This is a genomic window from Sphingobium sp. HDIP04 (genome assembly GCF_000445085.1).
Classification (GTDB): Bacteria; Pseudomonadota; Alphaproteobacteria; order Sphingomonadales; family Sphingomonadaceae; genus Sphingobium; species Sphingobium indicum.
The window spans coordinates 56,513-101,530 of sequence record NZ_ATDO01000118.1 but is presented as its reverse complement, the minus strand read 5'-3'; the positions used below and the strand labels follow the sequence as shown (position 1 = coordinate 101,530).

Annotated in this window: 42 protein-coding genes (1 of these 42 running past the window's edge); 27 read left to right on the top strand and 15 right to left on the bottom strand. The window is 65.8% G+C overall.

What is annotated here, in order from left to right:
• Positions 1–170 precede the first annotated feature (170 nt).
• Positions 171–806, bottom strand: a complete 636-nt coding sequence (locus tag L286_RS42665) for an ankyrin repeat domain-containing protein (RefSeq protein WP_233431843.1) — start codon at positions 804–806, stop codon at positions 171–173.
• Positions 807–853: 47 nt separating this feature from the next.
• Here L286_RS42665 and L286_RS42660 point away from each other — a divergent pair, with 47 nt between their 5' ends.
• Genes L286_RS42660 through L286_RS42650 form a run of 3 tightly spaced genes read left to right on the top strand, consistent with a single transcriptional unit; the run spans position 854 to position 2,630 of the window.
• Complete coding sequence (locus L286_RS42660) at positions 854–1,510, top strand: SCO family protein (protein WP_013038730.1); 657 nt, start codon at positions 854–856, stop codon at positions 1,508–1,510.
• A gap of 3 nt (positions 1,511–1,513) precedes the next feature.
• On the top strand, positions 1,514–1,939 hold the full coding sequence (locus L286_RS42655; RefSeq protein WP_020820668.1) for a YcgN family cysteine cluster protein: 426 nt from the start codon (positions 1,514–1,516) through the stop codon (positions 1,937–1,939).
• Complete coding sequence (locus L286_RS42650) at positions 1,920–2,630, top strand: M48 family metallopeptidase (RefSeq protein WP_031293533.1); 711 nt, start codon at positions 1,920–1,922, stop codon at positions 2,628–2,630. The genes L286_RS42655 and L286_RS42650 overlap by 20 nt, the downstream gene beginning before the upstream one ends.
• A gap of 379 nt (positions 2,631–3,009) precedes the next feature.
• On the opposite strand, the gene yczR is transcribed toward L286_RS42650, so the two are convergent.
• Positions 3,010–4,473, bottom strand: coding sequence for a MocR-like transcription factor YczR (gene yczR / locus L286_RS42645; protein ID WP_007689269.1), 1,464 nt, complete (start codon positions 4,471–4,473; stop codon positions 3,010–3,012).
• An 89-nt stretch (positions 4,474–4,562) separates the two neighbouring features.
• Here yczR and yczE point away from each other — a divergent pair, with 89 nt between their 5' ends.
• From yczE to L286_RS42625, 4 genes are all read left to right on the top strand, one after another.
• On the top strand, positions 4,563–5,165 hold the full coding sequence (gene yczE / locus L286_RS42640; protein WP_020817429.1) for a membrane protein YczE: 603 nt from the start codon (positions 4,563–4,565) through the stop codon (positions 5,163–5,165).
• A gap of 122 nt (positions 5,166–5,287) precedes the next feature.
• Positions 5,288–5,794 carry a DUF1993 domain-containing protein gene (locus L286_RS42635; RefSeq protein WP_025160614.1) on the top strand — a complete coding sequence of 169 codons (507 nt, stop codon included), beginning with the start codon at positions 5,288–5,290 and terminating at the stop codon, positions 5,792–5,794.
• Positions 5,795–5,860: 66 nt separating this feature from the next.
• Positions 5,861–6,082, top strand: coding sequence for a hypothetical protein (locus L286_RS42630; RefSeq protein WP_020817431.1), 222 nt, complete (start codon positions 5,861–5,863; stop codon positions 6,080–6,082).
• 14 nt (positions 6,083–6,096) lie between these two features.
• Entirely contained in the window at positions 6,097–6,312 is a 216-nt protein-coding gene (locus tag L286_RS42625) for a hypothetical protein (RefSeq protein ID WP_125445796.1), read from the top strand.
• A gap of 37 nt (positions 6,313–6,349) precedes the next feature.
• Here the strand turns inward: L286_RS42625 and L286_RS42620 are convergent, their stop codons facing one another.
• Entirely contained in the window at positions 6,350–6,832 is a 483-nt protein-coding gene (locus L286_RS42620) for a hypothetical protein (RefSeq protein ID WP_020817433.1), read from the bottom strand.
• A gap of 86 nt (positions 6,833–6,918) precedes the next feature.
• Between L286_RS42620 and gyrB the strand changes: the two genes are divergently transcribed.
• Genes gyrB through L286_RS42605 form a run of 3 tightly spaced genes read left to right on the top strand, consistent with a single transcriptional unit; the run spans position 6,919 to position 10,497 of the window.
• The gene (gene gyrB, locus L286_RS42615) at positions 6,919–9,426 is read left to right on the top strand and encodes a DNA topoisomerase (ATP-hydrolyzing) subunit B (RefSeq protein WP_020817434.1); all 2,508 of its coding nucleotides are present in this window, start codon (positions 6,919–6,921) and stop codon (positions 9,424–9,426) included.
• Positions 9,427–9,430: 4 nt separating this feature from the next.
• Positions 9,431–9,994, top strand: a complete 564-nt coding sequence (locus L286_RS42610) for a DNA-3-methyladenine glycosylase I (RefSeq protein ID WP_020817435.1) — start codon at positions 9,431–9,433, stop codon at positions 9,992–9,994.
• A gap of 8 nt (positions 9,995–10,002) precedes the next feature.
• Entirely contained in the window at positions 10,003–10,497 is a 495-nt protein-coding gene (locus L286_RS42605) for a COG3650 family protein (protein WP_020817436.1), read from the top strand.
• A gap of 78 nt (positions 10,498–10,575) precedes the next feature.
• Here L286_RS42605 and L286_RS42600 read toward each other — a convergent pair whose 3' ends face one another.
• Positions 10,576–11,307 (bottom strand): hypothetical protein, encoded by a 732-nt coding sequence (locus L286_RS42600; protein ID WP_013038720.1) that lies wholly within the window; start codon positions 11,305–11,307, stop codon positions 10,576–10,578.
• 227 nt (positions 11,308–11,534) lie between these two features.
• On the opposite strand from L286_RS42600, the gene L286_RS42595 reads away from it, so the two are divergent.
• The 6 genes from L286_RS42595 (at position 11,535) to L286_RS42570 (ending at position 19,021) form a co-directional block, all read left to right on the top strand.
• A complete protein-coding gene (locus L286_RS42595; protein ID WP_025160613.1) occupies positions 11,535–11,984 on the top strand; it encodes a DUF3576 domain-containing protein in 450 nt (149 codons plus the stop codon).
• 83 nt (positions 11,985–12,067) lie between these two features.
• A complete protein-coding gene (gene leuS / locus L286_RS42590) occupies positions 12,068–14,584 on the top strand; it encodes a leucine--tRNA ligase (protein WP_020817437.1) in 2,517 nt (838 codons plus the stop codon).
• A 165-nt stretch (positions 14,585–14,749) separates the two neighbouring features.
• Entirely contained in the window at positions 14,750–15,244 is a 495-nt protein-coding gene (gene lptE, locus L286_RS42585) for an LPS assembly lipoprotein LptE (RefSeq protein ID WP_020817438.1), read from the top strand.
• A complete protein-coding gene (gene holA, locus L286_RS42580; RefSeq protein WP_020817439.1) occupies positions 15,241–16,266 on the top strand; it encodes a DNA polymerase III subunit delta in 1,026 nt (341 codons plus the stop codon). The genes lptE and holA overlap by 4 nt, the downstream gene beginning before the upstream one ends.
• Before the next feature lie 169 nt (positions 16,267–16,435).
• Positions 16,436–16,840, top strand: a complete 405-nt coding sequence (msrB, locus tag L286_RS42575) for a peptide-methionine (R)-S-oxide reductase MsrB (protein ID WP_025160612.1) — start codon at positions 16,436–16,438, stop codon at positions 16,838–16,840.
• A 111-nt stretch (positions 16,841–16,951) separates the two neighbouring features.
• Entirely contained in the window at positions 16,952–19,021 is a 2,070-nt protein-coding gene (locus L286_RS42570) for a transglycosylase domain-containing protein (protein WP_025160611.1), read from the top strand.
• 208 nt (positions 19,022–19,229) lie between these two features.
• On the opposite strand, the gene L286_RS42565 is transcribed toward L286_RS42570, so the two are convergent.
• Positions 19,230–20,186: an aspartyl protease family protein gene (locus tag L286_RS42565; protein WP_013038714.1), complete on the bottom strand. Its 957-nt coding sequence runs from the start codon at positions 20,184–20,186 to the stop codon at positions 19,230–19,232.
• A 258-nt stretch (positions 20,187–20,444) separates the two neighbouring features.
• Between L286_RS42565 and rho the strand changes: the two genes are divergently transcribed.
• Entirely contained in the window at positions 20,445–21,701 is a 1,257-nt protein-coding gene (gene rho, locus L286_RS42560) for a transcription termination factor Rho (RefSeq protein WP_007689303.1), read from the top strand.
• 121 nt (positions 21,702–21,822) lie between these two features.
• Positions 21,823–22,542 (top strand): YjbE family putative metal transport protein, encoded by a 720-nt coding sequence (locus L286_RS42555; protein ID WP_007689305.1) that lies wholly within the window; start codon positions 21,823–21,825, stop codon positions 22,540–22,542.
• Positions 22,543–22,769: 227 nt separating this feature from the next.
• Here the strand turns inward: L286_RS42555 and L286_RS42550 are convergent, their stop codons facing one another.
• The 3 genes from L286_RS42550 to L286_RS42540 form a co-directional block, all read right to left on the bottom strand.
• Positions 22,770–23,789 (bottom strand): phytanoyl-CoA dioxygenase family protein, encoded by a 1,020-nt coding sequence (locus L286_RS42550; protein ID WP_025160610.1) that lies wholly within the window; start codon positions 23,787–23,789, stop codon positions 22,770–22,772.
• Between the two features lie 123 nt (positions 23,790–23,912).
• Entirely contained in the window at positions 23,913–24,881 is a 969-nt protein-coding gene (locus tag L286_RS42545; RefSeq protein WP_021223906.1) for a quinone oxidoreductase family protein, read from the bottom strand.
• 14 nt (positions 24,882–24,895) lie between these two features.
• On the bottom strand, positions 24,896–25,594 hold the full coding sequence (locus L286_RS42540) for a dienelactone hydrolase family protein (protein ID WP_031293531.1): 699 nt from the start codon (positions 25,592–25,594) through the stop codon (positions 24,896–24,898).
• Positions 25,595–25,752: 158 nt separating this feature from the next.
• On the opposite strand from L286_RS42540, the gene L286_RS42535 reads away from it, so the two are divergent.
• The 7 genes from L286_RS42535 to pepN all read left to right on the top strand — a co-directional run bounded on the left by L286_RS42535 (position 25,753) and on the right by pepN (position 34,309).
• Complete coding sequence (locus L286_RS42535) at positions 25,753–26,013, top strand: DUF6489 family protein (protein ID WP_007689313.1); 261 nt, start codon at positions 25,753–25,755, stop codon at positions 26,011–26,013.
• A gap of 21 nt (positions 26,014–26,034) precedes the next feature.
• A complete protein-coding gene (gene mnmE, locus L286_RS42530; protein ID WP_020817443.1) occupies positions 26,035–27,318 on the top strand; it encodes a tRNA uridine-5-carboxymethylaminomethyl(34) synthesis GTPase MnmE in 1,284 nt (427 codons plus the stop codon).
• Between the two features lie 58 nt (positions 27,319–27,376).
• Positions 27,377–29,227, top strand: a complete 1,851-nt coding sequence (gene mnmG / locus L286_RS42525) for a tRNA uridine-5-carboxymethylaminomethyl(34) synthesis enzyme MnmG (protein WP_020817444.1) — start codon at positions 27,377–27,379, stop codon at positions 29,225–29,227.
• Positions 29,224–29,865: a 16S rRNA (guanine(527)-N(7))-methyltransferase RsmG gene (rsmG, locus tag L286_RS42520; RefSeq protein WP_020817445.1), complete on the top strand. Its 642-nt coding sequence runs from the start codon at positions 29,224–29,226 to the stop codon at positions 29,863–29,865. The genes mnmG and rsmG overlap by 4 nt, the downstream gene beginning before the upstream one ends.
• On the top strand, positions 29,862–30,644 hold the full coding sequence (locus L286_RS42515) for a ParA family protein (RefSeq protein WP_007689321.1): 783 nt from the start codon (positions 29,862–29,864) through the stop codon (positions 30,642–30,644). The genes rsmG and L286_RS42515 overlap by 4 nt, the downstream gene beginning before the upstream one ends.
• 14 nt (positions 30,645–30,658) lie before the next feature.
• Positions 30,659–31,561: a ParB/RepB/Spo0J family partition protein gene (locus tag L286_RS42510; protein ID WP_115288574.1), complete on the top strand. Its 903-nt coding sequence runs from the start codon at positions 30,659–30,661 to the stop codon at positions 31,559–31,561.
• Positions 31,562–31,711: 150 nt separating this feature from the next.
• Positions 31,712–34,309, top strand: coding sequence for an aminopeptidase N (pepN, locus tag L286_RS42505; RefSeq protein WP_020817446.1), 2,598 nt, complete (start codon positions 31,712–31,714; stop codon positions 34,307–34,309).
• An 84-nt stretch (positions 34,310–34,393) separates the two neighbouring features.
• Here the strand turns inward: pepN and L286_RS42500 are convergent, their stop codons facing one another.
• The 4 genes from L286_RS42500 to L286_RS42485 are packed head-to-tail and all read right to left on the bottom strand — an operon-like array spanning position 34,394 to position 37,933.
• Entirely contained in the window at positions 34,394–35,002 is a 609-nt protein-coding gene (locus L286_RS42500) for an ABC-type transport auxiliary lipoprotein family protein (RefSeq protein ID WP_020817447.1), read from the bottom strand.
• A gap of 7 nt (positions 35,003–35,009) precedes the next feature.
• A complete protein-coding gene (locus tag L286_RS42495; protein ID WP_007689329.1) occupies positions 35,010–35,972 on the bottom strand; it encodes an MlaD family protein in 963 nt (320 codons plus the stop codon).
• A 3-nt stretch (positions 35,973–35,975) separates the two neighbouring features.
• A complete protein-coding gene (locus tag L286_RS42490; protein ID WP_020817448.1) occupies positions 35,976–36,824 on the bottom strand; it encodes an ABC transporter ATP-binding protein in 849 nt (282 codons plus the stop codon).
• Positions 36,824–37,933, bottom strand: a complete 1,110-nt coding sequence (locus L286_RS42485) for an MlaE family lipid ABC transporter permease subunit (RefSeq protein WP_025160608.1) — start codon at positions 37,931–37,933, stop codon at positions 36,824–36,826. The genes L286_RS42490 and L286_RS42485 overlap by 1 nt, the downstream gene beginning before the upstream one ends.
• Positions 37,934–38,032: 99 nt before the next feature.
• On the opposite strand from L286_RS42485, the gene L286_RS42480 reads away from it, so the two are divergent.
• Complete coding sequence (locus L286_RS42480; protein ID WP_025160607.1) at positions 38,033–38,707, top strand: HAD family hydrolase; 675 nt, start codon at positions 38,033–38,035, stop codon at positions 38,705–38,707.
• A 66-nt stretch (positions 38,708–38,773) separates the two neighbouring features.
• Here L286_RS42480 and L286_RS42475 read toward each other — a convergent pair whose 3' ends face one another.
• Both L286_RS42475 and L286_RS42470 read right to left on the bottom strand, forming a co-directional pair.
• Entirely contained in the window at positions 38,774–39,703 is a 930-nt protein-coding gene (locus L286_RS42475; RefSeq protein WP_020817451.1) for a 2-hydroxyacid dehydrogenase, read from the bottom strand.
• Positions 39,700–41,037 carry a cystathionine gamma-synthase family protein gene (locus L286_RS42470; protein ID WP_020817452.1) on the bottom strand — a complete coding sequence of 446 codons (1,338 nt, stop codon included), beginning with the start codon at positions 41,035–41,037 and terminating at the stop codon, positions 39,700–39,702. Before L286_RS42470 ends, L286_RS42475 begins: the two co-directional genes overlap by 4 nt.
• 271 nt (positions 41,038–41,308) lie before the next feature.
• Between L286_RS42470 and L286_RS42465 the strand changes: the two genes are divergently transcribed.
• Positions 41,309–43,720 carry a ligase-associated DNA damage response DEXH box helicase gene (locus tag L286_RS42465; RefSeq protein ID WP_020817453.1) on the top strand — a complete coding sequence of 804 codons (2,412 nt, stop codon included), beginning with the start codon at positions 41,309–41,311 and terminating at the stop codon, positions 43,718–43,720.
• Positions 43,721–44,205: 485 nt separating this feature from the next.
• Here L286_RS42465 and trhO read toward each other — a convergent pair whose 3' ends face one another.
• Positions 44,206–45,018, bottom strand: partial view of an oxygen-dependent tRNA uridine(34) hydroxylase TrhO gene (gene trhO, locus L286_RS42460; RefSeq protein WP_025160606.1) — the 3' portion only. 24 nt of this gene lie beyond the right edge of the window; the window shows 813 of its 837 coding nt (coding positions 25–837); its start codon lies off the right edge, out of view; its stop codon occupies positions 44,206–44,208.

Sequence of the window (45,018 nt, the reverse complement as noted above, 5' to 3'; positions counted from 1 at the left end):
GTTCTCGAAATCCACTATTTTCGCCGCGCCCTGAACTGAATCCCCACACACCCTATAGCGTGTTTCGATCTGATTGAATCAGATCGCCGCTGTGGATTCCTTGTTTTCCGCGATTTCTTAATCAGCGATCGATTCCGATCGCTTGGAAATCGCCCTAAAAATGCCGAATATCAGAACACCGGCCCCTGCACCGGCCCCTTGGGCGCCGTCGTCGTCTTGGCCGCGCTCAGCGCTTCGACCAGCCCCGGCGTGCGGTTGTCCCGCTGCGCATAGTCCCGCGCCGACATGCCCGCGATGGTGTCGCGCCTGTCGGGATTGGCCCCCTGCGCCACCAGCAGCCGGACCAGCCCGACATCGCGAAGCTGCACCGCCCGGATCAGCGGCGTTTCGCCGCTGCCATTGGCCTTGTCCACTTGCGCATTATAGGTGAGCAGGCTGCGCGCCCCCTCCTCGAACCGGGCCTGCACCGCATCCATCAACGGCGTGTTGCCGTTATTGTCGGTCAGGTTCGGGTTCGCGCCCTTGGCAAGCAGGAAGGTCAGCCATGTATTGTCGCGCCGGGCGATGACCAGATGCAGCGCGGTGTCGCCCGTGGTCACGTCGCGGCTGTTGATGACCGTGGAGCCGGGCTTCTGGATCAGGTCGGTCACCTTCTGCCCGTCGGCATCCTTGACCGCCTTCAGGAAGTTGTAATTGTCGGAAAACTGTGCCCGCGCAACCATCGGCGCCGCGACCGGCGACAGCAGCGCCAGGGTCAGAGCGGCGGCGCGGCCAACGCCCATCCAAGCCGGAAAACGTCCTGTCATTCTATCCATAGCCCCGTTGGGATTTGCAAATCGGGCCATAGCAGGGCATGGCTGGCGGCGCCATGAACAAAGCGCTGATTTCGCTCACCCTGCCGTTCGCCGCCCTGCTGGCAGCCTGTAATATGGGGGCGGGAGGCAATGCATCAAGCGGCGACGACAGCGCCCAGGGCGACCTGCACGGGGCCAGCATCGGCGCGCCCTTCACGCTGACCGACCAGGACGGCAAGAAAGTGCGCTGGGACGATTTCAAGGGCAGGTACCGGCTGGTCTATTTCGGCTATACCTATTGCCCCGACGTCTGCCCGGTCGACCTGCAACGCATCCTGCAGGGCTTCGCGAAATTCGAGAAGGCGAAACCCGCCCTGGCGGCCAGGGTCCAGCCGATCTTCATCAGCGTCGATCCGGATCGCGACACGCCCGCCGTCCTCAAGACCTATGTCGCGGCCTTCCACCCGCGCCTGATCGGCCTGACCGGCACGCCCGACGAAATCGCCAAGGTGGCAAAGGATTTCGTGGTCCTCTACAACAAGGAAGAGGCGAAGGGCGCGAGCGGCTATCTGGTCAGCCACAGCCGCACCCCCTATCTTTTCGGCGGCGATGGGGAGCCGGTCGCGCTGGTGCCGGTGGACGATCCGGGAACCCCGGACGCGGATGAAGGCGATCCCGCGAAGGTGACGGCCTTCCTCGAAAAATGGGTGAAGTGACGGTTGGACTTCTGGGAAAAGCCCCTCGACAAACTGGACCGCGCCGAGTGGGAAGCGCTGTGCGACGGCTGCGGCAAATGCTGCCTCCACAAGGCGGAGGATGAGGATACCGGCCGCATCTATCCCACCAATGTCGCCTGCCGCCTGCTTGACCGGCACAGCGGCCAATGCACCAACTACAAGGACCGCCGCCGCTTCGTGCCGGATTGCGTGCGCCTGACCCCCGCGAAGGTGAAGACGATAGGCTGGCTGCCCCGCACCTGCGCCTACAGGCTGCGCGGCGAGGGCAAGCCGCTGCCGCAATGGCATTATCTGGTCTGCGGCGACCGGGAAGCGGTGCACCGGGCGCAGGAGTCCGTGCGCGGCTGGACCGTTGCGGAGGCGGACGCGGGAGATTGGGAAAATCACCTTGTCGACAGAGAGCTCTGACGCTGTCCTTGTCGTCGACGGCGTCGCCGTTCCGGTGCGGGTTCGCCGGTCGGCGCGGGCCAGGGCCTATCGGCTGTCGCTCGATCATGCGCGCGGCGAACTCAGGCTATCCCTGCCAACCCGCGCCAATCTGAAGCGCGCCCTCGGCTGGGCGCAGGAGCATGAAGGCTGGGTCCGTTCGCAGATGGCGCGCCGCCCGGCGCAGGTGACGCTGGGCGACGGCGCCGTCTTTCCGCTGGAGGGGCGGGATGTGCGCATCCGCTGGGTGGAGGGCGCGTCGCGCACGATCCGGCTGGAGGGCGACCGGCTGCTGCTGGGCGGCGCGGCGGAATCGGTCGGCCCCCGCGTGCTGCGCTGGCTGAAGATGCGGGCCAGGGCGGTGCTGGAGACCGAAAGCCATGAAATGGCGCGGGACAATGGGCTGATCGTGGCGTCGGTCGGCATCGGCGATCCGCGCAGCCGTTGGGCGAGTTGCGCCTCCAGCGGGGCGATCCGCTATAGCTGGCGGCTGATCCTCTGCCCGCCGGAGGTGCGGCGGGCGACCGTGGCGCATGAACTGGCGCATCTGCTGCACATGGACCATAGCCCGGCCTTCCACGCGGCGCACAAGCGGATATTGGGGGACGATCCCCGCCCGGCGCGAGCCTGGCTGCGCGAGCATGGGACCGCGCTGCACCGCTTCGTCGGGTGACAGGCCCCGCCGGGAACGGCGCTGTCCGACGGCGACGATGCCGGACAGCCATGCAAAGACCGTCGGGCCGACGCGGACGCCTTCGCACGGGTAAGCGGCATGCTCCCGCGAACAGGCGGGTGGCTCATAAGTCCCGCCGCCCGGACCTCACGGCGCGGACATGGTCAGGGGTCGCCCGACCGGCTGATGCGGGTGGTTAGCCGTCATTCCCCCTCCCGCAGGCGGGAGGGGGTCAGGGGGTGGGCTGGCGCGACATAAGCGGCTATTTCCATCGGCTAAGCCGGAAGCTCCCCCGGATCAAGTCCGGGGTCGCGCCCACCCCTAACCCCTCCCGTTTACGGGAGGGGAATGTCTTGGATTGGCCAATATCCGGCGCGACTCAGATCAGCCGGTCCGCCTCCAGCGCGGCGGCAACCGAATCGCGGGCGCGGGGCAGGCGGGCGTGCAGCCGCGCGTCGGCTTCGGCCAGCCGTTCCACGCCCGCCGTCAACTGCTCCTCCGACAGGGTGAAGGGCAGGCGCAGGAAGCGCTCGAACGCGCCGCTCACGCCAAAGCGCGGCCCCGGGGCCACGCGCACGCCGTGGCTCTCCGCGATGGCGGCCAGCGCCGTCGCCTCGCCGCGCGGCAGCTCCGCCCATAGCGACAGGCCCCCCGCCGGGGATTCGGCGCGCCAGTGCGGCAGGTGCCGTTCGATCAGCGCCAGCAGATGGTCCCGGCGCCCCCGCAGCATCGCCGCGCGCGGGCCAAGCCCTTCATCGCCGTCGATCAGATGGGCGACGGCAAGCTGCTCCACCACCGGGCTGGCCATGTCCATCGTCGTGCGCAGGCGGCCCAGCGCGGCGACGGTCTGCGGGTCGGCGCGAATCCAGCCGACGCGCAGCCCGCCCCAGAAGATCTTGCTGGCCGAACCCAGGGTGATGACCTGCCGCCCGGAAGGATCGTGCACGGCGACCGGCGGCGGCGGCATGTTGTCCAGGCCCATCGCGGCCATGGTCTCGTCGATGATCAGCGGCATATGGCTGCGCGTCGCCGCCGCCACCAGCGCGCGGCGGGTGCCCGGGTCCATGCTGCGTCCGGTGGGATTGTGGAAATCCGCGATGATATAGGCGAAACGCGGGCTGGTCTGGCGGAAGGCCGCCTCCATCGCGTCGATGTCCCACCCCTGCGCGGGCAGGCCGACAGGCACCGGCACGACATGGGCGCGCTGCAGGGCCTGGATCGCATTATGATAGGTGGGATGGTCGATCACCGCCCGGTCGCCCGGCCCCGCCAGCCAGTGCAGCAGCAGCGAAAATCCCTGCTGGGCGCCGTTGGTGACGATGATCTGGTCGGGACTGGTGGGGCATCCCCGCCGTTCATAATAGGCCGCGATCGCCCGGCGCAGCGGCGGCAGGCCCAGCGGATCGTAACCCAGCTCGCCCAGAAAGGCGGGCAGCGCCTCCACCGCCGCCTGATAGGCGCGGCCCACGCCCGGCGCGGCGGGCAAGGCGGCGTGGGTCCAGTTCAGGATGTTGCCGCCGCCGATCGTGTCGATTTCCGGCAGGGCCTGGTCCATCCGGCCGGGCGGCAGGCGGGTGACGCTGCCCGACCCTTGCCGGCTTTCGAGGAAGCCTTCGTCGCGCAGCCGGTCGAAGGCGGCGGCGATGGTCGTGCGGCTGAGGCCCAGCGCGGCCGCCAGTTCCCTTTCCCCCGGCAGGCGGACGTTCAATCCCACGCGCCCGTCCAGCACCAGCATCCGCAACGCCTGCGCCAGTTGGCGATAGGCGGGTTCGGCGCTGTCCTCGGCGCGCCAGGCGCCCAGCAGGCGAAGCAGGGAAGGGGGCCGCAGGAGGGAAGTGGACATGGCGATAAATTCCAATCCGAAGAATGAGGGGGCCACTTATCCGATAGTGGCCGTTTTGTAAAAGGCCATTTCGGGTGATTTCAGCCGCCATGTTGATGCATCGCCGCCTTTTCCAGCTTTTCTGGGGACTTGGCCTCTATGGCTTCTCCATGGCCCTGATGCTGCGCGCCGATCTGGGGCTGGACCCCTGGGACGTGCTGCATCAGGGGCTGGCGCCGCGACTGGGCCTGAGTTTCGGCATGACGGTCAATCTGGTCGGGGCGATCGTCCTGCTGCTCTGGTGGCCGCTGCGCCAGCGGCCCGGCCTCGGCACCGTCTGCAACATAGCGGTGATCGGGACGGCGGTGGACATCAGCCTCCTGATTCTGCCGACGCCGGAGGGCCATGCCATGCGTTTCGCCTGGCTGGCGGCGGGAATCCTCCTCAACGGCATAGCGGGCGGCGCCTATATCGGCGCGGGGCTGGGGCCGGGGCCGCGCGACGGGCTGATGACGGGTTTCTGCCGCCGCACCGGATTGCCGGTCAAATGGGTGCGCACCGGCATCGAGATCGGCGTGCTGGCGGCCGGCTGGCTGCTGGGCGGCACGGTCGGCCTCGGCACTTTGCTCTATGCGGCGACGATCGGCTGGATCGTGCACCATGCCTTGCCCTTCTTCGCCATAGCCGCGCGCGAACGTCCCGCGCCTGCCTGATCCGGTTGCCCCCTGACCGGCCGGCATGGAGCCCCGCCGGCCGGTCCCTTTTATCGCTCGCGGCTATCGACTGGGGCGGCGAATGCCATATGGAGGGCGCTCACGATCATGAGGAGAGCCTGGTGGCGACCGACCTGTACGACCTGACCGTTCCCGTCTTCATCCGGGGCCTGCGCAATCTTTCCGCCATCCTGGAGAAGGGCGCGGCCTATGCGGAAGAAAAGGGGATCGACCCGCTCACGCTGACGCAGGCGCGGCTCACGCAGGACATGGCCCCGCTCGCCGCGCAGGTGCAATATGCCAGCGACAGCGCCAAGGGGGCGGTGATCCGCATCGGCGGGCTCGATCCTGTGCCGATGCCCGATACGGAGCAGAGCTTTGCCGACCTCCAGGAACGGATCGGCAAGACCGTCGCCTTCCTGGAATCCGTCCCGCGCGATCGGATCGACGGGCGGGAGGACGCGCAAGTGGTGCTCAAGACGCCGCGCGGCGACTTCTCCTTCACCGGGCGCAGCCATGTGCTGGGCTTCTCCATGCCCAATTTCCACTTCCATGTGACGATGGCCTATGCGCTGCTGCGGCAGGCGGGCGTGCCGCTGGGCAAGCTCGATTATCTGGGCGGGCTTTAATTTCCTCCCCTCCCGCAGGCGGGAGGGGAATATTTTGGCGGTTATGCACTTTACGGAACAGGATAAATGATGAGGCGGTATCTGGCAGGTTTTTTCGCTTTGGCCACATTAGGCTTCCTCGCCTGGAATATAAGCGACGGCGTAATCTATTTTCACGGCGATGGCGTAAAGCGTTCAGAGCATCCTGTTCTGTTCTGGATCGAGGCGGCGCTTTTGGCCGCAGCAGCTTGCGCGTTCCTTTATGCGGCTGTGATTGCAAAACATAAGTCGACGGAGAAGCCGGAGTGAGAGCGGGCCGGATCATGGCGCTAGCGCTATGGACGTTTGCCCATCTCGTGCTTGGCATGTTCTTCTTTGGCTTCGCCCTGATGGGCGATTGCGTCGATGGCGATCCCAATTGGGAGCGGTGCCGCGCCATCCAGCACGCACTACCAGCCTATCTGATCATCGGTGAGGTGATCGTCTACGCAGTGTTGACGTGGGCGCTTTTCATCCGGCGTTGGCGAAAGCAGCAATAGGTTTGTAAAGTGCATGATCGCCAATATTTAGGATATCCTAACCTGCGATCAGCCTGATCGCAGCGCTGGATACCCAGCCGCTGAGGCAGGGGCCGTCATAGGGCTGCTTGCGGTCCGCCGGTTCGGAAACGCCGCAATCCACCGGAGCCGTCGCATTGTCGGCAGGAGGCTCAGGGACCAGCACGACCCCCAGCCATTTCTGGTCGAGGCTGCGGGTGCAGACCCAGGCGCGGGCGCCCTCCGCCATGCGGGCGATTTCCCGGGCGTCCGAAAAGGGCGCGGCCCGTACCGGCGCTCCTCCGGCGCCCACGCGCGCCGCCTGCCCCATGGCGCCGCAGGCGTCCAGACGCGGACCGTCCTCCCCGATGGTCACGGGTCGGACGAGGCGCGATTCCAGGCGGGTTTCCGGCACATCCTCCCGCGCCGCGCCGGCCAGGGAACTGTTGGGCAATTCCTCCAGCACGTCGCTGCTTTTCGAGCAGGCGGCGAGCATCAGGGCCAGGGCAAGGACAATGCGCATAGCCGCCTGATAGACCCTGCTCTCCACGGGCGATAGCCGCCATGTTTCGCTTTAGTTTGCCGGCCCTTTTCCCTATATGCTCGGATATGAGCGAGGAAAGTCAGAACAACCCCAACAGCAATGCCTATGGCGCCGACAGTATCAAGGTCTTGAAAGGGCTGGATGCCGTGCGCAAGCGGCCCGGCATGTATATCGGCGACACCGACGACGGCTCCGGCCTGCACCATATGGTGTTCGAGGTCAGCGACAATGCCATAGACGAGGCGCTGGCCGGCCATTGCGACCGCATCCTGATCACGCTCAACCCCGACGGATCGGTCAGCGTCGAGGATAATGGCCGCGGCATCCCCACCGACATCCACAAGGAAGAGGGCGTGTCGGCGGCGGAGGTCATCATGACCCAGCTCCACGCCGGGGGCAAGTTCGAGAACACGTCGGACGACAATGCCTACAAGGTGTCGGGCGGCCTGCATGGCGTCGGCGTTTCCGTGGTGAACGCGCTCAGCGAATATCTGGACCTCAACATCTGGCGGGACGGCAAGGAGCATTATATGCGCTTTGCCTATGGCGACGCGGTCGCGCCGCTCAAGGTCATCGGCGACGCGCCGGAGGGAAAGAAGGGGACGAAGGTCACGTTCCTCCCCTCGACCGAGAAAGTGCCCGGCGACGGCGGCACCTTCAAGAACCATACCGAGTTCGATTTCGAGAAGCTGGAGCATCGCTATCGCGAACTGGCCTTCCTGAACTCCGGCGTGCGGCTGTTCCTGGTCGATGCGCGGCATGAGGAGAAGAAGGAGATCGAGTTGTTCTACGAGGGCGGGATCGCGGCCTTCGTGAAGTGGCTGGACCGCAACAAGCAGCCGCTGATGCCCGATCCCATCGCCATTTCGGGCAGCCGCGACGATGTCACCATCGACGTCGCGCTGGAATGGAACGACAGCTATTATGAAAATGTCCTCTGTTTCACGAACAACATTCCGCAGCGGGACGGGGGCACCCACCTGGCCGCCTTCCGCGCCGCGCTGACGCGGACGCTCAACAATTATGCGGACAAGTCGGGCCTGCTGAAGAAGGAGAAGGTCTCGCTGACCGGCGAGGATATGCGCGAAGGGCTGACCGCCATCGTGTCGGTGAAGCTGCCCGATCCCAAATTCTCCTCCCAGACCAAGGACAAGCTGGTCTCGTCCGAAGTGCGCCAGCCGCTGGAAAGCCTGATGGCCGACAAGATGGCGGAATGGCTGGAGGAAAACCCCCAGCATGGCCGCATGATCGTGCAGAAGGTGATCGACGCCGCCGCCGCGCGCGAGGCGGCGAAGAAGGCGCGGGAACTGACCCGGCGCAAGGGGGTGATGGACATCGCCTCCCTGCCCGGCAAGCTGGCCGACTGCCAGGAACGCGACCCCGCCAAGTCCGAACTCTTCCTGGTCGAGGGCGATTCGGCGGGCGGCTCGGCCAAGCAGGGGCGCAACCGGCACAATCAGGCGATTTTGCCGCTGAAGGGCAAGATCCTGAACGTCGAGCGCGCCCGGTTCGACCGGATGCTCTCGTCCAAGGAGGTCGGCACGCTCATTCAGGCGATGGGCACCGGCATCCGCGACGATTTCAACCTGGAAAAGCTGCGCTACCACAAGATCGTCATCATGACCGATGCCGACGTCGACGGCGCGCATATCCGCACGCTGCTGCTGACCTTCTTCTACCGCCAGATGCCGCAGATCATCGAGGCGGGGCATCTCTACATCGCGCAGCCGCCGCTCTACAAGGCGACGCGGGGCCGGTCGGAGGTCTATCTGAAGAATGAGGCGGCACTGGAAAATTACCTGGTCGACAATGGCGTCGAATCCATGGCGCTGGAAACGACCGGCGGCATGCGGTCGGGCGAAGACCTGCGCAGCCTGATCGAACATGGGCGGCGAATCCGGGCGGTGATGCGCTATGTGCCGCGCCGCTACAATCCCGCGATCATCGAGGCGCTGGCGATCAACGGCGCGCTCGATCCGGAACTCAGCCATGACGCGCAGGCCGAACGGTTGGCGAACACCGTCCGCTGGATGGACGCGCAGGACGATGAGGGCAGGTGGAGCGGCCGGATCGCGGAGGAGGGCGGCTTCCATTTCGAGCGGCTTTGGCGCGGCGTCACCGACCATCACATGATCGAGGCGGGCTTCATCGGGTCGGCCGAAGCGCGCAAGCTGCACGCCATCGCAACCGAGGAGGCGGACAGCTATCGCACCTCCAGCCGCCTGGTGACGGCCAAGGCGGCGGCCGCCGCCGAGGAGGCCGGGGAGGATGAACTGCCGGTCGCGACCAAGGGGTCGGCCACGGTCACGCGGCCCAGCGAATTGCTGGAGGCGATCCTGGCGGCCGGGCGCAAGGGGCTGGCGATCCAACGATATAAGGGCCTTGGCGAGATGAACGCGGAACAGCTTTGGGAAACCACGCTGGACCCCGATAACCGCTCCATGCTGCGGGTGGAGGTCGAGCAGGCGGACGTCGCCGACGAAATCTTCACCCGGCTGATGGGCGATGTGGTCGAACCGCGGCGCGAGTTCATCCAGGACAATGCGCTGAACGTCGCCAATCTGGACGTCTGATCCGATGGAGCGGGTCCGTTGCGCCTGGGCTGGATCGGACCCGCTTTATTGCGCCTATCATGACAGCGAATGGGGCGTGCCGGAGCGGGATTCGCGGATGCTCTGGGAAACGCTGATGCTGGAGGGCTTTCAGGCGGGGCTGAGCTGGATCACCATATTGCGCAAGCGGGAGACGTTTCGCGCCGCCTTTGCGGGGTTCGATCCGGACAGGGTCGCGCGCTTCGACGGGGCCGATGTCGAACGTTTGATGGGCGACCCCGGCATCATCCGGGCGCGGGCGAAGATCGAAGCGACGATCGGAGGCGCGCGGATTTTCCGCGACATGCGGGAACGGGGCGAGGATTTTTCCGCCTATGCCTGGGATTTCGTCGGGGGCGAGCCGATCCGGAACGACGGCCTGACCTTCCCCGCCAGGACCGACCTTTCGGAAGCGATTTCCAAGGACCTCAAGAAGCGCGGCTTCAAATTCGTGGGGCCCACCATCGTCTATGCATGGATGCAGGCCGTCGGGATGGTGAACGATCATGCGGTGGATTGCTGCCGGCGGGATGAGGTCGGCAGGGCGTGAGACGGGGCTTGCCGCTGGCCTTGCTATATGCGCTGGCGGGGTGCGGCGGCGATGAGACGCCCGCAGCCAATATCGCGCAGCCTCACGCCTCCACGCCGATAGCCATGCCGGCCCCGACACTGCGCCAAGACGCTGAAAATAGGGCAAAAACGGTTCCGCGTGAAACGGGGGAACGCTCGCCCGTCGGCGCTCCGCCCGTCAAGCATTATGCGGACGACGACTATCGGGCGATCGGGACCGAGCCCTTCTGGGCCGTGACGGTGAAGGGATCGACCGCCGTGCTGGAACGTCCGGACAAGGCGCCCGTCCGCTACGCCATAACCCGCAACGACGACAAGCGGGCGCTTCGTTTCCTGGGCGAGGGTTTTTCCATGACCGTAACCGAGGGACCATGCAGCGACGGCATGAGCGATGCGCTATGGTCGGATCGCGTGGCGGTGGCCTTTGGCGAAGGGACTCTGAACGGCTGTGGCGGCCTGAGGGACGATCTGGGCGAGCCGTGACCCTCGAACAAGGCGCGTGGCTCGCTTCAACCATTTGCAGGCCGCCGCGGCTGAATGTCGATCGGCCCTAAGTCCGTTTTAGAATTTGAAGATCGTGCCCAGATAGACGGCCTGCGCATCCTGCCGGTCGTCGGTCATCGGCGTCAGTCGTCCGGCGAAGCTGTTGTTATAGCGCACGCCCGCCGTGACGTTCAGATTGCGCGTCAGCGAATAGGAACTCGCCAGATCCAGCGAATAATCCTTGTCCGCGCTGGGGTTGCGGATCGTCGCGGCCGGTTCGCGGCGGCTTTCGATCAGCACCTTGGTGCTGAAACGGTCCTTGCGGCCCTGGTCCAGCGAGAAATTCCTGGCGCCGGCCATCGGCTCCACCGCGACCGGGTCCAGTTCCTTGCGGCCCACCGCTTCGGGCAGGGCGAACTTGCGCCAGTTGTGCGCGCTGTTCAGGCTGAAGGCGACCGGCGCGATATTCACCGGGTCCAGCGTCCGGCTGACCGCCACGCGATCGTTCAGGTCGGCGGCGCGCACCATGACCGTGACCGAACGCTGGCCGCTCAGCGACCCGCTGGTGGGGGTGAAGCGGAAATTCTGGCGACTCGCGGATGCGGCGATCTTCGCATAGGCGGCCGCCAGGCGCGGATCCTTGGTCGTCGGCGTGAAGGAGGATATGCTGCCAAGCGCGCCCAGCGAAACCGGGGTTTCGGCGCGCATGCGGACCAGGTCGGCGGCCGCGCCGATGGCAGGAGACAGCATGAAGCCGGCCACGGCGACCGCCGAGCCTGCCAACGCTATATGTCCCCTTTTCAGGCGCATGATCCGAATCTCTACCCCGCCGACTATTTTCTATGGTCCTTCATATACGCAAGGCTTTGGAATTGGTAGAGCGCCGCCGTTTTTTGTCGAAGCTGTTGCACGGAACACACAGGACTCGCCCCGGTTGCATGACAGGTCGTCGTCGCGCCGTTCCGGAGTCCCCCTTGCCCATTGCCGCCGGTCCTCTATAGAAGCGGGGCGTTTACTTGTTTGATGGGACAATAATGATGGTCCGCCGCCTTTCTTCGCGCCTTTCCGCCGGTCTGCTGCTGGCTGCACTCCTGCCGCTCGCCGCCTGCGGGGGCGGCGCCAAGGACCGCCCGAAGGCGGACCTCGCCGCATCGAAGGTGACGACCATCGGCGTCAACGCCTATCTGTGGCGCGCCAGCCTGGACACGCTGTCCTTCATGCCGATGGTGCAGACGGATTCGAACGGCGGCGTGATCGTCACCGACTGGTACGCCAATCCGAACAGCCCCAATGAGCGGATGAAGCTGACCGTATCGATCCTCGACCAGGATCTGCGCGCCGACGCGCTGCGCGTCGCGGCCAGCCGCCAGGTCAGCCAGGGCGGCCAGTGGGTCGACGTGCCGGTGCAGGCCGCGACGGTGCAGAAGCTGGAGGAGATCATCCTGACCAAGGCCCGCGACCTGCGCCGCATGGCGATTGCTGGCTAAAGGCCCTTTCCGTCACCTGTTTTGAACCACGGGGCTGGGCTTGGACAAAGCTCAGCCCGAATGCATTTTGAGGACCGAATTCCATGCAAAGGCGCTTCAACCCGCTTGAGGCCGATGCCCGCTGGCAGGCCGCCTGGGACGCGAAGCAGACGTTCAAGGCGTCGGACAGCAGCGAAAAGCCGCGCAGCTATGTGCTGGAGATGTTTCCCTATCCGTCCGGGCGCATCCATATCGGCCATGTGCGCAACTATTCGATGGGCGACGTGTTGGCGCGTTTCCGCCGCATGACCGGCCATGAAGTGCTGCACCCGATGGGCTGGGACGCCTTCGGCATGCCCGCCGAAAACGCCGCGATGGAAAAGAATGTCCATCCCGGCAAATGGACCTACGAAAATATCGCCAATATGAAGGCGCAGCTCAAGAAATTGGGCTTCGCGCTGGACTGGAGCCGGGAGCTGGCGACCTGCCATCCCGACTATTACGGCCATGAACAGGCGCTGTTCCTGGACATGCTGGAAGCGGGCCTGGTCTATCGCAAGGAATCGGCGGTCAACTGGGACCCGGTCGACATGACCGTGCTGGCCAATGAGCAGGTGATCGACGGCAAGGGCTGGCGCTCCGGCGCGCCGGTCGAAAAGCGCAAGCTGTCCCAATGGTTCCTGAAGATCACCCAGTTCGCCGACGATCTGCTGGCGGGCCTGAAAACGCTCGACCAATGGCCCGACAAGGTCAAGCTGATGCAGGAAAACTGGATCGGCAAGTCGGTCGGCCTGCAATTCCGCTTCAGGCTGGACGCGCCGGTGGGTGAGATCGGCGAACTGGAGGTCTTCTCCACCCGCCCCGACACCATCTTCGGCGCCAGCTTCGCGGCCATCGCCGCCGACCATCCGATTGCGCTGGCGCTGGCGGAAAAGGACGCCGCGCTCGCCGCCTTCGCGGAAGAATGCCGCCAGACCGGCACCGCCGCGGCGGAGATCGAGACGCAGGAGAAGAAGGGCCATGACACCGGCCTGTCGGTGATCCACCCCTTCACCGGGCGGAAGCTGCCGCTGTTCGTCGCGAATTTCGTGCTGATGGACTATGGCACCGGCGCCGTCATGGCGGTTCCCGGCCACGACCAGCGCGACCTCGACTTCGCCCGCAAATATATGCTGCCGGTCGAGCGCGTCGTCGCCGCCGAAGGCGACGAAGCCAAGGGCATCGGCGACGAGGCCTATGTCGGCCCCGGCCGCCTCGTAAATTCCGATTTCCTGAACGGCCTCGGCGTGGAAGAGGCCAAGGCGGAGGTCATCCGCCGCGCCGAGAGCGAGGGTTGGGGCACCGGCACCACCGTGTTCCGCCTGCGCGACTGGGGCGTATCGCGCCAGCGCTATTGGGGCACGCCGATCCCGGTCATCCATTGCGAGGATTGCGGCCCCGTGGGCGTGCCCAAGGACCAGTTGCCCGTGGTCCTGCCCGAAGACGTCAGCTTCGACATTCCCGGCAACCCGCTGGACCGGCATCCGACCTGGAAGCATGTCGACTGTCCCACATGCGGCAAGCCCGCCCGGCGCGAAACCGACACGCTGGACACGTTCGCCGATTCAAGCTGGTATTTCATCCGCTTCGCCAGCCAGCCGAAGGACAAGCCCTTCGACCGGGAAACCGTCGAAAAATGGCTGCCCGTCGGCCAATATATCGGCGGCGTCGAACATGCGATCCTGCACCTGCTCTATGCCCGCTTCTGGACCCGCGCGCTCCAGCATATGGGGCAGATCGGCTTTGCCGAGCCGTTCACCGGCCTCTTCACCCAGGGCATGGTGACGCACGAAACCTACAAGTCGCCCGATGGCGCCTGGCTCGCCCCGCAGGAAGTGGAGCGGCAGGGGGACAGGATCGTCATGGTCGGCACCGGCGCGCCGGTCACGCTCGGCCGCGTCGAGAAAATGTCCAAGTCCAAGAAGAACGTCGTCGATCCGGACGACATCATCGCCCAATATGGCGCGGACGCGGTGCGCTGGTTCATGCTGTCCGACAGCCCGCCGGAACGCGACCTGCCCTGGACGGAGGCGGGCATCGAAGGCTCCTGGCGCTTCATCAACCGCCTGTGGAGGCTGTTCGGGGAAGCCGACAGGACGGCCGAGGGTCAGGACAAGACCCTCGACCGCAAGCTGCACCAGACCATCGACGGCGTGGCGAAGGATATCGAGGCGCTGTCCTTCAACAAGGCGGTGGCGAAGATCTACGAACTCACCAACGCGGTCGAAAAGGCCAGGCCCTCCGCCAGCCGCAGCGCGGCGATCCGCGCGCTGGCGTTGCTGGTCGCGCCCATGACCCCGCATCTCGCCGAAGAGGCCTGGGCGGACATGGGCGAACAGGGCCTGATCGCGGAGGCCGCCTGGCCCGCCGTCGATCCCGGATTGCTGGTCGAGGATGAGGTCACCATCGCCTGCCAGGTGATGGGCAAGCTGCGCGACACCATCACCGTCCCCAAGGGCACGGCGAAGGAGGAACTGGAACGCCTGGCCCTCGCCGCGCCCAATGTCGTGCGGACGCTGGACGGCGCGACCCCGAAAAAGGTGATCGTGGTTCCGGATCGCCTGGTGAACCTGGTAATCTGATTGAAAACCCGTTCGGGCTGAGCCCTTCGTCTGCCTGCCAAGGCAGGCGCTCAGGATAAACTTGCCTTCGGCAAGTCGAAGCCTTGGCCTGAGCGCAGCGAAGGCTTCGACTTCGCTCAGCTTGCCCTTCGACAAGCTCAGGGCGAACGGTTAAGGGTAGCTCTTATGAAGCTCTGGCCATTGCTCTTTGTCACCCTGTCCCTCTCCGCCTGCGGCCTGCGCCCCGTATATAGCGGGGGCAGCCACGGCGCGGTCGCGCAGGCGCTGGGCAATGTCGCGGTGCAGCCGATAGAGGGCAAGGGCGGCTGGCTGGTGCGCAACGCGCTGAACGACCGGCTGGCGGCGATGCGCGGCACCGGCCCCGGCTACCGGCTGGTGGTCAAGCTGGACGATAATATCAGCGGCTTCGGCCTGCGTTCCGACGCCGCCATCACCCGCGAGCGGCGGACCCTGCGCGCCCGCTACCAGTTGATCGACGAAGCCACCGGCGCGCAGATATTGGATGACACCGCCGGATCGGACGTCGGCATCGACGTGGTGTCCAGCGAATATGCGACCATCGCGGCGGAGGATACGGCGCTGGAACGCCTGTCGCAGACCATCGCCGACCAGATCGTCGCCCGGCTCGCCCGGTTCGCGGCGCGGGACAAGGGCCGTTGAAGGCCAATCGCGGCCAGATCGAAAAGGCGCTCGACGCGCCGCCGCCCGACTGCCGCTTTTTCCTGCTCCATGGCCCCGACGAGGCGGGCAGCGCGGCGCTCGCCAAGCGGCTGGAACGCGCCATGGGGCCGGACGCGGAACGGATCGACCTGGACGCCTCGACCCTGCGCGACGATCCAGCACGGCTGGCGGACGAGGCCGCCTCCTTCTCCATGTTCGGGGACAGGCGCTGGATTCGCGTCACCGGCATGGGGGAGGAATCGCTCCCCGCGCTGACCGCGCTGCTGGAGGCGGAGGCGGCGGGCAACCCCGTCATCGCCGTGGCGGGCGCGCTGAAGGGCACGTCGAAGCTGCTCAAGCTCGCGCTCGACCACAAGCAGACCATGGCCTTCGCATCCTACCAGCCCGATGCGCGGGAGGCGGAGCAGATCGCCGTCGCTATCGGGCGGGAAGGGGGGCTGCGCCTTTCGCCCGAACTGGGCCGCCGCATCGCCGACCTTACCAATGGCGACCGCACGCTGATGGCGGGCGAGGTGGAGAAGCTGATCCTCTATCTCGACGCCGCCCCCGACCGGCCCCGCGAAGCGACCGAGGAAGCGCTGGACGCCCTTTCCGCCGACAATACCGACAGCGACGCCGCGCCGCTGGTGAACGCGGTATTGGGCGGCGACCTGCGCGGCATGCACCGCGAACTGGGGCGTCTGGCGGAGGCGGGCACGGCCATGGCGGCGGTGCTGCGCCCCTTGCTGACCCGCGCCATGCTGCTCGCCAACATCCGCGCCGATTTCGATGAGAGCGGCAGGCTGGACGGCGCGGTGGAGGCGGCGGGCAAGGCCGTCTTCTGGAAGGAAAAGGGCATCGTCACCCGCCAGGTCCGCATCTGGGACGCCGCCGGCATCGCCCGCGTCATCCAGCGGCTGGCCCAGGCCGAACGCGCCAGCCGGTCGGGCAGGGGCCTGGGCGACCTGATGGTCCGGCACGAACTGCTCGCCATCGCCCGCCAGGCGGCACGGGAACGGTAACTCTTATTCCACGTGCTCCTGCGCAGGCAGGAACCCAGGTCCACGCTTCATCCAGTAAGGCAAGGCCGGAACTGGGTTCCTGCCTGCGCAGGAACACGACTTCCCAAAGACCTCAAGGCTCACGCCTAACCGCTTGATCGCCGGTCCACCCATCGCCATATTGCCGCGCATGGACAAGCTCAACCTGACCGACGCCGAATGGCGCGAGCGCCTTTCCCCCGAACAATATCATGTCCTGCGGGAAGGCGGCACGGAACGGGCCTTCACCGGCAAATATAACAGCAACAAGGCCGACGGCGTCTATTATTGCGCGGGCTGCGGCGCGGAACTGTTCGACGCCGAGGAAAAATATGACAGCGGATCGGGCTGGCCCAGCTTCACCGCGCCGGTCGACATCGACGCGGTCGACGAAATCCGTGACACCAGCCACGGCATGATCCGCACCGAGGTCCGCTGTTCGAACTGCGACGGGCATCTCGGCCATGTCTTCCCCGACGGGCCGGGGGTCAACGGCCTGCGCTATTGCATGAACAGCGCGTCGCTGGATTTCAAATCCCGCGACGAAGCCGGATGATCGTTCATCGCCGGTAAACCGCCGCCGATCTTCAGAAAGCCTCGACATTTATGCGGCCTGCACGGCTTTTCCACTGGCCGCCTTCCTGATTAGCGCATATCCGGGCGAACCATGGCACGATCGAGCAGCGAACCGCGGGGCAGGGTGAAGAAATGGCTGATAAGGGGCGTGAAAATCGGCCTTGTCGGCTTCTTGAGCGCGGCGATCGCGGTCGTCGTCGCCGTGGTGATCGCCTATCAGTCGCTGCCCGACTATGAATCGCTGAAATCCTCCCCCAACGGCCAGATGATCCGCGTCCATGCGGCGGACGGCAGCGTCATCGTCTCGCTCGGCCCCAGCTTCGGCCGCTGGCTGAGCTATGACCAGATTCCGACGGTCATGGTCGACGCGATGGTCTCGACCGAGGACAAGCGTTACTATCTGCACCCCGGCGTCGACCCCATCGGCATGGCCCGCGCCGCCTGGGTGGCGATGGAACGGCGCGGCAGCGGCCGCCGCTGGCAGGGCGCGTCCACCATCACGCAGCAGGTGACGCGCAACATCTTCCTCAACAACAGCTATAGCTGGGGCCGCAAGGTCCGGGAAATGGTGCTGGCCCTCGCGCTGGAGCGCAAATTCTCCAAGCGGCAGATCCTCGAACTCTATCTCAACAAGGTTTATTTCGGCGGCGGCGCCTATGGCATTGACGCCGCCAGCCGCAAATTTTTCGGCCATCCCGCGACCGCCCTGAACCTGCCAGAAGCCGCCATCGTCGCCGGCCTGGTGAAGGCCCCCTCCAGCTATTCCCCGACCGCCGACGCCGAAGCCGCCATCGGCCGCGCCGGCGTCGTGCTGGACCTGATGCAGGAAAACGGCAAGATCAGCGCGGCCGAACGCGCCGCCGCCAATCTCCAGGACGTGAAGATGGCGCCCGAACCGCCGCAGAACAGCGTGCGATACTTCACCGACTGGGCGCTGCCGCAACTCGACACGCTGATCGACGAACCCAATGAGCCGCTGGAGGTCTACACCACCATCGACCTCAACATGCAGAAGGCGGCGACCGCGGCGATTCAGGCGAACGTGCCCAGCGGTACGCAGGGCGCGCTGGTCTCGCTCGACCGCGACGGCGCGGTGCGGGCGATGGTCGGCGGGCTGGACTATGTGAGCTCCAACTACAATCGCGCCACCACCGCGACGCGCCAGCCGGGCTCGGCCTGGAAGATCTTTGTCTACATGGCGGCGCTGGAGGCGGGCTATACTCCCGACACCGGCGTCACCGACAGCCCGGTCGACATCAACGGGTGGAAGCCGCGCAACAGCAACGGACGCTTCTCCGGCGACATCGATATCCGCACCGCCTTCGCCTATTCGGTCAACACCGTGGCGGCGAAGCTGGGCGTGGAGGTCGGCTTCCCCACCGTCGCCGACATGGCCCGCCGCTTCGGCGTCACCACGCCGATCAACACGCATCCTTCGATGGTGCTGGGCACGTCCGACGTGCGGCTGATCGACATGACCCGCGCCTTCGCTTCCATCGCGCGCAAGGGCGTGGCGGTGACGCCCTATGGCATCACCAAGGTGACGACCGCCGAAGGCCGTGTCCTCTACGAACATCAGGACGACACCAGCCGCGTGCTGGTCGCCCCCTGGGTCGCGGCGGGCATGACCGACCTGATGCAGACCGCCGTCAGCACCGGCACCGGCCGGGCGGCGCAGATCGGCCGGCCCGTCGCGGGCAAGACCGGCACCACCAGCAGCAACAAGGACGGCTGGTTCCTGGGCTTTTCCAGCGGCATCACCACCGGCGTCTGGATGGGCCGCGACGACGCCCGCGCCGTGGGCGTGCTCCAGGGCGGCCGCGCCCCCGCCCGCGCCTTCGCCGACTATATGAAGATCGCCGTCGCCAAGCGCCCGGTCGAACAGTTCGAAACCCAGGTGACGCTGCCCGAATGGCAGTTGGAACCGGACGAGGAGGCCTATTACGGCCAGCCCGACGGCGGAACGGACGGCGGCATGATGGTCGACGAAAACGGCCTGCCGATAGAGCGCGGGCAGCAGCCGGACGAGGACGCACAGCCCGACGATAGCGGCCAGCCAACGCCCAACCCCGCAGACCGCCCCCAGCCGCCGCGCCTGGACCAGCAATGGATCGACAATGTGCTGGGCCGCAACCGGCAACAGCAGCAACCGCAGCACTAGTGACCCGAATCTGAAGTTCGTCCCATTTTTGGGCCAGCGCTGAACGAACTTCAGATTCATCAGGGTCACTAGCAAATATATGATTCTAGTGTGGTTTATGGATTTGAAATACGTTCTCTACCTAGCCGCCATAATGTGGCGTATTTCAAATCCACCACACTAGGCTGTATCGACATTCAGCCTGAAAACCACCCGTCATGAAGCGCGCCTAACCCGCCGCTCTCCCCGCCGTCGCAAGGCGTTTCCGGTCGAGCAGCCCTGTGTCCGGCAACAGGAAGTCCACCTTTCCCCGCCCGAAATCGATGGCCACCCGGTCGAACACCTTGAGCGCGTCAATGCCGAGCAGCAGCGCGGGCTTGTCGTGAAGCCCCAGTTCCGCGAAGGGCTGGGCATCGGCGAACATCACCGGCATCTCCTTCAGCATGACCTGCCCCATGCGCACCCGGTCGATCAGGCCGGCCTGCCCCGACAGCGTCTCCCCCGTCACGCTGGTCAGCGTCACCAGTTCCAGCGCGGGCGCCTTCTTCTTGCGCACCAGCTTGTTCATCAACGCCATGTTGCCGACGCTTATGGAGGTGCCGGTGTCCAGGATGATGCTGACCTGCATGCCGTTCACGTCGGAATCGAGCAGGATCAACTGCCCCTGGCGCCGTCGCGCCTCGACGACGATGACATTGGGGTCACGCCAGCTACGCTTGCTGCTGCTGATCTCCATCCGGCCCGTGCGGAAATTCAGCAGCAGCCGCTTGGCATGCAGGCCGTCCAGTCCCAACAGGCCGGCCGCGCCGATATGCTCCCCCTCCAGCACCGGCGCTTCTATATCGTCCACCACGGTCTTGCCGAAGCCCAGGCGCGGGACGGCGACAGTGTCCACCTCCGCCCGGCCGGTCATGCTGATCACCGTCACCCGCTCCCGCAGGGGCAGGTCGAGCCGTTCGGCCAGGGCGCGGGAAATGACGGTGCGCTGCGATCCGGTGTCGACCACGAAGTTCCACGGCCCCCTGCCGTCGATCTGGATAGGGATGGTGATGCGGGTATCGCCGCTGGGGATGGTGCGGATCACCGCAGGCGGATCATCGGGGTCGAGCGCGGCTCGATCCTGCGCCGCAAGGGGAGAAGTGGCGATCGCGATCGCGATGCCCAGAGCGGCGCGCCAGCGTCCCATCTCCCGTTCCTCCTTATTTTATCCCTGTATAGCATGAGCGCCCCGGTTCCGCCCATCCCATTTCATTCGCGGCAGGACGCATATCGGCAATTTTCAATCCATCCGAATGGCTCAGCGACCTTGACTTGGGCGGGGTCGGATCGCTAAACGCCAGACATTCCATCCCGCCCGTCCGGCGCGGGTTCTCCCGAGTCATTGCCGGGTCAGCCTTCCCCCCTATTTCTCCTCGTCTCTCTCATTCCATCGGACTCCACGCGAATGCACCTTAAGGATCTCAAGAAAAAAGCGCCCGCCGAACTCGTGACCATGGCGGAGGAACTGGGCGTCGAGGGCGCATCGACCCTGCGCAAGCAGGATCTGATGTTCGCGATCCTCAAGGTCGAGGCCGACAATGGCGAGCAGATCATGGGCGAGGGCACGATAGAGGTGCTGCCCGACGGCTTCGGCTTCCTGCGTTCGCCCGAAGCGAATTTCCTCGCCGGTCCCGACGACATCTATGTCTCGCCCAACCAGGTGCGCAAATTCGGCCTGCGCACCGGCGACACGGTGGAGGGCGAAATCCGCGCCCCCAAGGATGGGGAGCGCTATTTCGCCCTGACCAAGCTCATTTCCGTCAATTTCGACGATCCCGAAGTCGTCCGTCACCGCGTCAATTTCGACAATCTGACGCCGCTCTATCCGACGCAGAAGCTGACGCTCGACGCGACCGACCCGACCGTCAAGGACAAGTCGGCCCGCGTCATCGACATCGTCTCGCCGCAGGGCAAGGGCCAGCGCGCGCTGATCGTCGCGCCGCCGCGCACCGGCAAGACCGTGCTGCTCCAGAACATCGCCAAGGCGATCACCGACAACCATCCCGAAGTCTTCCTGATCGTCCTGCTGATCGACGAGCGTCCGGAAGAAGTCACCGACATGCAGCGCAGCGTGAAGGGCGAGGTCGTTTCCTCCACCTTCGACGAACCGGCGCAGCGCCACGTCCAGGTCGCCGAAATGGTGATCGAAAAGGCCAAGCGCCTCGTGGAACACAAGAAAGACGTGGTGATCCTGCTCGACTCGATCACCCGCCTCGGCCGCGCCTACAACACGGTGGTGCCGTCGTCGGGCAAGGTGCTGACCGGCGGCGTCGACGCCAACGCGCTCCAGCGGCCCAAGCGCTTCTTCGGCGCGGCCCGCAACATAGAGGAGGGCGGCTCGCTCTCCATCATCGCCACCGCGCTGATCGACACGGGCAGCCGCATGGACGAGGTCATCTTCGAAGAGTTCAAGGGCACCGGCAACTCGGAAATCGTCCTCGACCGCAAGGTGGCGGACAAGCGCATCTTCCCGGCGCTGGACGTCGGCAAGTCGGGCACCCGCAAGGAAGAATTGCTGGTCGACAAGGCGAAGCTCAGCAAGATGTGGGTGCTGCGCCGCATCCTGATGCAGATGGGCACGGTCGACGCCATGGAATTCCTGCTCGACAAGATGAAGGATTCCAAGACCAACGAGGATTTCTTCGACTCGATGAACCAGTAAGGGGCCGGGCGGTTGTGTTCCTGACGGACGCGGATCGCCTTCGCTTCAAGCGCCGCGAACTTCGGGCCGTCGGACTTCGGTCTGGCGGCTCTTTCATTTTCAGGGGAACTGTCAGGCCGTGATGATCGACCTAATCGCAACCGCCGCAGCGGCGGCTCAGGGGATCGGCTCGCCCGCCGACATCTGGGCGCATATCGTCAATGATTTCAGCAATATCGGCTCGCCCGCCGCGCTGGCTGCGTTCGGCCAGGTGCTGATGATCGACGTGCTGCTCGCCGGGGACAACGCCATCGTCGTCGGCGCGCTGGCGGCGGGGCTTCCGGCGGAGCAGCGCAAGAGGGTCATATTGATCGGCATCATCGCCGCGCTGGTGCTGCGCATCGGCTTCGCGCTGGTGGTGACGCAGTTGATGCAGATCGTCGGCCTGATCCTGGCGGGCGGGCTGCTGCTGCTGTGGGTCGCGTTCAAGATGTGGCGCGAACTGCACCCGAAACGGGGCGGCGACACGCCCGACACCGGCGACGACGACATATCCGGCCTGCGCCCCGCCAAGAGCTTCGCGGGCGCGGCCTGGGCGGTCGCGGTGGCGGACGTTTCGATGAGCCTGGACAATGTGCTGGCGGTGGCCGGCGCGGCCCGCGACCATCCGGGCATCCTGATCATCGGGCTGATCCTGTCTGTCGCGCTGATGGGCATCGCCGCGAACATCATCGCCAAATATATCGAACGCTTCCGCTGGATCGCCTATCTGGGCCTGGCCGTGATCGTCTATGTCGCGGTCAAGATGATCTATGACGGCGTCGTGGATCATCAGGTCGGCATATTGACGCTCTTCGTCTAGAAGCGATTTCCAAGCGAGCGGAACCGGTCGCTGGTCAAGAAATCGCGGAAAACACAGAATCCAGGGCGGCGATCTTATCCGATCGGATCGAAACCCGCCCCAGGGCCCGTCCGGATGCGTTGGAATCGCAGGTTCCTGCGCGGTTCAACCTCGCCAGGACAAATTCCGGAGGGATTGCGCATCGGTGTTCCTGCGCAGGCAGGAACCCAGTGCCGCCCTTGCCAGGATCACCCGTCCGCCGCACCCTTGACGCCGACCGGCAGCCATGGCTGCCTGATCCAGCCGCCCGCCCTGTCGCCCAGCCACCAGCGCAACGGGATGCGCCGCTCGGCTATGCCGGGAAGGCTCCAGACATCCCATCCCTTGATCGGACGGAACGGGTTGCGGCGTCCATAGGCCCAGATCTCCACCCTGGTGGCGGGCGCGCTGGCCGGACTGCGGGCATGGAAGCCGAACGTGTCGGCGATCAGCAGCGTATTGGCGGGCACGGCAAAGACGCTCGGTTGCGGCAGGCCCAGCCCCGTCAGTTCGCTGACGTCGATCCGCAGCGATCCCCGCGCCGAAAGGCGGCAATCGCCGTCCCGCGCGCCCAGGCTGCGTTGCTTTTCCCAGGCCAGCCGCTGCGGCGTCAAGCGGTGCGAGCCCTTCACATAGGCGAAGGGCCCGGTTTCGACGGGCACATCCTCCAGAAACAGCCAGGCCTTCATCGCGGGATAAAAGGTGTCGGCATGAAATGCGAGCTGGGGATCGGGCGCGGCATCGCGACGGCGCGGCAGGATCGACTGGACATAGAGCAGCGGCTCTATGTCGAAACCCGACACATAGCGGGCCAGACCCTGCCAGCGGGGATCGCGGCGAAAATCCTCAAAGGCCGGGATCGCCCGGCGCGCGGCGGGGTCCATCGCGAGGCGGCGGGTGATCGTATCGCCCTGAACCATCTCCCGCGCAGGTCCGCGATAGCTGAAAAGCTGTTCCTGCAAGGCGCTAAAGGTCGCGGCGGGCAGGAAATCCCGGATTTCGACGACACCGTCCCGGTCGAAAATCGCCCGATGTTCCGGATCGACGCCGTCGGCCAGCCGCCTGCGCCGCGCCGCCGCCAGCGCCTGCGCCGCCCGCACCCGCCCCGCATGCAGCCCCAGCGCGTTGAGCCGCGTCGAACCGATCAGCGGATTGTCGACGAAGGATTTGGCGCCGGTGAATAGCTGGGCGAACCAGAGAGGCGCGAGCAGGGGCGCAAGGGCGTTCATCGACGGCGCCTTGCCATTCCGGTCGGCCCCGGTCGAGCGGAATATGCCATTCCCCTTGGAAAACAATGCGTTTCCAGCAATGCGCCATGCTCTGCCATCCAGTTCCCGCCCTGCCCGCCGCCGTCAGGGGATCAGCAGCGTGCTTCCCGTGGTTTGCCGGGCCTCCAGCGCGCGGTGCGCCTCCGCCGCGTCGGCCAGTGGAAATCGTTGGCCGACGACGGTCCTCGCCACGCCCCGCGCCATGCGGTCGAACAGCCTTTCGGCGGTTCGCGCCAACTCTTCGGGAGTGGCGATATAGTCGAACAATGTCGGGCGGGTGACGTAGAGCGACCCGCCCCGGCTGAGTTCCAGCAGGCTGATCGGCGGCACCGCGCCGGAGGCATTGCCGTAGCTGACCATCAGGCCGCGCCGCCTGAGCGAGGCCAGCGACGCGCTCCAGCTATCCTTGCCCACGCCGTCATAGACGACGTCGACGCCGCGGCCCCCGGTGATCTCCCGCACGGCGGAGGCCAGGCTGTCGAAGCCGCCGTGCAGGCTATGTTCGGCGTCCACCTTCGCCGCCTTTTCCGCCGATCCGCAATGGGCGATCACGATCACGCCCTTGTCGCGCAGCCACGGCACCAGCACGGAACCCACGCCGCCGGCGGCGGCATGGACCAGCGCGAACTGCCCGGCCTCCAGGGTGACGATGTCCTCCGCCAGATAGCAGGCGGTCATGCCCTTCAGCATCATGGCCGCCGCATCCTGCGTCGTGACGGCATCCGGAATCCTCACCGCCTGGTCGGCGCGCACCAGACGATGCGTGGCATAGGCGCCCAGCCCGACCGCACAGCCCACCTTGTCGCCCACCGCAAAGCCGGCGACGCCCGGACCCACGGCGGCGACATGGCCGGCGCCCTCGGCGCCCAGCGGCGTCGGCAGCGGCGCGGGATAGAGGCCGCTGCGATAATAGGTGTCGATGAAATTCAGCCCGACGGCATCCTGCGCGATCAGCAATTCGCCTTCACCCGGCAGGCCGGGGTCGAACCCTTCCCGCGCGATCACCTCCGGCCCGCCATGGCTGCGGGCCACCATCCGCCATGCCTGCGTCATGCCGTTGTCCCCGTTCAGAGATGGGCCGCGAAGAAATCCGCGGTCCGGCCGTCGGCAAGCTGCGCCGCCGCCTCATTGCGGCGCGCCCCCATTTCGGCCGCGAAGCCATGGTCCAGCCCCTCATAATCGTGCAGCGTGACATGGCGATTGTCCTTCAGCCCTTCATGCATCCTGCGCTGCACGTCGGGCGGGACAAAGCCGTCGGCGGTGGGGACATGCAGCAGCACCGGCTTGCCGATGGCATGCTGCTCGTTCAGCAGGCCGTCGATGCCGACGCCATAATAGGCCACGAAGGCATCGCCGTCGGTGCGGCAGGCCGACATGAACGCCAGCCGCCCGCCCAGGCAATATCCGACCAGGCCGACCTTGCCGCCTTGCCCCAATTCGGCCCGGGCGGCCTTTATCGTGGCCTCTATGTCGCGAATGCCCTGATCCTGATTGAATTTCTGCATATGGCCGAAGGCCGCCTGAAGCTCCTCGCCTATGTCGGCGTCGAGTTCGACATGCGGCTTTTCGCGCCAGAACAGATCGGGCGCCATGGCCAGATAGCCGGCCGCCGCCCAGCTATCGCATTTGCGGCGGATGCCCTCGTTCACGCCGAAGATTTCCTGGATCACGACGATCGCGGCCTTGGGCGCGCCCTCCGGCCGGGCGACATAGACATCGAAGCGGGCATCGCCCTCCAGCGTGGGGATGGATGTGAATGCTGCCATGGGAAAGTCCTTCTCAAATCGCGTCATGTCCAGGGAACGGCATAATGGCGCTTGCGGGGCCGAGCGCAACCATGCCAGCCGTCAAAAAATTTGCCTTGGTTGCCCTTGTTGCGGCATGAGGCGTTGTAAAGCGAGGGCGCAGCAAAGGGTAGCAGGTTATGAAGGTAAGCGTGGACGTCGACTGCACTCCTGCGGAGGCCCGGGCTTTCCTGGGGCTGCCGGATGTCACCCCCATTCACGACAAATATGTGAAAACGATGCTCGACAGCTTCGACGGCGTCGCCAATGTCGAGCAGATGGAAACGCTGTTCAGGAGTTTTTCTCCCCTGGGCGATGCCGGGATGCGCCTGTTCAAACAGATGATGGACATCGGCCTGGCGGGGATGCCGGGCAAGAATGGCGACAAGAATCCAGGCTGATCCCCTTCGCGACGACGCGCCGTGACGGAGACCATCTTTGCCTTGTCGAGCGGCGCGCCTCCCGCCGGCATCGCCGTCGTGCGGATCAGCGGACCGGCGGCGGGGCAGGCGCTGCTGGCGCTGGCCGGAAGCCTGCCGCCGGCCAGACGCGCGCGACTGTCCTCATTGCGCGATCCGCGTGACGGCGCGTTGCTGGACCGGGCGCTGGTCCTGTGGTTTCCCGGCCCCGACACGGCGACCGGCGAAGACCTGGCGGAACTGCACTGCCATGGCGGGCGCGCCGTCATCGCCGCGGTCGAGCAGGCGCTGGCTTCCCTGGAAGGACTGCGCCGGGCCGAGGCGGGGGAATTCACGCGGCGCGCCTTCGCCAATGGCCGCATGGACCTGAATGCCGTGGAGGGCCTGTCGGACCTGCTGGCGGCCGAGACGCAGCAGCAGCGCCGGGCGGCCCTGCTGATGGCGGAGGGTCATTTTTCGCAAAGGGTGGAGCAATGGCTGCGGACATTGCTGGACCTGTCCGCTATGACCGAGGCGGCGCTCGATTTTTCCGATGAGGATGACGTGCCGGACCACGGCATAGAAACGCGGATCGGGCAGGGCGTTCGCATTTTGGCGGAGGATGTCCGCGCCGTGCTCGCCTCGTCATCGGCGGAGCGGCTGAGGGACGGCGTTCGCGTGGTCCTGGCGGGGCCGCCCAATGCGGGCAAATCGACGCTGCTCAACCGGCTTGTGGGGCGTGATGCGGCCATCGTCTCGGACGTGGCGGGGACCACCCGCGATCGGATCGAGGTGCCCGCCGCGCTGGGCGGCACCGCCTTTCTTTTTACGGACACGGCGGGCCTGCGCGGTGAAACGGACGATGCCATAGAGGCGATCGGCATCGACAGGGCACGCGGTGCGCTGGAGGCAGCGGACATCATCCTCTGGCTCGGCCCGGCGGATGAAGCGCCACGGGAAGATGCGATAGTGATCGCTGCCCAGTGCGATCGCCACGCGAAAGCCGACCGACCCGGCCTGCCCCTTTCCGCCGTGACGGGGGAGGGGATGGATCGTCTCGCCTCCATGCTGCTCGACCGCGCGGCCATGCTCCTGCCGGGAGAAGGCGACTATGCCCTGCACCAGCGGCAGCGCGAAGGCGCGGCCCGGCTGCATGCGCATCTGACTTCCGCGCAGGGTTCGGACGATTTGCTGATCGTCGCCGAAGAGTTGCGGCAGGCTCGCCATGCGATTGACCTGCTGACGGGGCGAGCCGGCACGGAAGACATGCTGGACCGGCTGTTCGCCGGATTCTGCATCGGAAAATAGCGATGTTCCACGTGGAACAGTTTTGACCCGACCGCCTGACTTCTGTTAAGGGGCGCGCATGCGGACAAGCTATGACGTGATCGTGGTCGGCGGCGGCCATGCAGGCTGCGAAGCGGCTGGCGCAGCAGCGCGCAAGGGCGCGGCGGTCGCGCTGTTGACCTTCGAAAGGGCGACGGTCGGCGCCATGTCCTGCAATCCGGCCATTGGCGGGTTGGGCAAGGGCCATCTGGTGCGCGAAGTGGACGCGCTGGACGGCCTGATCGCCCGCGCCGCCGACGCCGCCGCCATCCATTATCGCATGCTGAACAGCAGCAAGGGCGCGGCGGTCCAGGGGCCGCGCGTGCAGGCGGATCGCAAGCGCTATCGCGCCGAGATCCACCGCCTGCTGGATGCCCAATCCGGTCTTGAAATTGTCGAGGGAGAAGCCGTCGGGCTGCTGCTGGCGGAAGGGGCTGTCGCTGGCCTCAGCCTGGCTGATGGCCGCAGGCTTCATGCGCCCTCGGTCGTGCTGGCGACCGGCACGTTCCTAGGCGGCAAGCTGTTCCGCGGCGAGGAGACGCTGACGGGCGGCCGCATCAGCGAGAGGGCCGCGACCGCGCTCGGTGTTCAGCTTCGTGCCCTCGACCTGCCCATGGGCCGGCTCAAGACGGGGACTCCGCCCAGGATCGATGGCCGCACCATCGACTGGGCCGCACTGGAGGCGCAACCTTCGGACGCGGAAGGCTGGACCATGTCAGCCCTGTCGCCCGGTCGCCGATTGCCGCAACTCAGTTGCGCCATCACCCGCACCAATGACCGGACCCATGCCATCATTCGGGAAGGGCTGGGGCGTTCGCCCTTGTTCAGCGGAGCCATTGAGGGCCGCGGGCCGCGCTATTGCCCCTCCATAGAGGATAAGGTGATCCGCTTCGGGGATCGGGACGGACATCAGATATTCCTGGAACCCGAAGGGCTGGACGACCATCTGGTCTATCCCAACGGCATCAGCACTTCGCTTCCGGCCGATGTCCAACTGGCCATGGTCCGATCCATGGCCGGGCTGGAAAAGGCCGACATTCGGGTGCCGGGCTATGCCGTGGAATATGATCATATCGATCCGCGAGCGCTGGACGCGACCCTGGAGGTTCAGGCCATCCCCGGCCTTTTCTGCGCCGGGCAGATCAACGGCACCACAGGCTATGAGGAAGCGGCGGCGCAGGGCCTGCTGGCCGGGATCAACGCCGCCGCCAGGGCGAGGGGGGAAGGGCCGCTCATCCTGGATCGCGCCAGCAGCTATATCGGCGTGATGATCGACGACCTGGTCCTGCAGGGCGTGACCGAGCCCTATCGCATGCTGACGGCGCGGGCCGAATATCGGCTGAGGCTGCGGGCCGACAATGCCGGCACCCGATTGGCGGGGGTCGGCTTCGAGCATGGCGTTCTGGGCGAGGAACGCGCCGCTTATTACGCCAGCCGCCATGACGAGCGGGCAGCGGTCGAGGAGGAATTGAGCCGCACCTTCTCCGCCACGGAAATGGCCAGGTCGGGCGCGCCGGTCCGGCAGGACGGCGCGCGCCGCTCGCTGTTCGAATGGGCGCGTTTTCCGGAAGTCGGGCGTTCGCTGCTATGCGAATTTGCGCCGACATTGTCCCGCATATCGCGCGACCTGCGCGAGGAACTGCTGGAGGATGCGCATTACGCGCCCTATCTGGAACGGCAGGAGGCGGAGATCGCGGAAATGCGCCGCAATGAGCGCGTCGTCATTCCAGCGGATTTCGATTTTGCCGACATTGGGGGGCTGTCGACCGAAATGGTCGAGCGGCTCACTCTGGCGCGTCCCGATACGCTCGCCGCAGCGGGTCGCATTCGCGGCATAACGCCGGCGGCGCTGGCCGCCCTTCTCGTCCATATAAGGCGCCGCGCCGCGTGACGGAGGAAGATGCACGGCTATGGCTGCAAACCCGGTTCGATGTTCCACGTGGAACATGGGACCGGCTGGAGCGCTATGTCGCCGTGATCCTGGATGAGATGGAACGACAAAATCTCATCGCGGAATCCACCCGCCCGCATATCTGGGCGCGGCACATCGTCGATAGCGCCCAGCTGATCCCGCTCGCCGACAATGCGGGGGACGGGAAATGGATCGATCTGGGATCGGGCGCCGGCCTGCCCGGCATCGTGGTCGCGATTCTCACCCAGCGTCCTGTCGAGATGGTGGAATCGCGGCGCAAGCGTATCGACTTCCTGAACGACGTCATCACCGAACTGGGCTTGCCCAATGCAGCGGTCTTCGGCGGACGCGTGGAGAGCGTGCCGGCCGCCGCTGCGGCCGTGATCAGCGCCCGCGCCTATGCCCCATTGCCCAAGTTGCTCGAATCGGCCGAGCATCTGGCCGATGAAAAGACCATCTGGGTGCTGCCAAAAGGACGAAATGCGCAGAATGAACTGGAGGCGGCGACTCGATCATGGCAAGGTGCGTTCCACGTGGAACGCAGCGTGACCGATGCCGACAGCGCCATCATCGTCGCGCAGGCGGTTCGATCCGTCAGGAGGAAGGGCCGAGGATGATCCGTATTGCCATCGCCAATCAAAAGGGCGGCGTCGGAAAAACCACCACTGCCATCAATCTGGCCACGGGGTTGGCCGCCACCGGGCTTCGCGTCCTGCTGGTCGATCTCGATCCCCAGGGCAACGCCTCGACCGGCCTGGGCGTCAACCAGTCCGACCGCGAACAATCCAGCTATGACCTGCTGGTCGGCAATTGCGCGCTGGAAGATGCGATCATCAGCACGCGGGTGCCCAAGCTCGACATCGTCCCTGCGACCCAGGATCTTTCCGGGGCGGAGATCGAACTGATCGAATATGAGGAACGCACCCACCGGCTGGAGCGCGTGCTGGCGGAGGCCCAGCCCGGCCGCTGGGACATTTGCCTGATCGACTGCCCGCCCTCGCTCGGCCTGTTGACGATCAACGCGATGGTTGCGGCGCAATCCTTGCTGGTGCCGCTGCAATGCGAATTTTTCGCGCTGGAGGGGTTGTCGCAACTGCTCCAGACGGTGGAGCGCATTCGCGGCCGCTTCAATCCCGGCCTTTCCATCATGGGCGTGGCGCTCACCATGTATGACCGGCGCAATCGCCTGACCGACCAGGTGGCCGACGATGTGCGGGCTTGCCTGGGCGATCTGGTCTTTTCCACGGTCATTCCGCGCAATGTGCGCCTGTCCGAAGCGCCCAGCCATGGCGTGCCGGCCCTTATCTACGATTTCCGCTGCTCGGGATCGGAAGCCTATATGCGTCTGGCGCGTGAACTGATCGCGCGCCTGCCCCGGCAGGAGGTTGCTGCTTGAATAACGAAAACGTCATGAAATCGGCCAAGCGCCCCCATGGCCTTGGCCGGGGCCTGTCGGCGCTGCTCGGCGATGTGGCGCGGGAGGAGCCGGTCGCGCCCACCGCCGCCGCCCCGCCGTCCACCAAGGCGATCCAGAGCATCGAAGTCGCGCTGATCCAGCCTCATCCCGAACAGCCCCGCCGCCACTTCGACGAGGGCGCGTTGCAGGAACTGGCCGACAGCATCGGCAAGCGCGGAGTGATCCAGCCGATCATCGTCCGTCCCCATGGCGGCGGGTTCCAGATCGTCGCGGGAGAACGCCGGTGGCGGGCGGCGCAGCGCGCGCAGCTTCACCGCATCCCCGCCATCGTCAGGGATTTCGACGAGGCGGAAACGCTGGAAATCGCGCTGATCGAGAATATCCAGCGCGAAGACCTCAATCCGATCGAGGAGGCGGAGGCCTATCGCAAGCTGATCGCGGAGTTCCAGCACAGCCAGGAGGCGCTGGCCCGGCTGGTCGGCAAGTCGCGCAGCCATGTGGCGAACCTGATGCGCCTTCTCGATCTTCCCGCGCCCGTTCAACGGCAGGTGATCGAACAAAAGCTCAGCATGGGCCATGCCCGCGCCCTCATCGGCGCGCCGGATTGCGAAAATCTCGCCCGAACCGTCGAAGCCAAGGGCCTGTCGGTGCGCGATACGGAACAACTCGTCCGCCGCGCCAAGAAGGGCGATGGCGCCCCCGGCCGCAAGCGCCCCGCCGCCGCCAGGGACGATGATCCCGACATCGCCGCGCTGGAACAGCATCTGGCCGACATATTGGGCGTGAAGGTCGACATCGACTATGCGCAGGGCGGCAACGGCACCCTGTCTTTGCATTATTCCACGCTGGACCAACTCGATATGCTGTGCCAGCGCCTTTCCGGGGAACGCATCTGAACCGACAGGCCCAGGCATTTTCGACTTCACGTACGGAAATGCTTTCGAGCCGGGGCGAAATCGACCGGCGCCTGGAAAATAGGAAAAACAAAAAGAAGATAGGAACATGATCCGCTTCAATCGAGGCGGATCATGCTCTAGCCTGCGCAGATGGCAGACAATTCCTCCTCTCTCACCATGCCCCACATCGTCCGCCGCCAGGATTATCGGCCGCCCGACTGGCTGGTTCCCGACATCGTGCTGGATTTCGCCCTCGACGCCGCCGCCACCCGCGTCCATGCGACATTATCGGTCACGCGCAACGGCGACCATGACCGGCCGTTGAGGCTGGACGGCGACGGCCTCCTGCCGCTTGAGATCAGGGTCGACGGCGCGGTTCTCGCGGCCGACCAATGGTCGCTGGACGGCGGAACGCTGACGATCGCGCTTTCAAACTCCGCGCATATGGTTGAAACGTTCGTGGAAATCGCGCCCCAGGGGAACAGTAAGCTGATGGGGCTTTATGCCAGCGGCGGCCTGCTCTGCACCCAATGCGAGGCGGAGGGTTTCCGGCGGATCACCTTCTTCCCCGACCGGCCCGATGTGCTGTCGCGCTATTCCGTGCGCATGACGGCGGACAAGGCGCTCTATCCGGTGCTGCTCGCCAATGGCGATCCTGTCGAGCAAGGAGACCTGCCCGACGGGCGGCATTGGGCGCGCTGGAACGATCCCTTTCCCAAGCCCTGCTACCTGTTCGCGCTTGTCGCGGGCGACCTGGCCTGCAACGCCGACCGCTTCGTCACGATGAGCGGGCGCGAAGTGCAACTGGGCATATGGGTGAGGGAAGCCGACCTGCCCCGCACCGCCCACGCCATGCAGGCGCTCAAGAACAGCATGGCCTGGGACGAGCGGGTCTATGGCCGGGAATATGATCTGGACGTGTTCAACATCGTCGCCGTCGCCGACTTCAACTTCGGCGCGATGGAGAATAAGGGCCTCAACATCTTCAATTCGCGCTACATATTGGCGGACCCGGAAACCGCGACCGACATCGACTATGACGGCGTCGAAGGCGTGGTGGCGCATGAATATTTCCACAACTGGTCAGGCAACCGCGTCACCTGCCGGGACTGGTTCCAGCTCAGCCTGAAGGAAGGCTTCACCGTCTTCCGCGACCAGAATTTCTCCGCCGACATGGGATCGCACGCCGTCAAGCGGATCGAGGACGTCCGCATCCTGCGCGCCGCCCAGTTCCAGGAGGACAGCGGCCCGCTCGCCCATCCTGTTCGGCCCGAATCCTATATGGAAATCAGCAACTTCTACACCGCCACCATCTATAACAAGGGCGCGGAGCTGATCCGGATGATGGCCCTGATGCTCGGCCCGGAACGTTTCCGCGCCGGGACCGACCTCTATTTCGACCTGCATGACGGGGAGGCCGCCACCTGCGAGGATTTCGTCCGCGCCATGGAAGACGGAGGCGAGATCGACCTCGCCCAGTTCCGCCTCTGGTATGAGCAGGCGGGCACCCCCCATGTCCGGGCGCTGCTGAGCCACGATCCCGCTACCCAGAGCGTGACCCTGCTGCTGGAACAGTCGGTCCCGCCGACCCCCGGCCAGCCGGAAAAGCGGCCCATGGCCATCCCGCTGCGCACCGCCCTGTTCGACCCCGAAACTGGCCAGCATCGCGGCGACGAACTGCTGATGCTGACGGAGGCGCGCCAAAGCGTCACCTTCGCGGGCTGGCCGACCGCGCCGATCCTGTCGATCAACCGCGGCTTTTCCGCGCCGGTGATCGTCGAAACCAACCGCAGCCAGACGGATCTCTCCTTCCTGTCCGCCCATGACGACGATCCCTTCGCCCGTTATGAGGCGATGCAGCAACTCATGGTCAATGTGCTGGTCGGCCGCATCGGCGGGCAGGCGGTCGATGAGGATGCGGTGGTCGCCGCCATCCGTAACACGGTCACCAATCCGCTGCTCGACCCGGCCTTCATCGCCGAAGCGATCCGTCTGCCGAGCGAAGCCTATCTGGGCGACCAGATGGCGGTGGTCGATCCCGACGCGATCCACGCCGCCCGCGACGCGCTGCAACGACGGATCGGCGCGGAACTGGAGCCGCTGTGGCGCGACATCCACGGCAAGACGAAGGCCAACGCCTTCGCCCTGTCGCCCGCCGCCAAGGGCGCGCGCAAGCTGCGCAACACCGCCTTGCTCTATCTCGCCGCGTCAGGCGCCGCCGATGGCGCGACCGTCGCCTTCGGCCAGTTCAGCGAAGCGGACAATATGACCGAGCGTCAGGCCGCGCTCGCGACCCTGGCCAACGGCGCCAGCGCGGAGCGGGAGGCGGCGCTCGACATCTTCTACAACCGCTATCGCGACGACGCGCTGACGCTGGACAAATGGTTCCAGACCCAGGCCTTCGCCTTCCACCCCGACACGGTCGACCTGGTCGAGGAACTGGGCAGGCACAAGGATTTCACCCTGGCCAATCCCAACCGGGTGAGGGCGCTTTATGGCGCCTTCGCGGGCAACCAATGGGCCTTCCACCACAAGTCCGGCAAGGGCTATCGGCTGGTGGCCGACTGCATCGTCGCGCTCGACAAGCTCAACCCCCAGACCGCCGCCCGGCTGGTGCCGCCGCTGGGACGCTGGAGACGCTTTGATGAAGCCCGCGCCGCGATGATGCGGGCGGAGTTGCAGCGCATCCTGCTTGAACCGGGCCTGTCGAAGGACGTGACGGAGCAGGTCAGCAAGAGCCTGGAGTGACTTCTACCGTGCTCCTGCGAAGGCAGGAGCCTAGGCCCGCCGTCTGAACTGGGCTCCTGCCTTCGCAGGAGCACGGCAGGGTTATTACCGCCCCGAAGACGCCAGCCATGCCGCGACATCCGCCGCCACCTTGTTCGCGGCGGCATTCAGCGGCGCGCCGACGCTGTTGGCGTCGATCTTCCCGCCAATCGGCGCGCTGGCGGTAAAGCGCTGCTTGGCGATCGCCGTGCCGCCCGGCCCGGCGAGCATCGCGTCATAGGTCACGACCGCGCTGTTGCTCGCTTCATCCACGCCGAAATCGACCAGTTCGCCCATCAGCCGCTGCCCGGCGTCGGCCGAATATTGCCCCGGATCCAGCACGATGCGGTTGCTGGTGGCGGCGATGGTCTCCGCCAGCAGCTTCTGGAAAAGGTGGCGCGGCGTGTCGGCCCATTGCACCTTCGTCACATAGGCGACCGAGGTGGGCGATGTGATCACCGGCACCCGAACCGTGTCCAGCATCTTGGGCGCTTCGGGATCGGCCACGGTGATGGAGGCGCCGGAGGAGGCGCTGCGCAACGTGCCCGGCGCGACCTTCTGCGCGGCGTTCAACGACAGGAGACGCTCCGGCGGCTTGCCGCCGAAGGACACGCAGCCCGCCAGCATCATCGCGCCGACGGCCGCCAGACCCAGTTTCCCGTGAAACATCATCATGTCCCTCTTATCGCTTGTAATCGGGCAGCTTGGGCGATCCGACGATGGACCCCGCGCCCTGCTGGTCGAGTTTTTCCGCCACGCCCCGGAAGGATCGCGACATTTCGCGCAGGTCGCGGACCAGCTGGTTGACCTCCGGCATGGTCTGGTTGCTGAAGGCGCGAACGCCCGGCTGCGCCTCCGCAATGGTCTTGTCGAGCGTGTCGATGCTGCGCGTCGCCGACTGGATGCTCTTGCGCAGGTCGGCCAGCAGCGGGCGGCCCTCATCATTCACCATGGCGTCGGTGGAGGCGGCCAGCTTGCCGATCTGCTCGGCGGCGATGCCGGTGCGCTGCACGGCGATGCGCGCTTCAGCCAGCGTCGCGGCGATTTCCGGGCTGCGGTCGGCCAGCGAGCCGGAAATCCGCTCCACATTGGCCAATATGCCCGCAATCGACTGCTGATTCTTGTCGTTCAGCAATTCGGTGAGCCGCTCGGTCAGCGTCGACAGCCGCTCCAGCAGTTGCGGCGCGTTGTTCAGCAATTCGCCCAGCGCCCCCGGCTTGGTCGGGATCACCGGCACGCCGTCGGGGCAGGAGGCGAGGGGGTTTTCCGCCGGGCAGACGATCGGCGGCGCGCCCTTGACCGCGCCGTCCAGCACGATTTCCGACACGCCGGTAAAGCCCACCCCGGCAATGGTCGCCGTGGTCCCCTGCAGGACGGGCGTGCCCTCCTTCACCGAAATGCGCACCTTCACGAAGCTGGGATCGCGCTTCCAAAGCTCGATCTTCTCCACCTGGCCGGAAGGGACGCCGGAATAGTTGACGCTGGACCCCTTGGCCAGGCCGTTGACCGACTGTTTGAAGAAGATGTCATATTCCATATTGTCGCCCTGGGAGAGGCGCGAGAACCAGAAAGCCGCGATCATGATCGCCGCCAGCAAAAGCAGCGTGACCGTGCCCACCAGCACATGGTTGGAGCGGGTTTCCATAGTCTATCGCCTCTTGTCCTTCTCGCGGGCCACCGCCGCCGTGGCGGCGCGCCCGCGCGGGCCGTTGAAATATTCCTGAATCCAGGGATGGTCGGTCGCCAGCAGCTCGTCGATGGTGCCGACCGCCGTCACCTTCCTGTCCGCCAGCACCGCCACCCGGTCGCAGATCGAATAGAGCGTGTCGAGATCATGGGTGATGAGGAAGACGGTCAGCCCCAGCGTCTGCTGCAACCGCCGCGTCTGATCGTCGAAGGCGGCCGCGCCGATAGGGTCCAGCCCCGCCGTCGGCTCATCCAGGAACAGCAGGTCCGGGTCGAGCGCCAGCGCCCGCGCCAGCCCGGCGCGCTTCTTCATGCCGCCCGAAAGTTCGGCGGGATATTTCGGCCCGGCCTCGGCGGGCAGGCCGGTCAGGCGGATCTTGTAGGCGGCGATCTCGTCGCGCAGCTTCGGGCCGATATTGGGATAATATTCGCGGATCGGCACTTCGACATTCTCCGCCACCGTCAGCGTCGAAAACAGCGCGCCGCCCTGGAACAGCACGCCCCACCGCTTGCGGATCGCCAGCGCCTCATCGTCCAGCCGGCCGATCATCGATTCCCCGAAGACGTGGATTTCGCCCTCGTCCGGCGTCTGGAGGCCGATGATGGAGCGCATCAGCACCGACTTGCCGGTGCCCGATCCGCCGACCACGCCCAATATCTCGCCCTTGCGCACGTCCAGGTTCAGCCCCTCATGCACCACCTGATCGCCGAAGCTGTTGCGCAGGTTGCGGACCGATATGGCGATGCCGTCATGCTCGACCGCCTCCTCGATCCGCGCTTCCTCGGCGCTGATTTCTTCCTCCTGCGCCATCAGTTCCAGCCCACCCAGGTGAAGAAGACGGCGAAAAAGGCGTCGATCACGATCACGAGGAAGATCGCCTGCACCACTGCCGCCGTGGTGCGCAGGCCGACTTCTTCGGCATTGGCCTTGACCTGCATGCCCTGGAAGCAACCCGCCAGCGCAATGATGACGCCAAAGACCGGGGCCTTGATCAGGCCCACCCACAGATCATGGATCGGCACCACTTCCCGCAACCGCTGGACGAAGGTGATCGGCGGAATGTCGAGCGAAACCGCGCAGAGGAACCCACCGCCGATGATCGCGACGATGGAGGAATAAAAGCCCAGCAGCGGCATCATCACCACGACCGCCAGCGTGCGCGGCAGAACCAGCGCCTCCATCGGCGACACGCCGATGGTGCGCATGGCGTCGACCTCCTCGGTCAGCTTCATCGTGCCCAGTTGCGCGGCGAAGGCGGAGCCGGAGCGGCCCGCGACCATGATCGCGGTCATCAGCACGCCCAGTTCCCGGAAGGTGAGGCGGCCGACCAGGTTGATGGTCAGCATCTCCATGCCGAACTGGCGAAGCTGCACCGAACCCTGCTGCGCGATGACGATGCCGATCAGGAAGCTCATCAGGCCGATAATGCCCAGCGCGGACACGCCCACCACTTCGAAACGCTGCACCACCGCATTGATGCGGAAGCGGCCCGGATGGCGAATGACGTTCCATGTCGCGACCAGCGTGCCGCCGAAGAAACCCAGCAGCCCCAGCAGGGTCGTGCCCGAATTGATCACCGCTTCGCCGATCTGCCCGACCACCCGCTGCCAGGGCGGTTCATGGTCGGGACGGATGTTTACCGGCTCGTCCACGCTGCCGACCGTCGCGATCAGCCGCTCCGCGTCGCACTTGTCGCCCGTGATCCCGCAGTCGAGCCGCTTGATCGCGCGGTGCAGCACCCAGGCGCCGATCGTGTCCATATGGCCCACGTCCGACAGGTCGATGGTGTCGACCGGACCCTCTATCGCGTCCAGCCGGTCGGGCAGGTCATGCAGGCAGGCGATGGACAGATTGCCCGAAAGCCGAATGACCGTCTTGCCCTCGCGGACTTCCTGAGCAAGATCAGCGGCTTTGTTCATCAAGGCGGAGATGTGGTCCATTATCGGTTGCACGGCAAGCCGAAACGGCCCATCCGCACGATCAAACGAAGGGGTGACCCAAAAAGTTTCGGACATGGCATGACGCACAGACTCGCAATCTACGACATGGACCGCACGGTGACGTTCACTGGCACCTATACCGGCTTTCTGATCCACGTCGCGAAGGGCATGGCGCCCTGGCGTCTGGCGCTGTTTCCGGGCGTGATCCTGCTGATGCTGGCCTATGTGCTGAAGCTGATCAGCCGTCAGCGGCTGAAGGAACTGAACCAGGCGCTGATGATCGGCTTCAACGTGGAACGCGCCCGGCTGATGCCCCATGTGGAAAGCTATGCGGCGAAGGTGGTGGCGGGCAATGTCCGCTCCGGCGCGCTGGCGCAGATCGCGCAGGACAGGGCGAACGGCTACCGGCTGGTGCTCGCCACCGCCTCCTACCGCCTCTATGTCGAACCCATCGCCCGGCGGCTGGGTTTCGACGCGGTGATCGCGACCGATCATCTCTCGCAGGATCTGCGCTATGTCCGCGCCAGGATCGCGGGGGAAAATTGCTACGACACCGGCAAGCTGCGCATGATCAAGGCATGGATGGCCGCCGAAGCCATCGACCGGACGCAGGCGCATATCCGCGCCTATTCCGACCATGTGTCGGACGCGCCGATGCTGGAGTTCGCGGACATCCCCTTCGCCTCCAACCCGCACAAGCCGCTGGCCAGGCTGGCGGCGAAAAGAGGGTGGGCGCGGGTGGATTGGGCGTAGCGGAGCGGCGAGCATGTCAGGCGGCTCGAAATAACGTGCTCCTGCGAAGGCAGGAGCACGCCATATTTAGCCGACCGGCGAAACCAACGCCTCCCCTGCAAAAAAGGCAGCAAGGTTCGCCAGCAACATGTCCCGCATCCGTCCGACCGCCTCATAGGTCGCGCCGCCCATATGCGGCGTCAGCACGACGTTCGGCACATCGGCCCAGCGCCCCGCCGGCGTAGGCTCGTTCTCGAACACGTCCAGCGCCGCTCCGCCAAGCCGTCCTTCGCGCAGAGCCGCGATCAGCGCATCCTCCACCACCAACTGCCCGCGCGCGACATTCACCAACAGTCCCTGCGGTCCCAGCGCGTCCATCACGGACGCATCGATCATCCCGCGATTCTCCTCCGTCGCCTTGGCCGCGATCACCATGACGTCACTGTCGCGCGCCAGCGCCTCCAGCCCCTCCGCCCGCTGCCAGACCAGTTCCGGCTTTTCCCTCGGCCCCCACCAGCCGATCCGCATGCGCATCGCTTCGACGCGCTTTGCCAGGGCAATTCCGATGCTGCCCATGCCGACGATGCCGATCCTGGCGCCCGCCATCGACCGGGTCAGCATCTTCGCGCCGGCTGTCCACTCGCCCGTCCGCACCTGCCGGTCGCCCAGGACGATCAGCCGCCGATGGGCGAGGATGAGGCCCAGCGCATGGTCCGCCACATCCTCCGCATTGGCGTCCCCCCCATGGGTCACGGCCACGCCCCGCGCCCTTGCCCAGTCCAGGTCCACCCCATCATAGCCCACGGTGAAGCAGGCGATCAGCCGCAGCTTCTCCATCCGCTCCAGCATCGCCGGATCGAGCCGGAACTCGCCCGCGGTCACCAGCGCCTCGGCCTCCGCCAGCCGCGCCTGCCCCTTCTCCTCCCACAGGGCCATGGCGTCATAGCGGGGGGAAAGCGCATCCAGCAGCGGCGCCATATGCGGCTGCGCCACCAGGATCAGCGGCCGATCCGTCATCCGCCCGCTCCCTCCACCGCGCGCAAGGCCTGGGCGAAATCCGCGATCAGGTCTTCCGCATCCTCGCAGCCGATGGAGATGCGCACCATATTGTCGCCGATCGCCAGCGCCTTCTTCCGTTCGGCGGGGACGGACAGATGCGTCATCGCCGCGGGATGGCTCGCCAGCGTTTCCGTGCCCCCCAGGCTGACGGCGAGCTTCGCGATCTTGAGCGCGTCCAGAAAGGCGAAGGCCTCCGCCTCGCCGCCCTTGAGGTAGAGCGAGAAGGTCGATCCCGCGCCCGTGCAATGGCGACGGTATATGTCGGCCTGCCGCTCGGTCTCCGGAAAGCCGAGATAGACGACCTTCTCCACCTGCGGCTGGTCCTTCAGCCAGGCGCAGACCCTGGCGGCATTCTCGCCCGCCCGGCTCATGCGCAGTTCCAGCGTCTCCAGCGACCGCAGCAGCATCCAGGCCGAATGCGGGTCCAGGATCGTGCCGATGGTGTTCCGCATCAGCCGGATCGTGTTGATCAGCGCATTGGACCCCAGCACGCCGCCGGCGACCAGATCGCTATGTCCGCCCGCATATTTGGTCAGGCTGTAGATGACCAGATCGGCCCCATGGCTCAGCGGATGCAGCCAGAGCGGGCCGAGGAAGGTGTTGTCGATGGCGACGGGCGGGCGATGTTCTTCGCCTGCGAAGGAAAAGTCGCGCCGCGCAACTACCGCTTCCAGGTCGACCAGCACATTGGTCGGATTGGCCGGACTTTCCAGATAGATCAGCGCGACGCGGCCCAGGCCCTTGGCCTTCTCGATCACCGCGCCAATCTCTTCCTCGGTCGCGCCCGCGGGGAAATCCAGCCATTGCACGCCGAACTTGCCCAATATGCGCCCGATCAGCGATTCGGTCGCGGCATAGAGCGGCGCGGAATGCACGATCACGTCGCCCGGCTGCACCAGGGCGAGCAGGGTGGTCGCGATGGCCGACATGCCGCTGGAAAAGAGCAGGGCGTCCTCCGCCTCTTCCCAGACCGACAGCCGGTCCTCCGCAATCTCCTGATTGGGGCCGTTGAAGCGGGAATAGACGAGGCCCTCCGCACCGCCGGGGCGAATGCCCGTCACCCCTTCGAAATGCCGCTTGCCCGCCGCCGCGCTTTCGAAGGCGAAGGTGGACGTCAGGAAGATCGGGGGTTTCAGCGATCCTTCGGACAAAGTGGGGTCATAGCCGTGGCCCATCATCAGCGTCGCGGGCTTCAACTTGCGGCCTTCAATCTCCATGATCGGTTGCTTGGGACGGCGGCGGTTGCGCGTGGGCTCCGCGCCCGTGAGGTCGGCTTCGGTTTCGCCGGTCATCAATGATCTCCTGCATGTTCGCGGCGTCTGCTGCGCCGCTCCGATGGCAGGGAGTGTAACGCTTTTCAGGGGAAAGGGGCCAGAGGCGTTCGATAAGATTATTTCATGCAATCAAACTTAAATTACACGACACGCCGTGCTCCTGCGAAGGCAGGAGCCCAGTCCCGCCGCCCGAACTGGGCTCCTCCCCTGCGCAAGGTCACGGAGCGATTGAAGCAAGGCAGCGTTGAATGGGCATGACCTTTGCGCGCTGCCGTCCTACACATCTCCCATGAACCAACGCCTACCCGAACCGCTGGAGCAATGGTTCACATCCCGCGGCTGGACGCCCCGCCGCCACCAGTCGGACATGCTGAGCGCCGCCCGATCCGGCGATCACGCGCTGCTCGTCGCTCCCACCGGCGCCGGCAAGACGCTGGCCGGTTTCCTGCCGACCCTCGCCGACCTCATCGAAAATCCGGGCGAAGGCCTCCACACCCTTTATGTCTCGCCGCTCAAGGCCCTTGCCGTCGACGTGCGCCGCAACCTCCTCACCCCCATCGAGGAAATGGGCCTGCCGATCCGCGTGGAGACCCGCACCGGCGACACGCCCTCCGACCGCAAGGCCCGCCAACGCGCGCGCCCGCCCCAGATCCTGCTCACGACGCCCGAATCGCTCTCGCTGCTGCTGAGCTATGCCGACAGTTTCCTGATGTTTGCGGGGCTGAAGACCGTCATCATCGACGAGGTCCACGCCTTCGCCACCCAGAAGCGCGGCGACATCCTCAACCTTTCGCTATCCCGGCTCCAGAGCATCAACCCCGGCCTTCGCCGCGTCGCCCTGTCCGCCACGGTCGCGGATGTCGACGCCTATCGCGCCTGGCTGGCCCCGGACGGCGACATCGGCGCCGTCACCCCCGTCATGGGCGAGGCGGGCGCCGAACCCCATGTCGCCATCCTGATCCCCGACGGACGCATTCCCTGGTCGGGCCACAGCGGCAAATATGCCGCCAAACAGGTGATGGAGGAAATCGAGCGCCGCGCCACCACGCTGGTCTTCTGCAACACGCGGGGGCTGGCCGAACTCATCTTCCAGTCCCTCTGGTCGGTGAACGAGACGAACCTGCCCATCGCCATCCACCATGGCAGCCTGTCGATCGAGGCGCGGCGGAAGGTCGAATCGGCGATGGCGGCGGGAAAACTCCGCGCCCTGGTCGCCACCGCCTCGCTCGACTTGGGCGTCGACTGGGGCAATGTCGACTGCGTGATCCAGATGGGCGCGCCCAAGGGCAGTTCCCGCCTGCTCCAGCGCATCGGCCGCGCCAATCACCGGCTCGACACGCCCAGCGAGGCTATCCTCATCCCCGGCAACCGCTTCGAATATCTGGAGGCTCGCGCCGCGCTGGACGCGGTCGAGGCGGGCGAGCGCGACACCGACGATTTCCGCCCCGGCAGCCTCGACGTCCTTGCCCAGCATGTCATGGGCCTCGCCTGCGCCGCACCCTTCCGCGAAGGGGAGTTGCTGGCCGAAATCCGCTCCGCCACGCCCTATCGCGCGCTGACGGAGGAAGCCTTCGCCAATGTCCTCCATTTCATCGAAGGCGGCGGCTACGCCCTGCGCGCCTATGACCGATTCAAGCGGCTGACGCTTGGCGCCGACGGCCTGTGGCGCGTCTCCCATCCCCGCTTCGTCCAGCAGCACCGCCTGAACGCGGGCATCATCGTCGACCAGCCGGTGCTGGACGTCCGCTTCGCCAACGGCCGGAAACTGGGCACGGTGGAGGAGGGGTTCGCCGCCACGCTCCGCCCCGGCGACAGCTTCTTCTTCTCCGGCATGGCGCTGGAGGCGGTGCGGATGGACACGACCGACCTTGTCGTCCGCGCCACCTCGAAACAGGCGCGCATCCCCACCTGGGGCGGCACCCGCATGGCGATGTCGACGCGCCTCGCCGACCGGGTCCGTCATTTCCTGGCCGAACCCGACCAGTGGAGCCGCTTCCCGGACGATGTCCGCGACTGGCTGGAGGTGCAGAAATATCGATCCGCCCTGCCCGAACCAGGGCAATTGCTGATCGAGACCTTTCCCCATGAGGGCCGCCACTATCTCGTCTGCTACAGTTTCGAAGGCTGGAACGCGCACCAGTCGCTCGGCATGCTGCTGACCCGCCGCATGGACGCGCAGGGCCTGATGCCGATGGGCTTCGTCTCCAACGACTATGCGCTCGCCGTCTATGGCCTGAAGCCGGTCACAGACCCGCAAAGCCTGTTTTCGGCCGACATATTGGATCATGAATTCATCCAATGGGTCGAGCAATCGAGCCTGCTCAAGCGCGCCTTTCGCGACGTGGCGGTGATCTCCGGCCTGATCGAGCGCCAGCATCCCGGCAAGCGCAAGACGGGGCGGCAGGTCACTTTCTCGACCGACCTCATCTACGACGTGCTGCGCAAATATCAGCCCGACCATCTGCTGCTGAAAGCCGCCTGGGCCGACGCCCGCGCCCGGATGACCGATGTGGGACGGCTGGGCGACCTGATCGACCGCGCATCGGCCACCATGCTGCATGTCGATCTCGACCGGGTAAGTCCGCTCGCCGTCCCGGTGCTCATCCTCATCGGACGCGAGCAGGTCGCCCAGCATGCGGTGGAGGACGCCCTGCTGATAGAGGCTGAAGCCCTGGTGGCGGAGGCCATGCGCCCGGATTGAAAGGACGGTGGAAGCGGCCATTCCCGGCCTCCCCATCATGTCAGGAAGGATACGGGAAGGGGGAGAGCGACATCGTCGCTCAATCCCCCTCTGCTCCCCGCTTCGCCGGTGCCGGTCTTTCCGGCGGCCCCTCTCCCAATATATTTTTAAGGCGCTGCGGTGAGCGGCCTCTGCTTATACCGGCGCGACGACAAAAAAAAGGCCGATCCGAAGACCAGCCTGAAAGTTTTTAGGAGAGGATGCCTGAAAGGCAGGGCCTTCTTCGCCCAGATCGCGCATTCCCGCAAATGCGAAGAAGCGATCTGCGATTGCACGAAACGCAATCATCCTTGAAAATCAGGGATTTTTCCAGGCGCGCCGGGCTTTCAGTGTCCGGCGGCGGCCCCGGAACCCGCGCAAAAATCCGTTTCACAGCGAAATGGGCAGTGGCTTTTTCGCATCAGGCCAAATGAAATTTCGGCAGGCGAAGGCGCATTCCATTCCTGCTAGCCTTGCTTCCTATGGGGCCAGACGCCCGATCCGTCCGCCGCGCAATCATGCGCCGCGTCCCGAAAATGCGGCAACCCGCAGGCGCGGCAGGTCACGTAATCGCCCGCCTTCAGCCCGTGGCCCACCGCCACCCGCTCATCGAAGACATAGCAGTCGCCCCGCCACCGGCTATCCTCCTCCGGCATTTCCTCCAGATAGCGCAGGATGCCCCCGCGGAGATGATAGACCTCTTCAAATCCCCGCGCCCGGACCAGCGCCGTCGATTTTTCGCATCTGATGCCGCCTGTGCAGAACATGGCGATGCGCGGCTTGCGGCCCTCCTCGCGCAGCTTTCCGGCAAAATCGTCGAACCAGGCCGGGAAATCGCGGAAAGAGCGCGTGCCCGGATCGATCGCCCCCTCGAAGCTGCCGACCGCCACTTCATAGGCGTTGCGCGTGTCGATGAGGACTGTGTCGGGATCGGCGATCAGGGCGTTCCACTCCGCCGGATCGAGATGCGTGCCCGCCTGATGCGCCGGATCGAGATCGCCCGCGCCCAGGGTGACGATCTCCGCCTTCACCTTCACCTTCATCCTGGCGAAGGGCGGGTCGTCGCCATGGGCATATTTGACGTCGAGGTCGGCGCAGCCCGGCAATGTCCTGATGTGCGCCACCAGCGCCGCGATCGCGCTGTCGTTTCCAGCGACCGTGCCGTTGATCCCTTCCGCCGCGACGATCAGCGTGCCGCAGGCGCCAAGATCGGCGCACAGCAGGCGCAAATCGCGGGCAATCGCCTCGGGATCGTCGAAGGCGGCGAAACGGTAGAGCGC

Excerpts from the sequence above, each read along its gene's own strand:
- gyrB (WP_020817434.1), top strand. The coding sequence starts at position 6,919 with ATGAGCGAGGAAAGTCAGAACAACCCCAACAGCAATGCCTATGGCGCC.
- L286_RS42490 (WP_020817448.1), bottom strand. The coding sequence starts at position 36,824 with ATGGCGCAGGAGGAAGAAATCAGCGCCGAGGAAGCGCGGATCGAGGAG.
- L286_RS42495 (WP_007689329.1), bottom strand. The coding sequence starts at position 35,972 with ATGGAAACCCGCTCCAACCATGTGCTGGTGGGCACGGTCACGCTGCTT.
- L286_RS42570 (WP_025160611.1), top strand. The coding sequence starts at position 16,952 with ATGGCACGATCGAGCAGCGAACCGCGGGGCAGGGTGAAGAAATGGCTG.
- L286_RS42485 (WP_025160608.1), bottom strand. The coding sequence starts at position 37,933 with ATGAACAAAGCCGCTGATCTTGCTCAGGAAGTCCGCGAGGGCAAGACG.
- L286_RS42620 (WP_020817433.1), bottom strand. The coding sequence starts at position 6,832 with ATGCGCATTGTCCTTGCCCTGGCCCTGATGCTCGCCGCCTGCTCGAAA.
- L286_RS42545 (WP_021223906.1), bottom strand. The coding sequence starts at position 24,881 with ATGACGCAGGCATGGCGGATGGTGGCCCGCAGCCATGGCGGGCCGGAG.
- L286_RS42540 (WP_031293531.1), bottom strand. The coding sequence starts at position 25,594 with ATGGCAGCATTCACATCCATCCCCACGCTGGAGGGCGATGCCCGCTTC.
- L286_RS42660 (WP_013038730.1), top strand. The coding sequence starts at position 854 with ATGGCTGGCGGCGCCATGAACAAAGCGCTGATTTCGCTCACCCTGCCG.
- mnmG (WP_020817444.1), top strand. The coding sequence starts at position 27,377 with ATGCGGACAAGCTATGACGTGATCGTGGTCGGCGGCGGCCATGCAGGC.
- L286_RS42480 (WP_025160607.1), top strand. The coding sequence starts at position 38,033 with ATGACGCACAGACTCGCAATCTACGACATGGACCGCACGGTGACGTTC.
- L286_RS42565 (WP_013038714.1), bottom strand. The coding sequence starts at position 20,186 with ATGGGACGCTGGCGCGCCGCTCTGGGCATCGCGATCGCGATCGCCACT.
- L286_RS42550 (WP_025160610.1), bottom strand. The coding sequence starts at position 23,789 with ATGAACGCCCTTGCGCCCCTGCTCGCGCCTCTCTGGTTCGCCCAGCTA.
- L286_RS42470 (WP_020817452.1), bottom strand. The coding sequence starts at position 41,037 with ATGACCGGCGAAACCGAAGCCGACCTCACGGGCGCGGAGCCCACGCGC.
- L286_RS42500 (WP_020817447.1), bottom strand. The coding sequence starts at position 35,002 with ATGATGATGTTTCACGGGAAACTGGGTCTGGCGGCCGTCGGCGCGATG.
- L286_RS42625 (WP_125445796.1), top strand. The coding sequence starts at position 6,097 with ATGGCGCTAGCGCTATGGACGTTTGCCCATCTCGTGCTTGGCATGTTC.
- pepN (WP_020817446.1), top strand. The coding sequence starts at position 31,712 with ATGGCAGACAATTCCTCCTCTCTCACCATGCCCCACATCGTCCGCCGC.
- rho (WP_007689303.1), top strand. The coding sequence starts at position 20,445 with ATGCACCTTAAGGATCTCAAGAAAAAAGCGCCCGCCGAACTCGTGACC.
- yczR (WP_007689269.1), bottom strand. The coding sequence starts at position 4,473 with ATGTCCACTTCCCTCCTGCGGCCCCCTTCCCTGCTTCGCCTGCTGGGC.
- L286_RS42600 (WP_013038720.1), bottom strand. The coding sequence starts at position 11,307 with ATGCGCCTGAAAAGGGGACATATAGCGTTGGCAGGCTCGGCGGTCGCC.
- leuS (WP_020817437.1), top strand. The coding sequence starts at position 12,068 with ATGCAAAGGCGCTTCAACCCGCTTGAGGCCGATGCCCGCTGGCAGGCC.
- L286_RS42595 (WP_025160613.1), top strand. The coding sequence starts at position 11,535 with ATGGTCCGCCGCCTTTCTTCGCGCCTTTCCGCCGGTCTGCTGCTGGCT.
- L286_RS42630 (WP_020817431.1), top strand. The coding sequence starts at position 5,861 with ATGATGAGGCGGTATCTGGCAGGTTTTTTCGCTTTGGCCACATTAGGC.
- lptE (WP_020817438.1), top strand. The coding sequence starts at position 14,750 with ATGAAGCTCTGGCCATTGCTCTTTGTCACCCTGTCCCTCTCCGCCTGC.
- yczE (WP_020817429.1), top strand. The coding sequence starts at position 4,563 with ATGTTGATGCATCGCCGCCTTTTCCAGCTTTTCTGGGGACTTGGCCTC.
- L286_RS42465 (WP_020817453.1), top strand. The coding sequence starts at position 41,309 with ATGAACCAACGCCTACCCGAACCGCTGGAGCAATGGTTCACATCCCGC.
- L286_RS42535 (WP_007689313.1), top strand. The coding sequence starts at position 25,753 with ATGAAGGTAAGCGTGGACGTCGACTGCACTCCTGCGGAGGCCCGGGCT.
- L286_RS42555 (WP_007689305.1), top strand. The coding sequence starts at position 21,823 with ATGATCGACCTAATCGCAACCGCCGCAGCGGCGGCTCAGGGGATCGGC.
- L286_RS42475 (WP_020817451.1), bottom strand. The coding sequence starts at position 39,703 with ATGACGGATCGGCCGCTGATCCTGGTGGCGCAGCCGCATATGGCGCCG.
- L286_RS42515 (WP_007689321.1), top strand. The coding sequence starts at position 29,862 with ATGATCCGTATTGCCATCGCCAATCAAAAGGGCGGCGTCGGAAAAACC.
- msrB (WP_025160612.1), top strand. The coding sequence starts at position 16,436 with ATGGACAAGCTCAACCTGACCGACGCCGAATGGCGCGAGCGCCTTTCC.
- L286_RS42665 (WP_233431843.1), bottom strand. The coding sequence starts at position 806 with ATGACAGGACGTTTTCCGGCTTGGATGGGCGTTGGCCGCGCCGCCGCT.
- L286_RS42610 (WP_020817435.1), top strand. The coding sequence starts at position 9,431 with ATGGAGCGGGTCCGTTGCGCCTGGGCTGGATCGGACCCGCTTTATTGC.
- L286_RS42510 (WP_115288574.1), top strand. The coding sequence starts at position 30,659 with ATGAAATCGGCCAAGCGCCCCCATGGCCTTGGCCGGGGCCTGTCGGCG.